Source organism: Terrabacter ginsenosidimutans (assembly GCF_039539425.1).
Lineage (GTDB): Bacteria > Actinomycetota > Actinomycetes > Actinomycetales > Dermatophilaceae > Terrabacter > Terrabacter ginsenosidimutans.
Genome location: NZ_BAABDC010000007.1, coordinates 1 through 56,465, shown reverse-complemented (window position 1 = coordinate 56,465; position 56,465 = coordinate 1). Strand labels below are relative to the sequence as shown.

Here is a 56,465-nt window from a genome sequence, read left to right as displayed (position 1 = left end):
GCGCCCGCAGCGCACTGATGACGCGGGGGAGCGCGTCGGCGTCGAGGGTCGAGTGGTCCGTGGGGTGGGCGCCGACGTGCATGAGCACGATCTCTCCCGGCTGGGCGGCGGCGACGACACGAGAGACGACCGACGTCACCGACTGGCCGCCCGACGTGCCCTTCCAGCCGAGCGTGTCGACGGTCCACCGGAACGGCACGTAGCACTCGGCGTTGACGACCGAGATGGTGCGCGCGTCGACGGCGCCGAAGGGGAAGCGGAACCACGGACGTGGGTCCTGCCCGGTGACGGCCTTGATGCGCGCTGCAGCTGTGCGGAGCTCGCTGCGGATCGAGGACGACGAGAGGGTGGTCAGGTCTGGGTGCCGGTAGGTGTGGTTGCCGACCGGGTAGCGAGCCGCGATGGCCCTGGCGCTCGATGGGAAGTCGTCCACGAACTGTCCGGTGAGGAAGAACGACCCGGGCACGTGCTGCGCCTCGAGGGTGCGAAGGATCGACGCGACGGCATCGTTCCCGCTCCCGGCGTCGAACGTCAGGGCCACGAGCTTGCGCTCGGTGCCCAGGGTGGTGAGGTCGCGGCCCAGCAACCGTGACGGGATCGAGCAGGTCGTGGGAGCCGGGGTGGTGGGGGTCCTCGTCGGCGTTCTCGTCGACGTGGGGCGGGTGGGCTGGGGCGTCGTCACCGTCGGGCGCGCCGTGCTGGAGGGGCTCGGGCGTATGCCGGTCGGTGTGGGCCGCGTGGTCGCGGGACCTGTGGGCACAGCAGCCGGCGTCGAGGGCGAGGCACCGGTGGACGTCGTACTCGTGCCGGCCGCGGTAGAGGTGGACGGTGCCGCGGGTTCGTTCGAGCCCTGGCACGCTCCGAGTGCCACGGCGATGGTGAGCGCGGCGATGCAGTTCCGCGGCCGCCAGACGCAGCTGGTCATCGTTCCTCCCCCTCCATTGCACACCGACCGGCGAGAAGCGCAGGGCCGTTGTGCTCCACCAGACAGTTCCTGCGCAGAGGGGACAGATCGTCTCGACATCGCCGAACCGTCGACGTCGCGGGTTGCCGCGGGGGAGCATGGAGTCATGTCTCGTCTTCGGACGGTGACGCGTCGCCTGCCGTTGACCAGCACCCTCGTTGTCGTCGTCCTCGTGCTGTCGGTGTGGACCCGGACGCTCTGGAGTCCTCTCCTCGGCCAGCCCCTGCGCGACTCCGCGACCTACGGGCTGCCGGCCCTCGAGGAGGGCGCCTGGTGGACCGTCGTCACTGGCGCCTTCTTCGCAGCCCAGCCATTCCAGTACGTGCCGATCCTGTTGGGGCTCATCGTCTTCGGTGGTTTCACGGAGTGGCGCCTGGAGGCCTGGCGCTGTGCGGTCGCCCTCGTCTCCTGTCACCTCTTCGCCGTTCTCGGTGCGGCCGCCCTGCTCTGGCTGACCCGCGACCATGGCTACGAATGGACCACGACGCTCGCCCGTGTCCGGGACGCAGGCCCGTCCGCCGGCTTCCTCGGCGCTGCGGCGGCCGCCTCCGTCACCCTGTCGCCGCCCTGGCGCGGGCGCGTCCGGACCCTGCTCGTCGCGTACGTCGTGCTGTTCGTCATCCACATGGGTGGCCTCGCGGACCTCGAGCACGTTCTGGGAGTGGGATTCGGCCTTCTCCTCGGTCCGTTCCTCATCGGCCGGAAGCCGGCGCTCACCGTCAGGCACCTCACTCGACGGGACTTCCGGCTGCTCGCGTCCGGCTTCTTCGTCGTCGCCGCTGTCGAGGTCCTGCTGCGGCCGTTCACCACCGCCGACGGCCCGTTCGCCGTCACGATGACCAGGGAAGCGCGCGCCGAGGAGCTGGCCAACACCGACGTGCTGCTGGGCCTCGTCCAGGTCGTTCTCTGGCTGTGGCTCGCCCGGTCGCTCTACAAGGGGCGGCGCTGGGCCTGGCGGTGGGCGGTGGGGCTGCTGGTCGTCGTCATCGTCATCCAGGTCCTCAACCTCGGATACATGGTGGTGGTCGGCGAGCAGGGACTGCTTGCTGCCGGCTGGGAGCTCTTCGGCAACGGTCTCGGACTGGCCGTGTGCCTCGTCGGCCGCCATGCCTTCCGCAACCCGTCCGTCCGACGAGCGCGTCGCACCACCGGCAGCCTCGTCGCACCGGCCGACGACGACCAGCGCTCGCGGGCCACCCGGCTGCTGCAGGAGCAGGGCACGGTCAACCGCCTCGCGTGGATGACGACCTGGCCCGAGAACCGCTGGTTCGCGCCGTCGTCGGTGAACGGCTACGTGGCCTACCGCGTGCACGCAGGCGTCGCCGTCGGGCTGTGCGATCCGGTGGCCTCCTCGGAGGAGGACCGGTTCGTGCTGCTCGGCGCCTTCGCGAATGCCGTGCACGGCCAGGGGCTCGTCCCGTGCCTGTTCACCGTGACGTCCGAGGCCTCGCACCACGCCCGTGCCCAGGGATGGCACTCGCTCCAGGTGGCCGAGGAGGCGTGGATCGATCTGCCGTCGCTCGACTTCGTCGGCAAGGCCTGGCAGGACGTGCGCACCGCCCTGAACCAGGCGGCCAAGCTGGGCATCCGCTTTCGGATCGGGCCGCTCGCCGACATGCCCCGAGGCATCCAGATGCAGGTGAAGGCGATCTCCTCCGAGTGGGTCGAGGACAAGGGGCTGCCCGAGATGGGCTTCACGCTGGGAGGTGTCGACGAGGCTCTCGACCGCAACGTGCGCGTCGGGCTCGCCATCGACGAGGACTCGACGGTTCATGGCGTCACGTCGTGGATGCCGTTCCACGGCAGCGGTGGCGGAGACCCGTCCGGGTGGACGCTGGACGTCATGCGGCGGCTGCCTCAGGGCTTCCGCTACTCCATGGAGTTCCTCATCGCCTCGGCCTGCCTCACCTTCAAGGAGGAGGGATGCCCCGTCGTGTCCCTCTCGGGTGCGCCCCTCGCGCGGACCCGACCGTCCGCGGGCGACGAGTCGCTCGACCGGGGCACGCTCGACACCTTCCTCGACCGGCTCGGCGCCTCCCTCGAGCCGTACTACGGCTTCCGGTCGCTGCACGCCTTCAAGTCGAAGTTCCAGCCGCGCCACGAGCCGCTCTACCTCGTCTTCCCGGACGAGGCGGCGCTCCCGCGCATCGGGCTGGCGCTGAGCCGGGCCTACCTCCCCGGCGCCGGCGTGCGGGACCTCGTGACCCTCGCCCGCTCGGGGCGGGACTGAGGAGTCATCGCGCCCAGGAGCGACGCGGACGCGGCTCAGCCGTGGGGTTCGACGAGACCGCTCTCGTAGGCGAGGATCACGAGCTGGGTCCTGTCGCGAGCCCCGAGCTTCATCAGCAGCCTGCTCACGTGGGTCTTGGCGGTGGCCGGTGTCACGAACAGCTCCTGACCGATCTCCTGGTTGGACAGTCCGCGCGCGACGAGGACGAGCACCTCCGTCTCGCGCTCCGTCAGCCCCGTCAGCCCGGTCAGCCCAGCCGGCCCGGTAGGTGAGCCCGTGGCCTCCCATCGCGCCATGCCGGCCGGCGGGTCCCGACGGACGAACTCCGCGATGAGCTGCCGAGTGACACTCGGCGCAAGCAGGGACTCCCCGCGCGACACGACGCGGATCCCGTCGAGCAGCTGCGCCGGTGGAGTGTCCTTGAGCAGGAACCCGCTGGCGCCGGCGTGCAGCGCCCCGAAGACGTAGTCGTCGAGGTCGAACGTCGTCAGCACGAGCACACGCGTCCGGACACCGAGTCCGGCGATCGCGCTCGTCGCCTCGAGCCCGTCCATGACCGGCATCCGGATGTCCATGAGCACGACGTCGGGTTCGAGCTCGCGCACCAGCGCCACCGCCTCCTCGCCGTTCGCACCCTCGCCGACCACCTCGAGGTCCGGCGCGGAGTCCACCAGCAGGCGGAACGCGCCACGGACGAGCGCCTGGTCGTCCACGACGACGACGCGCACCGCGGCGCTCATGACGACCCCGCGGCATACGGAAGCCGTGCCTGCACGCCGTAACCGCCACCAGGACGTGGTGCGGCGTGGAAGCTCCCGCCGTAGAGCTCGACGCGTTCACGCATCCCCACCAGTCCGTGGCCCGCACTGCTGCCCCGCGACGACGCTGCGTGCTCCTGCTGGCGCCGTCCGTCGTCCGTCACCTCGAGCTCGACCTCGTGCTCCCCGCACGAGACGCGCACGTGGGCGACCGGGCCGCCGTGCTTGATGACGTTCGTCAGCGACTCCTGCACGACACGGTAGGCCGCCAGGCTGACGCCCGCGGGCACGTCGGCGACGTCGCCGCTCCACTCGAGCGTCACCCCGAGCCCAGCCGCCCGCGTCTCCGCGACCAGGGCCGGCAGGTCTGCGAGTCCGGGCATCGGCCGCGTGGCCGCTGCCTCGTCGCCCCGCCGGAGCACCCCCAGCATCCGGCGCATCTCGACGAGCGCGTCCCGGCTGGTCGCCTCGATGACGCCGAGGGCCTGGCCGGCGGCGGCCACGTCGGTGTCGATGACATGACGACCCACGCCGGCCTGGACGGCGACGACGGACATCGAGTGGGCGACGATGTCGTGCAGCTCGCGCGCGATGCGCAGCCGCTCGGCCGCCACCGCCGCACGGGCGCGGTCCTCCCGTTCGCGTTCCAGCAGCCGGGCCCGCTCCTCCATCGCCGACCACCGGAGGCGACGCTGGCGCAGGTTGTCGCCGGCGAGCCAGGCGACCGCCGTCGCGAGGAACGTCGAGATGACGTCGTTGGCCGTGACCACGCCGACCGGCTGCGCCGCGAGGGCCACCGCCAAGGCCGCCCCCGACGCACCGAGGGCGAGGAGCGAGTCCCGGCGACGACCGTGCAGCGCCAGGCCGAAGAGCAGGACGAAGACACTGACCCCCGGGTATGCCGCGTAGTGCAGCAGTGACCAGGCAAGGAGCGCTGTCAGGACGACCGCGAGGGCCGCCCATGGGAAGCGGCGGTGCACGGCATACGGAAGCGTCAGCATCAGCGCCAGCACCCACGCCCAGATGTCCATGGGTCGCTGGCCGGCTCGCACCGAGGCGCCGAACGACAGGACCAGCACGACGAGGAGCGCGACGGCCACGACGGCGTCCGTCAGCCGGGGGCCCGCCCGTGGCCACCGCCGGCGCGTGCTCGACTCCATACCTGCACAGTAGGGAGCACCCGGTCGTGCGGGATCGCCTTTGGGACGTACGCCTGCAGGCGTATGCCGTCGCGCGGGCTGCGCCTGGAGCCACCCCTGAGGTGCACGCGGAGGATCGGCCGCCCGGCCGACGACTCGAGCCACCCCGGAGCCGGATCGTTGGAGTCGACCACACCGGCACCGACACAGGAGCTCACCACCATGCCCACCCTCGCGTTCCACCAGCTCAGCAAGCGCTACGGCTCGGTCACCGTGCTCGACGGTTTCACCGCCACGGCGCTGCCGGGTCGCGTCACCGCCTTCCTCGGAGTCAACGGCGCCGGGAAGACCACCAGCATGCGGATCATGCTCGGACTCACCGAACCGACCAGCGGGGCGGCGACGATCGACGGTGTCCGCTACGGGGACCTGCCGCACCCGACCCAGGTCGTCGGTGCGGTGCTCGACCAGGGGTTCCATCCCAACCGCTCCGCACGCAACCACGTGCGCCTGACGGCCCGACAGGCGGGCGTGTCCGCCCACGCAGCCGACTCGCTGCTCGAGCGGTTCGGCCTCGGGGCGGTGGCCGACCGTCGTGTCGGGGGGTTCTCCCTCGGGATGCGCCAGCGGCTGGCCCTGGCCTCGGCGCTGGTGGGGGACCCGTCGGTCCTCGTTCTCGACGAGCCGCTCAACGGCCTCGACCCGGACGGGATCCGCGAGATGCGCCATCTGCTGCGGACCTTCGCTGACGCAGGCGGCACGGTCTTCCTCTCGAGCCACCTGCTCACCGAGGTCGCAGCCGTCGCCGACGACCTCGTCGTCATCCATGGCGGCACGCTTGCCGCCGCCGGCCCGGTCCACGACCTCGTCAGCGGCGACACGGACCTCGAGTCCGTCTTCCACACCCTCATCCACCCCACCGACACGCAGGAGGTCTGGTCATGAGAACCCTTGTGTCCCTTGAGCTCTACAAGCTCCGAACCACCCCCGCGGCCTGGGTCAGTCTCGCCGTCACGCTCGTCCTCGGTACCGCCTCGGTCGCGTCCAACGCACTCGTTCCCAGCCCGGGCGGTCCGGCCTTCGGCTCGACCGACCACGTCAACCACACGCTCTCGGTCTCGGCGCTCACCTCGATGGTGATGCTCGCCGTCGGCGTGCTGATCGTCGCCGGCGAGTATCGCAACCGGACGATCATGCAGACCTTCCTCGCGGAGCCGCGACGGGTGCGGGTCCTCGCGGCCAAGGCAGGAACCGCCCTGGGTCTGGGCGCGATCCTCGGGGCCGCGACGTTCGGTATCGCCTACGCGGAGGCCGTGATGATCTACGGAGCCCGAGGCGTGCACTCGCTGCCGGTCGACGTCGCCCAGCTGTGGGTCGGCGCCACCGTTGCCACGGCTCTCTACGGCCTGGTGGGTGTGGCGCTCGGAGCCCTCACCCGCAACACCGTCGCCGCCATCATCGGCGCCATCGCGTGGGTCATGGTCATCGAGGTCGGCATCCTCGGCAGCGTCGTCCCCGACGTCGCCCACTGGCTTCCGGCCGGCGCCGCCATCGCCCTGACGAGCGTCGGCACGGCAGCGCAGGGCGCGCTCAGCCCGACCGCGGCGGCGCTGGTGCTCACCGGCTGGGCGCTGCTCATCTCGGGAGTCGCGGCTCGGTTCAGCCTCACCCGCGAAGCACACTGAGCCCCGAAGGGCCCGAAGGAGCCATGCACCCGTCGATCGCGGACGTGGTGCATGGCCCCTTCGCGCTCGCGGGTGCAGGATGGGCTCGTCGGCACCGATGCTCGGCGCGAGAGGACTGACATGGCCATCCCGAGTCCTGGCTACTCGATCACCGTCCGGGTCGAGGTGCCTGCCGCCGCCAACGCGACCGCCGCCCTCACCACCGCCGTCTCGTCGACGGGCGGTGCGCTCACCGCCCTCGACGTCTCCGAGAGCCGGACGGACCGGCTCGTCGTCGACGTCACGTGCGACACCCGCGACGAGGCGCACGGGCATCTGATCACCGAGGCGATCGCGGCGATCCCCGGCGCCGTCGTGCACAAGGTGAGCGACCAGACCTTCCTGCTGCACCTCGGCGGCAAGATCGAGGTTAACCCCAAGGTCCCGCTCAAGCACCGGGACGACCTCTCGCGCGCCTACACGCCCGGCGTCGCCCGGATCTGCCGGGCCATCGCTGAGCACCCCGAGGACGCCCGCCGTCTGACCATCAAGCGCAACACCGTTGCCGTCGTCACCGACGGGTCGGCGGTGCTGGGCCTCGGCAACATCGGCCCGCTCGCGGCGCTGCCGGTCATGGAGGGCAAGGCCGCCCTCTTCAAGCAGTTCGGGGGCGTCGACGCCTGGCCGGTCTGTCTCGACACGCAGGACTCCGACGCGATCGTGGCGACCGTCCAGGCGATCGCCCCGGTCTACGGCGGCATCAACCTCGAGGACATCTCTGCACCACGGTGTTTCGAGATCGAGGCACGCCTGCGAGAGCTGCTCGACATCCCGGTCTTCCACGACGACCAGCACGGCACGGCGATCGTCGTGCTCGCTGCGCTGAAGAACGCGCTGCGGGTCGTCAACAAGTCCATCGACGACGTCCGCATCGTCGTCTCCGGCGTCGGTGCGGCCGGCCACGCCATCATCCGCCTGCTGCTCACCCAGGGCGCACGAGACATCGTGGCGTGCGGCCGTACGGGAGCGGTCCACAACGGCAACGAGGGCATGGAGCCGTTCCGCCAGTGGATCGCCGACCACACCAACGCGCGACACGAGAGCGGCACCCTCAAGGAGGTGCTCGTCGGCGCCGACGTCTTCATCGGTGTCTCCGCCCCCGACCTGCTGACCGGCGACGACATCGCCACGATGGCACCCGACGCGATCGTCTTCGCCCTGGCCAACCCCGTCCCCGAGGTCGACCCGATCGCCGCGAGCGAGCACGCCGCGGTCGTCGCCACCGGCCGCTCGGACGCCCCGAACCAGATCAACAACGTGCTCGTCTTCCCGGGCTTCTTCCGCGGGCTGCTCGACGCCCACGTGTCCGACATCAGCGACGAGATGATGGTGGCGGCTGCCACGGCCATCGCCGACTCGGTCCATCCCGGGGAGCTCAATGCGAGCTTCATCATCCCGAGCGTGTTCGACTCCTCCGTGGCACCAGCGGTGGCCGCTGCCGTGTGCCGCGTCGCGGGTCCGCCCAGGCTCTGACCATGCAGACGCGTCAGCTCGGTCGCACCGGTCGTCAGGTCTCCGTCGTCGGTCTGGGCTGCTGGCAGCTCGGCGCCGACTGGGGTCACGTCGACGAGTCCGACGCCATGGCAGTCCTCCACGCGGCTGTCGACGAAGGAGTCACCTTCCTCGACACCGCGGACGTCTACGGCGACGGCCGCAGCGAGACCCTCATCGGCAGACTGCTCGCCGAACGTCCCGACGCCGGCCTCACGGTCGCAACGAAGATGGGCCGACGCGCCGACCCCCATGTGCCCGAGGCGTTCACGCTCGAGGCGTTCCGCAGCTGGACCGACCGCAGCCGCCGCAACCTCGGCGTCGACCGGCTCGATCTCGTCCAGCTCCACTGCCCACCGACCCCGGTCTACTCCGACGACCGCGTCTACGACGCCCTGGACACCCTCGTCGACGAGGGCGCGATCGCCGCCTACGGCGTCTCCGTGGAGACGTGCGACGAGGCGCTGACGGCGATCGCCCGACCTCACGTCGCGACCGTGCAGATCATCCTCAATGCCTTCCGGCGCAAGCCGATCGAGCAGGTGCTGCCCGCAGCCGAGGCGGCCGGGGTCGGCATCATCGCGCGCGTGCCGCTCGCGAGCGGTCTGCTGTCCGGCAAGTACGACGAGCGCACGACGTTCGCGTCCGGAGACCACCGGACCTACAACCGCGGGGGCGACGCCTTCGACGTGGGAGAGACCTTCTCCGGGGTGCCGTTCGAGGTGGGGGTGCGCGCGGCGCGTCGCGTGACCGCCCTGGCGCGGCCGCGTCCTGCGGCCCAGGTGGCGCTGCGCTGGATCCTCGACCAGCCCGGCGTCAGCATCGTGATCCCCGGCGCGCGCAACGGCGACCAGGTCCGTGGCAACGTCGGCGCTGCCGCCCTCGAGCCGCTGGACGCTGACCTGCTCGAGCAGCTCACCGCGGTCTACGACGAGGAGATCCGCGAGCACGTGCACGGCCGCTGGTGATGGCGGCCGCGGTCACTGCCCCTCGAGCAGGTCGATGAGGGACTGGGCCTCCTCCTCGCAGGCGGAGCATCCGCGCAGGTGGGCCGTCATCGCCTCGTCGCGGTGCTGCGGGTCGTGGAGGGCCGCCTCGGCGTAGGTGTCCATCCGCTCGAAGCACTCCTCGCAGGAGAGCCAGGGTGTCGTGTCCTGCAGGAGGGACTCGACCGCCTGCTCAGGGATGACTGCGGGACGTGGTCGGGGTGTCTGGCTCATGGCGTGCCTGCCGTCGGGGTGGGGGAGACGTCGGGGTCGTTGTCCGTAGTGGTCCCTTGGTTCGAGCTGTCATGCGACACAGGGAGATAGCCCTTCGCAGTGAGCTCGCACCGGAGCCGGACGCGCACGTCGTGGAGCGTCTTGTAGAGCGCCCCGCGACTGGTGCCGAGGCGCTCGGCGAGGACGTCGATCGGGACGGCATCGACGAGGAGCGCGACGGCGATGCGCCGTTGGTAGGGAGTGAGCACCTGTCGCATCGCCTCGGCCACGGCTCCGGCGAGGTCGTTCCCCTCGGCGGAGAGCTCCGGACCGTCGTGCGCAGGCGACGGCCGCAGCTCCACGTCGCGCAGCTCGACCTCGCGGTGCTGCCACTGCAGGCGCCGCACCTCGGTCGCCGCCTGGAGGATGGCGAACTTGAACGCCCACGTCGTGAAGCGGCTCCGCCCCTGGAAGGTGTGCAGCTTGCCGAGCAGGGCGGTCATCGCCTCGTCCGCGGCCTGGTTGACGATGACGTCGACGGCGCCGGGCGACGGGTCGGGCAGCGCCGCCCGCATCCGCCACACCTGATGTCCTGCTGCGCGGATCATCAGCGCGTGGAGCTCGCGCAGGGCCATGGACTGATCGGGACCTGTGCTGCCGAGCGCTGCGACCCAGTCCCGCGGTGCTCCCTCACGCACGGGAGCGCCCAGGTCGACCCTCCGCACTGCGGTCATCAGCTCGCCCACGGCTGGTCGAGGTCGACGTCGTCGAGCGGCGCGAGGATCCGGGCCGCGAGCTCGGGCGGGCATCCGGCGTCGACGAGCTCGAGCAGGGCGTGCAGGTCGACGTGCTTGCGGGCCAACGACCTGGCCAGGACAGGGGGGAATCCGGCCTCGCGCAACCGGCACCACCGCCACTCGACGACGTCGAGCGGCGGCCCGGGCGAACGGCAGGGCGCAGGAGAGGCGTGGGGGCGGGACTGGTCGGTGAACATGCCCTGTTTGCCGCAGCGAGGGGCGCTCGTCTTACCGACGACCGGCTCAGGGCCGTCGGTAAGACCTGTGGTCGCTGACCGCACTAACACTCCGTCAGCGTCCCACCGCCACGTCCCGATGTCTCCGGAGCGGCGGGTCGGACACCGCGTCACTCGTCCAGGAGGACCCATGGTCACCATCGGAAGCCACCGCTCGACCCTCGAGAGCAAGGAGAATCAGGAGAGCAACGACCACACCCGACCGCACAGGAGCGACCCGGCATACCAGGCGTATGCGGTGCTCCGCACTGCCTTCGTGGTCGCGCCGATCATCTTCGGCCTCGACAAGTTCACCGACCTCCTCGTCCACTGGGACCAGTACCTCGCCCCCGTGCTCTCGCGGCCGCTGCCGGTCACGCCGCACCAGGCCATGTATGCCGTGGGCGTCATCGAGGTCGTCGCCGGCCTCGTCGTCGCCTTCCACCCTCGCCTCGGCGCCCTCGTCGTGGCCGCCTGGCTCGGCGGGATCATCGTGAACCTGCTCCTCCTCCCCGGCTTCTACGACGTGGCGCTGCGTGACTTCGGGCTGCTGCTCGCAGCGGTGGCGCTGCAACGACTGGCCACCCGCTTCGACCCTCGGCCCCTGCTGTGGCCGCTGCGCCGGGCCTGAGCCATGACAACGGCGTTCGTGCTGACGGGCGGCGGCAGTCTCGGCGCCGTGCAGGTCGGCATGCTGGCCGCCCTGCACGAGGGCGGGATCGAGCCCGACCTGCTCGTCGGCACGTCCGTCGGGGCCGTCAACGCGGCCCATCTCGCCGGACCCGCCGGCACCAGCCGGCGGGGGAGCACCAGCAGGAGCACGGCCGGGCGGCTGGAGGAGCTCACCCGACTGTGGCTGGACCTGCGGCGCCGCGACGTGTTCCCGCTCGAGCCTCGGCGTTGGCTCGCGGCGGTGCGTGGTGGCGAGCCGTCGATGTTCCCGGGGACGGGGCTTGAACGGCTGCTGCAGCGCCACCTGGGCTTCGACACCTTCGAGCAGGCACACATCCCCGTGGAGGTCACCGCCACCGACCTCGTGACGGGGAAGGGACTGGTCCTGAGCGCCGGGTCCTCGGTCAGCGCCGTCCGGGCCAGCGCGGCCGTGCCCGGGGTGCTGCCCCCGGTACTCCGGGACGGCAGGACGCTGGTCGACGGCGCCATCGGCGAGCTCGACGTCCTGGCCCACACGGCAGCGCACGGCGTGACCGACATCTACCTGCTGCCAGCCGGCTATCCCTGCGCCGGGACCCCGCCCCGGACGGCCCTCGGCATCGCATTGAGCTCTCTCAGTCTGCTGCTGCACCGCCAGCTCATCGCCCAGGTCCGGGGCTACACCGGCGGCGCCCGCCTGCACGTCGTCCCGCCACTGTGCCCGCTGTCCGTGTCGCCGGCCGACTTCACCCAGACACCGGACCTCCTGCGCCGCGCCCACGAGAGCACCGAGGACTGGCTCGAGGCCCGACGTGACCTCGGCGGTCCGGGCGATGCGGGTGTCCTCGCCCTGCACGCCCACGCCGCGCCGACGCGGCGCAGCCAACCCGACCACACCAGGCAGCCGGACCCACTCCGACGACCACGCAAGCCACAGGAAGGACTCATCCCATGAATCCATCACTCTCCCAACCGGATCCATCGTCCCGGACTCAACACCGCGCTCGCACGTCGTGGTCGGGCACCGGCGCCGTCGCCGAGCCGGACCTCGAACGCGCAGCGGCCGGAGCGCGCATCCTGCTCGAGGCGTTGGGCGTCGACCTGGACGACGAGTCCCTCGCACGGACTCCCGAACGGATGGCGGGGTCGCTGGCCGAGCTGATGAGCCCTCGCCCCTTCCACCTGACGACGTTCCCCAACGACGGCGGCTACGACGAGATGGTCGTCGCGAGGAGCATCCCGCTGCGGTCGCTCTGCGAGCACCACATGCTGCCGTTCGTCGGGACCGCGCACATCGGCTACCTCCCGGGTGCGCGCATCCTCGGGCTGTCGAAGCTGGCTCGGGTCCTCGAGCACTTCGCCTCGAGGCCGCAGGTGCAGGAGAGGCTGACGGTCCAGGTGGCCGACTGGCTGGCCGCTCAGCTCTCACCCGTCGGCGTCGGCGTCGTCATCGAGGCCGAGCACCTCTGCATGACCCTCCGCGGCGTGCAGGCGCCCGGGACCACGACCATCACGTCGAGCCTGCGCGGGGTCCTGCGCGAGGACTCCCGCTCTCGGGCAGAGTTCCTCGCCCTGACCCGCTCACCCTGCTGAGCGGCCCTCCGAGCGAATGTGACCGACAGGTCAGGCTGACGCCCTGACGGCGTATGCCGTCCGGTGGCAGCCTGAGAGAGACGCGAGTTCCACCCGCGCCGTGCGCCCCACGCCAGGGGCAGTCCCGGAAGGACGTGGCCATGATCGCGGTCATCGGCGGCACCGGCCGCCTCGGTCGTCTCGTCACCGCACGCCTCGCCGAGGAGGGTGAGCAGGTCACCGTCGTCGCGCGCTCGGCGCCTCAGGTGCGGGTCCCCGGCGCCCACTTCGTCGCGGCGGACCTCCGCGACCCGAGCACCCTGCCGGCGGCGCTCGACGGGGCCGATGTCATCGTCGCGGCCGCCCACGGCATGGACCCCGGCAAGGGAGAGTCGCCGGCCGAGGTCGACCGGGACGGCAACATCGGCCTCATCGACGTCGCCAAGGTCCGGCAGGCCGACGTCGTTCTCGTCTCCGTGGTCGACGCGTCCGCTGACCACCCGCTCGAGCTGTTCCGGATGAAGTGGGCAGCGGAGCAGCACCTGCGCGCCAGCGGAGTCCCGTGGACCATCGTGCGAGCCTCAGCCTTTGCCGAGATGTGGGTCGAGATGCTGAGGCAGTCGGCCCAGGACGGGAAGGGGCCTCAGGTGTTCGGGGACGGCGACAACCCGATCAACTTCGTGAGCGTGGAGGACGTGGCCGTCGCCGTCGCGCGCGCAGCGACCGACGCGACGTTGCGGGGCCAGGTCATCGACGTCGGTGGTGACGACCTGACGCTCAACGAGCTGGCTCACCTCGTGCGCCCCGAGACGCCTCCACGTCACGTGCCTCGCGTCGCGTTGCACGTCATGGGCCAAGTCGCGCGGCCGGTGCGTCCGTCGCTGGCGCGCCTCGCCAGGACGGCCCTCGTCATGGACCGAGCGAACCTGCGCTTCGACGCTGCGCCCAGCCGGACGGCATACCCGTGGCTGCCGCGCACGTCGGTGCGCGAGCTCGTCCACCGAGCCCCCTGAGGGCCGGCGCAGGCGTCAGGCGGCGCGGCGAGCGCGAGTGCCGGTGCGCACGACGGCGCCCTGGGGGACGACGTCGTCGGTGTCGACGCGCGCCCCGTCCCAGACGTGCGTGTCCGCGCCGACCTTGGCACGTGCCCCGATCCGGGCATCGCGGCCGATGACCGCGCCCGAGGCGACGTGCGCTCCGGTTCCGACGGCTGCCCCGGCATGGACGACGGCGTCGCTCTCGATCCAGGCGCCGTTCGCGATCCGCACGTCGGTACCGACGACTGCGCCGCGGTCGACGTAGGCGGACTCACCGACGTATGCCGTCGGGTCGACGTGGGCGTGCGACTCGACGAAACCGCCACCGTTGTCGTGGCGGGCGTAGCGCAGCACGGTTCCGTTGTCCTCTTCGAACTCCTCGTACTTCCTTCGCCTCATGGTGCACCCCCTTCGGGTTTCGTCGTGGACACGGTGTCCACGGGTTCCACGTGCTCTCAACGTTCACGTGTACTTGAAGATTCCGCTCGTGGCGGCGGCCGAACCGCCGGTCACTGAGCAACGTTCGTACCCATGTCGACAGTTCCATCTGCACCCGTCTCATTCCTCGACCGAGCGCCTCTGGCGGACTCTGCGGCCCGGCATACGGTGGACGAATGAACTTCCGATACCTCGGCAACAGCGGACTCAAGATCTCCGAGATCACCTACGGCAACTGGCTGACCCACGGCTCTCAGGTGGAGAACGACGTCGCGACGCAGTGCGTCCGTGCCGCGCTCGACGCCGGCATCAGCACCTTCGACACCGCCGACGTCTATGCCAACACCAAGGCCGAGACGGTCCTCGGCGAGGCACTCAAGGGTGAGCGTCGAGAGAGCCTCGAGATCTTCACCAAGGTCTACTGGCCCACCGGACCCGGCGGCAAGAACGACACCGGCCTGTCGCGCAAGCACATCATGGAGTCGATCAACGGCTCGCTCGAGCGGCTCCAGACCGACTACGTCGACCTCTACCAGGCCCACCGCTACGACACCGAGACGCCGCTCGAGGAGACGATGCAGGCGTTCGCCGACGTCGTGCGCCAGGGCAAGGCGCTCTACATCGGCGTCAGCGAGTGGACGGCCGACCAGATCCGCGAGGGCGTCACTCTCGCAAAGGAGCTCGGGTTCCAGCTCATCTCGAGCCAGCCGCAGTACTCCATGCTGTGGCGTGTCATCGAGGGCGAGGTCGTGCCGACGTGTGAGGAGCTCGGCGTCAGCCAGATCGTGTGGAGCCCCATCGCGCAGGGCGTGCTGACGGGCAAGTACCAGCCGGGCCAGCAGCCGCCCGAGGGCTCGCGTGCCGCCGACGAGAAGGGCGGCGCCGACATGATCAAGCGCTTCATGAACGACGACGTGCTGACCCGAGTGCAGAACCTCAAGCCGATCGCTGACGAGGCCGGCCTGACCATGGCGCAGCTCGCCGTCGCCTGGGTGCTCCAGAACCCCAACGTCGCCGCGGCTCTGGTCGGCGCGTCGCGTCCCGAGCAGGTCGCCGAGAACGTCAAGGCTGCGGGCGTGAAGCTCGAGCCCGAGCTGATGAAGCAGATCGACGACGTCCTCGGCGACATCGTCGAGAAGGACCCGGGCAAGACGAAGGAGACCGCGCCCCAGCAGCGCGTCGCCTGACCCTCGCCCCGAGGGGCGCAGGACCGCCGAGGGCGTATGCCGCGACGCCGCGTTCCACGGGGACGCGCCGGACGGCATACGCCCTCGTTGTCGTCCCGGACGGCTACGGTCTGGCCATGGTCAGGGTGGTGGGGGAGACGCCGCGCTTCGCGCACGAGTCCGAGCGGTTGGTCTGGGAGCAGCTGTGCCGCACCGCGACGGACGACACGGTGCTCATCCCGAACCTGCGCCTGACGTCGGCCCTCAAGGACCACGAGCTCGACGTCGTCGCCATCATGCCCGGGGTCGGCGTCGTCGTCGTGGAGGTCAAGGGCGGCAGCGTCTCGGTGGACGCGCAGGGTCAGTGGTGGACGGGCGGCGGCGCGCGGCGCAGCCGGATTCGTCCTGTCGACCAGTGCCGTGACGGCAAGTACGCCCTCCGGACGTTCGTCGAGGCCGACCCGCGCTGGAAGGCCAGGCACAGCCGGGTGCGCTGGGGCCACGCCGTCGTCGTCCCCTACACCGACGTCGCCGCCGACTTCGCCACCCTCGACTGCCCGCGCTGGATGATCAGCGGACGCGGCGACCTCGACGACCTCGCCGGACGACTGCACGACGTGTGCGAGCTGCAGGAGAACTCGCAGCGGGTGCCGAACGCCGACGACGTCGAGCTCATCCTCGAGATCCTCACCGGTCGCAGCTTCCCGGTCCACGACCTCGTCGTCGAGGCCGACGAGCGCGAGGCGGCAGCCGACCGGCTCACCCAGGAGCAGGCGACGCTGCTGTCGGTGACGAGGCTCATCCGGCGGATGGAGATCCGCGGTGGCGCAGGCAGCGGCAAGACGATCCTGGCCCTGACCCAGGCCAAGGACCTGACACGCGGCCAGGGGGAGCGCAAGGCCCAGCGGGTGGCCCTCGTCTGCTACTCCATCGGACTCTCCCAGTACTTCAAGCGGCAGCTCGCCGGGGTGCCGCGCCACCACCGTCCTGCCTTCGTCGGGTCCTTCGAGGACCTCGCCAACGAATGGGGCATCGACACGGCGTCCCACGACCGCAACGACGCGGACTTCTGGGAACGCGACCTCGCGGTGCGCATGACCGAGATCGCCGCAGCACTGCCCGAGGGCAAGAAGTTCGATGCCGTCATCGTCGACGAGGCCCAGGACTTCGCCGACCACTGGTGGTACCCGCTCATGAAGTCGCTGCGTGACGAGGACGAGGGTGGTCTCTACGTCTACTCCGACGAGAACCAGCGGATCTTCGCCCGATTCGGTCAGCCGCCGGTGCCGCTCGTGCCGCTGGTGCTCGACCACAACCTGCGCAACACCCAGCAGATCGCCCGGGCGTTCGGGCCGCTCGCCCCGATGCGGATGCATCTGCGTGGGGGAGTCGGCGCCGACGTCCGCTTCGTTCCGTGCGCGCGGGAGGACGCCATCACCAGTGCAGACGACCAGGTCGACCTGCTCCTCGAGGAGGGCTGGCAGCCTCAGCACGTGGTCCTCCTGACCATGGGGTCGCGCCACCCCGCCCAGGTGGAGCGGCAGGACGCGGCGGGTCAGGTCGGCTACTGGCGCTCCTTCTGGGACGAGGACGACGTCTTCTACGGGCACGTCCTCGGGTGCAAGGGCCTCGAGCGCCGGGCCGTCGTCCTGTGCGTCAACGCGAAGACCACCGACCGTGCCCGCGAGATGCTCTACGTCGGGATGTCCCGCGCCACCGACCAGCTCGTCGTGGTCGGCGACCCGCACTTCATCCGAGAGATCGGCGGCGACCAGGTGGCACACCGGCTCGGCATCGGCTGAGCTCGTCGCCTGAGGTCGGAACGAGGCTGGGGACAACGTCGGCGGCCTGGTCGCCGACGGGGCGACCATGGCGACCATGACCTTCGAAGACCTGCCACCTCGCGCCAGTGAGATCCCCCTGACCAACCGACGCGTCGCGTCTGACGTCATCGACCTCATCGTCGGCGACACCGATCGGGCAGCCGGGTGCGTCGGCGTCATGATCTGCGACTCAGAGGACCGAGGCATCCAGCCGATCGTGCTCCACGACGTGCCGCCCGAGGCCGATGCCCACGGCCTGGCCCAGCTGCTCGACCTGCTGCTGCCGCTCGTGGCCGAGAACGCCGGCTCGGTGCTCATCGGCCGAGGACGACCGCATGGGACCGCGCCGAACGATCTCGACCGGGCTTGGCACCAGATGGCGATCGACCGGTGTGCCGATCACGAGGTCGACCTGATCGGCTACTACCTGGCAACCGCCGACGGCGTCTTCAGGCTGCCAGAGCCGCTCTCGGCAGCGTCCTGACGCCCTGCACAAACCGGGCTGTGGCCTAGAAGGGCGGTGGGTCGTCCCTCGGCGGGCGCGGGCGGGCGGTCCTGTCCACCGGCGGCGAGATCACCGCCGCGTCACGGACCGCCTCGAGCCAGTCCTTGGGGTAGGTGTCGTAGATGCGGGCGGCGTTGGTGCGCCAGCGGACTCGGTCTCCGTCGCGACGCACGAGCCAGTGGCCGTGCGTGTGCACGTTGTGGTGGGAGCGATGCTTGCTCGTCAGGTTGGTGACCTCGGTTGGGCCGTGTGGCCACGGGATGTCGTGGTCGAGGTCGCACCGAGCGGCGGGCACGGTGCAGCCGGGGGCGCGGCAGGTGCCGTCGACGGCTTCGACCTGTGCGCGCATGGCCGCGGTCGGACGGTAGGCACGCGGTTCGAGGCGTTGCGCCGCGCCGCTTTCGCCGTCGACGCCGAGGCGCTGCCAGGTCGAGCCGTCGTTGAGCATCATCTGACGGGCGTGGTCGGCCGTCACCCAGCCGTGGCCGACCACCTCACACGGTGCGTCGGTGAGACCGACGGCGGTGCTCCAGGGCACGACGAGCCTGACCACGGCCGACGGCCGGCGCCCCAGACGGGTGAACCAGTCACCGACGACACGCGACGTGTCCTCAGTGGCCGTGGTCGGCTCAAGGGTCCCACTGCAGGCGGCGGCGCTGTCGGGCCACCCGAACATCAGGGTGTCGGTGATGATGTCGGCACGGAGCGAGTCGAGATCGCGGGGATCGCCTGCCGCCCGAGCGGCGCGGGCTGTGGCGTCGACGCGCTCCATGGCGGCGACGACCTTGTCTGCGTCGTTGACGAGGTTCAGCACACCGAGGCCGTCACGGTCGATCTGCGCGTGCGCTCCACGGCGGCGTCGGGCCGTGCGGCGACGGTCGGCGGCCTCGCGGTCGGCTGCCAGGCAGGCGCGGGTCAGTCGCTGACGGAAGAGGGTGGGAGACGGCGGTGCGCCGTCCTTGAAGCGTAGGACTGCGTCGACGATGCCTGGCCCACAGTCAACGGGCAACGCTGCGATCTCGCCCTGGATCGTGCACGCACGGTGAAGAGTCACCACGCCCCGCTGGAGGCGGTGGCGCAACGAGGCAGCGCCGGGCGTACGCGCGGTGGCGAGGGCGAGACGCGCGCGAAGCTCATGTGTGCCGAGCCCGGTCGCCGTGCAGACCTCCATCGCCGTCAGCTCGTCCGCGTCGACCCACCCCGGCGGCTTCGAGCGACCGAGGTCGGCGAAACGGGCGAGCTCGCTCGACTCGATCGTCGACCGCAGCCTCGCCAACGCCTCGAGACCGACGGCGTCCAGGACCGCCTTGCACCGCTCGACCGACTCGACGACTCTCAGCTCGTCGTCCGCCCGGACCTCGAGCTCTGGACGGGGCGGCTCGGGCTCGACCTGTGACAGGTCGTCGGCGACAGCCTCGAGCAGCTCGCTCACGAGGGCCGGCATGACCTGCGTCAGGAGGGACTCGGCCACCTGTTTGCGCACGGCGCGCTCGAGCAGCGGGAGGTCGCGCTGCCGAACGGGAACGCGACTCGCAGCGCGGCTGCGAAAGAGGCCAGCGAGATGCTCGAGATCGACGACGACGTCACTGTCGTGGACAGCATGGAGTGGCCGGTGGTCCATCACGCCGCCTGTCCCGTCCATGATCTATTCGAACACATGTTCGAATCCTTCGTCAAGGGGTGGGTGGCATCCGATTCCCCTGAGAGACAGTCGAACTGGAGCGAGCACGGGTCAGCCGGTCGGGCGCCGGGTCCTCGAGACCCTTGCGCGCGCCCGGCCCTGCGGAGGACCGTGCGGGACATGGACCATGACCTGCGCCAGCTCTTCGCGCGGGCTGCCCTGGAGGGCGCCCGTCACCGTGAAACCGTCGCCGACCGGCCCGTGCACCCCTCACCCGATCGGGCGTCTCTCGAGGCAGCCCTCGGAGGCCTCCTTCCGGCGGAGGCGACCGACCCGGTCCGCGTCCTCGAGGACCTCATCGCCGCCGCGAGTCCCGGACTGGTCGGCACCGTGGGCCCGCGGTTCTTCGGCTTCGTCATCGGTGGTGCCTCGCCTGCGGCGACGGCGGCCGACATGCTCGCTGCCGCCTGGGACCAGTGCGCCTACAACGAGGTCCTGTCGCCGGCCGCCGCGGCAGTGGAGCGGGTGGCCGGCACGTGGGCCAAGCAGCTGCTCGGGCTTCCCGCGACGGCATCCGTCGGCTTCGTCACCGGTGCGCAGGCCGCAAACACCGTCGGGCTCGCCGTCGCACGACAGCGCGTGCTCGCAGACCGGGGATGGGACGTGGCGAGGGACGGGCTGACCGGGGGGCCGCGGATCGCCGTGGTCGCCAGCGAGGAGAGGCACGCGACCATCGACCGGGCCGCTCGCCTGCTCGGCCTCGGCACGCACAGCATCGAGCCCGTTGCGGCGACGGCGCAGGGCGCCATCGATGTCGACCGCCTGCGCACGACCCTCGACGCGCTGCGCGACCGACCCGTCATCGTGTGCCTCCAGGCCGGCAACGTGAACACCGGCGCCTGCGACGACCTGCGCACGGCGACGACGACCGCCCACGAGCACGGGGCCTGGGTCCATGTCGACGGTGCCTTCGGGCTGTGGGCGGCCGCGAGCCCGCGGACCGCCCATCTCGTCGACGGCATCGAGCTGGCCGACTCGTGGGGCACGGACGCCCACAAGTGGCTCAACGTCCCCTACGACTGCGGCCTCGCCTTCTGCGCCGACGCGTCGCTGCACGCCGCCACGATGTCGTATGCCGCCTCCTACCTCACCGGGTCGGGGGCCGGAACCGACCCGGTCCTGGGCGACCTGACACCTGAGTCGTCAAGGCGGGCCAGGGGATTCGCGGTGTGGGCGGCTCTGCGTGAGCTGGGTGTGGACGGTGTCGCTGACCTCGTCGACCGTTGCTGCGCGTTGGCCCGACGCATGGCTGCTCGACTCGAGGCCGGTGGGGCCACGGTCCACAACGACGTCGTGCTCAACCAGGTGCTCGTCAGCGTCGGTGACCCGGCGCACACCGACGCGGTGGTCGAGGCCGTGCAGCGCGAGGGCACGTGCTGGGTCGGTGCCACGACCTGGCACGGTCGGCGACTCATCCGCATCTCGGTGTCGAACGCGACGACCACCGAGGCCGACATCGACGTCTCTGCCGCGGCCATCCTGGCCTCGGCGTCGTCCCTGGGGGCCGTGGGGACCTGACCTGTCCCTGGACGGTCCGCGCACCCTGCCACCCCTGAGGGCTCAGCCAAGCGGGCCGACGAGCTCGTCGAGCTCCTGCGCCAGGTGGCGTGCGAGCGGGTCTGCGTCCGCCACCACGTCGGGGTCCGTCACGATGGTGATGCCGAGCGTGCCGGCATACGACAGCACGTCGAAGGTGACCCCGACGTTGCCCGGTGTCACAGCGATCGGAACCACGCTCGTGACCGGGCGCCCGCAGAAGCGCCACGGGTGCGCCGGTCCACGGACGTTCGTCACGAAGGTGTTGACCAGTGGCTGGTGGTCGACGAACCACTGCAGCACGCCGAGGCGTGCCAGTGCCCTGAAGCCCACACCGAGCGGGGCGGCCGAGGCCGCTCGTGGCCGGGCTCGCTGCGCCTGCGACATCCGAGCGACAGTCCGGAGGCGGGCATCACGGCCGACGTCGAGGGGGATGCGGAAGGGCACGACACCCGTCTCGTTGCCGAGCCGGCCGGAACCGGCCCACGAGCGTCCTGAGAAGGGCACCGAGATCACGATGCAGTCGGGCGTCTCCCCGCTGTCGCGCAGGGTCGCTGCCACCGCCGACGAGACGGCAGCGAGCACGAGGTCGTTGACGGTGACGCCGAGACGATGGCCGGCGGCGACGGCATCCGCCAGTGGGCGCTCCACCACGGTGAGGCGACGGCGCGGTCCGGTGGGACGGTTGAACGACGTGCGCGGGCACCGGCGGGGGAGCCGGCCGTCGAGGCCGAGGTCGCGCGCGCCGGCCGCGGCAGCCCGGGCGCGCGTCGCCAGGGTGCCCAGGCCATGGACCCGCGACCGCCACGCGTCAGCGACCAGTGCGCGCCGGGTGTATGCCGTGTGATGCGCTGCACCGGTCGGCTGCCCTGTTGCGGTGGTGCCGGTCAGGGCGGCCAGCACGGCCAGGCCGCTCAACCCGTCGGCGAGGACGTGGTGGGCCACGACGACCAGCGCCGCACGGTCGCGATCGAGACCGGTGAGCCACACTGCCCTCCACAGTGGGCGGTCACTCTGCAGACGGTGGCAAGCCAGGTCTGCCACCTCGGTCCACAGGTGGTCGTCGTCGACCTGACGGAAGTCCACGTGCCGGTGGATGTCGAAGTCGTCGTCGACCCAGTACGGGCGGCCGCAGCCCAACGGGACCGGGCGCAACCGTTGTCGCAGCCGCGGTACCTGCGCGGTGGCCGTCTCCAGGGCGCGGAGCACCTCGTCGCGTCGCAGGGTCGCGCCGCCGTCGACGACGAGGACCGCGGCGATGTTCATCGGGGCGGGCCCCCGGTCGCTGACCAGGGTGGTGAGGTCGTTCGGCGAGATGCGATCGATCCTTGTCGGCGCGACGCGGCGCTGCCCGGGAGTGCCCGTGTGCATGCTTCGACGCTAGGCCTGCCCTGCAGGGGAAGGCCACCGGTCGCGAGCCGGTGCGAACCGCCTGTCGGCCCACCCGGCACGTGCGGAGAAGCCATGGCGACCTGGGCGGATCCAGCGCGTTCCCAGCGGACACCCAGCCGTTCCTGACCACCTGTTGACCTTCTGGCTCGTAGCCCCGCCCGCGCCTGACTCGTTGGACCGGTCGAGCGAGGGCGCACGTCGTCGCTCGACGGCCTCGGCCGGACGCCTCGGGGGTGTCCACTTCCCTGGATCCAGGAGCTGACTGCATGTTGCCCACCGTGTTCCGTAGAACTCCCTCCCGTTCCCTCCCGATCGTCGCGGCGGCCGGCCTCGTGGGTGCCCTGTGCGTGGCGGCCCCGGCGCTCGCCGCGACCCCCGACGGCGGGACGGTGTCCGACACCAGCACGAGCGTGCAGTGGACCGCGGGTCCCTTCGTCGCGCCGAACGTCACCGGGACCACCGGCGACGTCACGTGCGGTCCGGGGCTCTGCGACGACTTCGCGCTGCACGTCTCGACGCCGAGCACCTACGGCGACACCCACCAGCTGACGGTCAAGGTCGGCTGGGCCAACGCCGCCGCCGACTTCGACATCTACCTGCTCGACCGGACGGGCGCGGTCGTGGCGTCCTCGGCCTCGAGCGCGGACCCTGAGACCATCGTGACGCCGCCGACGAGCGGCGACTACACCGTGCGTGTCGTGCCCTACGCGCCCCTCGGTGAGTTCGTCACGGGCACCGCGACCCTGACCGAGGTCCCGGCCAACCCTGCACCGAGCACCGCAACGCCGCCCACCTACAGCCAGTACGGCGCCCCCGAGTCCTTCGGAAGGGCCCACGACGCAGGGGAGCCGTCGATCGGCAGCAGCCACACGACGGGCGCGACCTTCTACCAGGCGCTCTACGACACCTACCGGGCGACGTGGGACGACAGCGTCAGCCCGTCCAAGGTCACGTGGGCCGACGTCTCGGCGACGCCGGCCAACGGGTGCGTCACCGGCGGCTCCACCTCGCTCGACCCGATCGGCTTCACCGACCCGAAGACGGGCCGCGTCTTCGAGAGCCAGCTCGCGGGCAAGACCTCGCTCATGTGCTACTCGGACGACGAGGGCAAGACGTGGTCGCCCAGCCAGGGCGGCGGCCTCAACTCGGGCGTCGACCACCAGACGGTGGGGGGCGGTCCCTACTCGGCCGCCGGAGTCGGGGCGCTGCCCACCTCGACCTACCCGAACGCCGTCTACTACTGCAGCCAGGACATCGCCGACGCCAACTGCGCGTCGAGCCACGACGGTGGTGTGACCTTCGGGCCGGCGATCCCGATGTACTCGCTCCTGGACTGCGGCGGCCTGCACGGTCACGTCAAGGTCGCCCCTGACGACGGCACCGTCTACGTGCCCAACAAGTCGTGCGGCGGCAACCAGGCGGTCGCGGTCTCCGAGGACGGCGGCACCACGTGGACGGTCCGCAAGGACCCGGCCAGCACCGCGGGGGACTCCGACCCGAGCGTCGGCATCGGCGCCAAGGGAACCGTCTACATGGGTTACCAGGCCGCTGACGGCACGCCCCGCGTCGCCGTGAGCCGTGACAAGGGCAAGACGTGGACCGACGACCAGAACGTCGGGGCCGGTCTGGGTGTGCACAACACCGTCTTCCCGGTCGTCGTGGCCGGTGACGACGACCGCGCCTCGTTCGCCTTCATCGGGACGACGACGCCAGGCAACTACCAGGACGCGACGAACTTCAAGGCCGACTGGCACCTCTACGTCTCGACCACCTACGACGGTGGCAGGAGCTGGGTCACGGTCGACACGACGCCGAGCGACCCGGTCCAGCGCGGTTCCATCTGCACCGGAGGCACCACGTGCGGCAACGACCGCAACCTGCTCGACTTCATGGACGCCACGGTGGACCGGACCGGACGCGTCGAGGTCGGCTACGCCGACGGCTGCACGGGTGCCTGCGCCAAGCCCGGTGGCGCCCAGAACTTCGACGCCTACGCCACCATCGCCCGCCAGCAGACGGGCAACACGTTGTATGCCGCATACGACGCCCTGCCCAACCTCACCCCGACGGCCCTGACCGTCACGAAGAGCAGCGGGCTCTACGTCGCCTCCAGCACCGTCGCGAACTCCGGCGAGGCCGCCGCTCGGGCTGTCACGACCCGTCTGCTCGTCGACGGCGTCAACGTCGCAACGTCAGCGCCGGTGGACCTCGCGGCCGGTCGCTCGGCATCGGTCTCCTTCCCCGGCGTGCGTCTCGGCAAGGGCACCCACTCAGTGGTCGTGGTGGCAGACCCGGACGGGCGCATCCGCGAGTCGAACGAGGCGGACAACCGGCGACAGACCCAGGTCAGCCGATGAAGCCGGGGGACCGACGCGCAGGGCCGCGGTCCGCGGTCGCACTGTGCGCCCTGCTCGCGGTGATGCTGCTCGGGGCGTGCGGGGAGGACGAGCTGGAGTCGGCGATGGCAGAGCCCGGCAGTACCGCGACCCAGGCCGCGCTGACCTGCGCCAAGGACGCGAAGCCCATCGACCTGCCGCCCTCGTTCCCGACGCAGGCGACGGTGCCGGACGGCTACGTCGTGACCGGCGTGCAGGTCCGGAGCGCGGGCCGCACGGTCGTCACGGCCGTCTCGCCCAAACCGTTCAAGCAGACCCTCGCCGACATGCAGGCCGCCTACTCGACCCGCGGCTGGACGGCCTCCGAAGGGGAGGTCGAGGAGCGTGACGCCGAGTCGAACTTCGACGGCAACGGCGTGCGCGGCAGGTGGGCGATCCGCGAGATCCCGGACTGCGTGGACAACACCTCGGTGAGCGTGCTCATCGGGAAGTGACACCGGCGGCAGGGCGCGGCCAGCGCCCTGCCGCTGTCGCCCGATCCGTCGCCCGATCCGTCGCCCGATCCGTCGCCCGATCCGTGGCCACCCGTGCCATGTCTGGGCTGTCACAACTCCCTGCGGACCCATCGGCGGCGCGGGACGATGGGGGTGGCCGGAGCATGCGGCCCCGACCGACGTGGAAGGGGAGAGCGATGGACGCCGCAGTCAGCTCGACGAACGAGACCATGAGCCACGGCATCGTGGTGGGCTACGACGGGTCGCCGGGATCGCGGCTGGCCCTCGACTGGGCCATCCAGACGGCGAAGCGCGACGACCGCCAGCTCACCCTGCTGCACTGTGTCGGTCTGACCATGACCCCCACCTTCCGCGCCTACGACCCCGGAGTGCAGGCGCACGCGTACGACGAGATGTCCCGCGGCGTCCTGGCCGAGGCGATCGAGATCGCCGCACAGACCCTGGACCGTGAGAACGTGCACCCGCTCAGCGTCATCGGGAGCGCCGCGGCGGAGCTCGTCGGCGTCTCGTCGCAGGCCGATCTCGTCGTGACGGGCTCTCGCGGTCACGGGACCATCTCCGCTGGTCTCCTCGGCTCGACGTCGTATGCCGTCACCGCGCACGCCCACTGTCCCGCGGTCGTCGTCCGTGGCGAGTCCGTGGTCCACGCCGGTCGCTCGCACCCCGTCGTCGTCGCCTTCGACGACTCCAAGAGCGGGCAGAAGGCGCTCGAGACCGCCGTCCAGGTCGCCGTGGCCGCTGAGGCGCCGCTGCACGTCGTGGCGGTCGACAACGTCGGCGGCCTCGAGGCCTGGCCCGAGACGGACGCGATGCTGGGGAGGGAGGAGATGATGGATCAGATGCATCGCCACATCGGCGAGACGCTGCGTCAGGCCGGGGACGACGCAGAGCGCTCGCACCCCGGTCTCGATGTGCACACCAACGTCCTCGGCGGTGGCGCGGGCGCGGCCATCGCCGCCTACGCGGCCGATGTCAGGGCGGGCCTCGTCGTCATGGGCTCGCGCGGCCACGGCGGCTTCACGGGGATGCTGCTCGGGTCGGTCAGCCATCGCGTGGTCCATGACGCTCCGTGCCCGGTCATGGTCGTCCACTGACCCCGCGCCGACCCGGTTCGACTGCCCCCCAGCGAGTTTCCGATGCACACGTCCAGGTCCGCCGACGGTGTCGTCGTCGTGGGCTACGACGGCTCGCCTGCATCCCAACGCGCCCTCGTCTGGGCTGCCGAGGTGTCCCGCGCCCTCGGGGACGCGCTCAAGATCATCCACGCCGTCGAGCTCGACGTCGTGCCCAGCCGCCGCGGCTACGCCCTGCGCCCCCTGAACCCCTCGCTCGAGATGGTGGCCGAGACGATGGTCGGTGGCCCGTCGACGTGGCCGGGCACGCCGCTGGCGCGATCCCGCGTCCGGGCGGTGCACGCGTTCGGCGGCCCCGCAGCCGAGCTCGTCGACGCGTCGATGACCGCCGACCTCGTCGTCCTGGGCACGCGCGGTCGTGGGCGGACCCGCAGCGCCCTCATCGGCTCCGTCTCAAGCGCCGTGGCGGCTCGTGCCTACTGCCCGGTCGTCGTCCTCCACGACCTGTCCCACCACGCCCATGAGGGCCGTCGGGACGTGCCGGTGCCGGGGCCCGAGTGCGAGGTCGTCTGCGCAGTGACCCCGGGTACGGGGAGCCCCCACGCGGACAGGATCGAGCGGATCGTCGGTGCTGCAGCGCGACTCGCCGCCGGTTGCTCGGCGCCGCTGCGCCTCGTCACCGTCGCGGCACCATCCGCCGACAACCGGGCGGCGAGCCCCTACGCCACCGACACCCTCGCGCTCAGCCATCCGGGCCTGTCGGTGACGACGCAGACGCTGGAGGGTGACCCGGTGGAGATGCTGACGCTGACGAGCCGGGACTGCGGCCTGCTGGTCATCGGCGCGCCGCACAAGGGCGGCATGGCAGCGGTGCTCGTCGGGACTCCGGCCCACCGGATGATCCACGACGCCACCTGCCCGGTGATGCTCGTCCACTGAGCGAGGCGCGTCTCGGGTCGGGGCCGCCGGTCACTCGCTGCCCTACATCGTCAACGCGACCGCGAGTGCCTCCGCCAACCGGATGACCTTCCTCTCGGCAGCTACCTCGACGACCAGGCGCTGTTGATCGCTGGCTCCCTCCGGATAGGTGAACCGCAGCGAGAGCATGAATGGCTGAGGTGCGCGCGTCCGGGTCTTCCATCCGTTGAGAGACGTGTTCTCAGGCACCCACGCAGACGCTTCTCCGGGCGTGATGTCGATCCTGGACTCGCGGGTGTCGGCCGACGCGAAGCGGAGTCGAGCGGACGTTCCCGTCTCCACCGTCAGATCGGCGGCTTGCGTCGAGTAGCGCGGCTTCGCCAACCACCACGTGCAGCGGTCGTCCCCGGACTGAGGCTTCTCGACCACGGTCCTTGCGCCGGTGATCTTCTGGACCATCGCCTTCGTGAGGGACTGGCACTGTCTCGGGTCCGGGGAGGGTGCCAAGGAACCCGGGACCCCAGCAGAGATCCCTGTCGGCGAAGGCCCCAGGACCATCGGCACGATCCGTGGTCCGAGCTGGCTGAGGGCAAACAGGGCAACGAGGCCGACAAACGCCGAGACCGTCGATCCTCGTCGACGACGTTGACGCTGACGTCGCTGAGGAACCGGCTGTCGATCGGGTGCTCCTCCGATCCTGCCGGTACTGACCGGAGGGCGTCCCTGGGTGGGCGGCGTCTCCGCGCCGACGACGTCAGCCACGGTCAACGCGTTCGCGACGCCCCCACGAGTCTCGTCTGGCGACGCGGGAGGATACGCATGGGCCACGCGTCTCGAGAGCAGCTCGGTCCCCGCCTCGGCGGGAGCGGCCGGTTGCGCGAGAAGCCAGCCGACCAGCTCATCCTGAGGAACAATCTCCACGCCGCGCACGCGCTGTCTCGAGAAGGAGGCGGACTGGCCGCCGGCCAGCGCGATCACCGGCACGACGGGCAGGCCCAGTCCCTTTTCCATCTCCGCGGCGAAGCGGCTGACGTTGTCGAGCTCGCGTCCCTTCGGCGAGCTGCTGCTCGTGTGCTGCCAGAGGTTGCCGTCGTGGACGCTGGTGCCGCCGGCCCAGTTCTTCGTGTCCACGAGGTACACACCGGAGGGGCCGATGACGACGTGGTCGAGGTTCGTCTGGCTGCGGCCTGGACGCAGCAGACGGTCGTGCTGCACGTACCAGCCGGAGGGGAGTCGCCCCAACGCAGCGGCCACGCGACGCTCACCGTCGGCGCCGGCAGACCAGGCCCCGGCCTGCGTCTCCAGTGCGTCCGCCCGGGCGCGGGCCTGCGCAGCCTGAGCCCTGAGCACCGCGGCGCGTGACCGCGCCGACCCTCCTGCTGACATGCAAAGCCCCCTGTGACCCTGTAGCCGCAGACTCTAGGCACGTGCGGTGGGACCCGGGCCCGAATCGGTGCAACTCGCAGACGGATTCGGGTCCCGGGACCGGGCCACACGGCATACGACCCGCGGGGGACGGGCCTGACGGTCAGGGGGTGGGCGGGTGCTGGAAGCCCGGCCTCCCGGCTGTGCCGGCGGCGCGCTCCACCGAGCGACCCAGCCGCCCGGCGGCAGCACCGAACGGGCTCGACCCGCGGCCGCCGAGCGCCGGTGGCACGACCACGACCGGGCAGTGTGAGGCTCGCACGAGCCTGCTGCCCAGCCAGCGTGCCCCGACCTCGGTGGAGTGGCCGGCGTCGATGACGACGAGGTCGGCGCTGCGGCTCTCCTCGACGAGCACCGCGCGCCGTTTGCCGGCCACGACCCGCGTCTCAACGAGGTGGTCGTGACCGAGGACGTGCGCGACGTCGTCGGCCAGGCGCGTCAGCTCGTCGCCGCGGGCGCCGTCGTCCGAGACGACCGACGGCACGCGGCCGCCGGTCGCGGTCTCCGGTGCGTGGGGCCGCCAGGCTCGCACTGCGACGACGCGGCCGCCCCGGAGTGAGGCCTCCTCGACGGCCCAGCGCAGCGCGCCGGGAGAGCCGCTGGTGGGGCTCACCCCGACGACGATGGTGTGGGCGCGACCCAGGTCCGCGACGTTCATGCGCGGGCTCCCGACTCCTCCGAGACCTTGCTCAGCGGGTCGGCGACGTCCTCGAGCGACTTCCGCTCGGCGTCGATCCCGATGACCCAGGCCACGATGCCGCCGAAGATCATGATCACAGCACCCGCGACGTAGCCCCACGTGAGGGGCACCCGGTCCTTGCCGTCACCGATCAGCGCGCCGTAGAGCACGGGGGCGATCGCGCCGGCGCACTGGGCGACGACGAAGAAGTAGCTGATCGCCTGCCCGCGGACCTCGAGCGGGAAGATCTCGCTCACCGTGAGGTAGGCCGCGGACGCCCCGGCCGAGGCGAAGAAGAACGCGACGCACCAGAAGATCGTGTGCGTCGTGGCGTTGAGGATCTCGGCGTGGAACGCCCAGGCCGACGCGAGCAGAACGAAACCGGCGATCGTGTAGGTGCCGAAGATCATCTTGCGACGCCCGATGGTGTCGAAGAAGTGGCCCAGCAGCAGCGGCCCGAGCAGGTTCCCCGCCGCGAAGGGCAGGAAGTAGAGCGACGTGTCTGCCTTGCTGATGCCGTAGAAGTTCGTCAGCACGAGCGCGTAGGTGAAGAAGATCGCGTTGTAGAGAAACGACTGCGTCACCATCATCGTGAGGCCGAGGACCGTGCGGCGTCCGTAGCGGTGCACGAAGACGTCCCACAGCACCTTGGCGCCGAGGCGGTCCTCGGGCTTGACGAGGATCGCCTTGCTGTCGTCGACCTCCGGGATGTCCCCGCCCTCGCGGCGCACGCGCTCCTCGATCTCGTCGACCGTGCGCTCCGCCTCCTCGGCGCGCCCGTGGGTCAGCAGCCAGCGCGGGCTCTCCGGGATGTGGCGGCGCAGCCAGATGATCGACAGACCCAGGATCGGGCCGATGAAGAACGCGACGCGCCAGCCGATGTTCTCGGCGACGTTGTCGGGGTTGAGGAGGTAGAGGTTGGCGAGGGCGCCGAAGAACGCGCCGAGCCAGTAGGTCCCGTTGATCGCGATGTCGACGCGACCACGGAAGCGCGACGGGATGAGCTCGTCGATCGCCGAGTTGATGGCGGTGTACTCGCCGCCGATGCCCATGCCCGCGACGAAGCGGCAGACCCAGAGGAACCACATGTTCGGCGAGAGGCCTGCGAGGCCCGAGCCGACGAGGTAGATGACCAGGGTCATGATGAAGAGCCTGCGGCGACCGAGCCGGTCGGTGAGGCGACCGAACGTCAGTGCCCCGACCACCTGGCCGACGAGGTAGACGGTGCCCGTGAGCCCCACCTGCGCAGCCGACATGCCGAGCGTCTTCTGGAACCCCGACTCGGACACGATCTGGATCTCGAGGCCGTCGAGGATCCACGACACCCCGAGCCCGAAGACGACCGACCAGTGGAACTTCGTCCACGGCAGTCGGTCCATGCGCGCGGGCACCAGACTCCTGATGGCACGGTCCGTGCGTTGTGCGACAGCTTCGCTCATCCCCATCTCCTTCGATCCGAATCGCTGTGAACCGTCGGGTCAGGGCGCGCGGCGTCGCGTCCTCACCGCGGGGAGTCGTACCCCCTCGGGTACGCGACGCAACACATTCCGGACAACCAGACGCTTTCGCCCCGCAACGGGGCGCAAGGTCGTGGTCAGCCGCGTCGTTCCTCCTCGTCGTCGTCGGTGTCCACGACCTCGGCCTGCTCGACGAGGTCGCCCTCGTCGCCGGCAGGCAGCGCGCCTTCGGCGACGGTCGGCTTGAGCGTGTCGGGGAACAGCACGTCGGGGCCGTCGGTCTCGACCGCCTCGTCGTCGGTCATCTCCGGCTGTCCGCCGTCGAACTCGCTGGGGTCGGGGACGCTGGGGTCGGTCTCACGTGAGGTGTCCATGCGGCCCCCGTACCCGTACGGCCGGGCGCCGACACCGCTTGCGTATGCCGTCACAGCCGTCGCTCGTGAGCGTGACCTCCTGCGCTGGGTACGTCTCAGACGAGCGGACGAGATGCACATCGAACGAGCAACCGAGGAGGCCCGCCCATGCCCGCGAAGAAGCGTTCGACCACGAGGTCGGGGACCGAACTGCCCTCGACCCTCGAGCGGTCACCGAAGAAGGCCCAGGAGACGTGGCTGGCGACGCACGAGGCTGCGGTCGAGCAGTACGGCGAAGGTGAGCGCGCGCACCGGACAGCTTTCGCCTCGCTCAAGCACTCCTTCGAGAAGGTCGGGGACCACTGGGAGGAGAAGGACGAGAAAGGCCCCAGCGATCGCCAGGCCGCCCGCCGGGGTCCCGAGGCGCGAGCCCACAGGGACGGCGGCGACTCCGCCGGAGGCGTCAACGCCAACGCCACGAAGAGCCACCTGCTCGACGTCGCGAGACGGCTGGACGTCAGGGGGCGGTCGCGGATGGACAAGCAGCAGCTCGTCGAGGCGATCCAGAAGGCCAACGACCGGGCCACGGCTGCGGCGCGCACGAAGGATGCCTAGCAAACCCCCTGTGCTGCAGGCATCTTGGCGACCAAACGGTCGAAGGGTGCGAACCGCTCCCAGCGTGCCTCGGGCACGCTCTCAGGTTGTGGCCATTGTTCCTTCAGAATCGGTGCGGACGTTCTAGCGTGGTGAGCTGGGCCGCCACAGGAGTCGGCCCAGCGGCGGGACGCCCATGCCGCCGCCGCGGAGGAGACAGACCATGTCCGTGTCACGAAGTCGGGGTGCGTCTCGGGGGACCGCAGTACTCGGAGCGGCCGCAGTGGTTGCGGCTGCCGCGCTGGCGACGGCGGTCGCGTCGAGCGACGCCTCCGCAGCCAGCGCGACCGCCACCTACCTGGTGGTCTACAAGGAGAAGTCGTCGACGGGCAGCGCCGGCAGCGCGGTGACGGCAGCCGGCGGACAGCTGGTCGCGACGTACGCGCCGATCAGCGTCGTCGTGGCGCGTTCGTCGAACCCGGACTTCGCCGTCAGGATGCGCGCGGTCAAGGGGGTCGAAGGCGCGGTCGCCACGACGAGGTTCGCGAGTGCCGTCGACGGTGGTGCGGTCTCGACCGACGCTGCGGACACGACGACTGCGGGGCCGTCGGCAGCGTCGGCCGGGCTCAACGACTCGCTGTCGGGCCTGCAGTGGGACATGGCTCAGATCAAGGTCGGCGAGGCGCACGCCGTCAGCACGGGGTCTCCGTCCATCCTCGTCGGCGACATCGACACGGGCCTCGACTACACGCACCCTGACCTCGCCGCGAACGTCGACGACGCCAGGAGCGCCAACTGCGTCGGCGGAGTCGCGGTTCCCGGGATGGTGGCAGCCAACGACGACAACGGCCACGGCACCCACACCGCCGGCACGATCGCGGCCGCGGCGAACGGGATCGGCATCGTCGGGGTGGCGCCGACCGTCAAGATCGCGGGCATCAAGGCCGGCGACGCCGCGGGCTTCTTCTTCCCCGAGGCGGTCGTGTGCTCCTTCATGTGGGCGGCCGACCACGGCGTCGCCGTCACGAACAACAGCTACTTCGCCGACCCGTGGCTCTTCAACTGCCGCAACGACGCCGAGCAGCGGGCGATCTGGACCGCCGAGCGACGCGCCATCAAGTACGCCCAGTCCAAGGGCGTGCTCGTCGTGGCGGCCGAGGGCAACCAGGCCGACGACCTGTCGCACCCGACGCTCGACGCGACCAGCCCGGACGACACCAACCCCGTGCTGCGAGCCATCTCCAACGCGTGCGCCGTGGTCCCGACCGAGGTGCCGGGAGTCGTCGGCGTGAGCGCCACGGGCAACAAGCGGATGAAGTCGTTCTACTCCTCCTACGGCATCTCTGCGGTCGACGTCGCAGCGCCCGGAGGTGACTCCCTCCTGCAGACGACTCCGGCCGCCCCCAACGGCCGCGTCCTGTCGACGTGGCCAGCCGCCCTGCTCACCGCGACGTGCCTCCCGTCGCGCCGACTCGTCGACGCGAGCGGAGCCGCCTACTGCTACCAGCAGGGCACCTCGATGGCCTCGCCGCACGCGGCAGGGGTGGCAGCCCTCCTCGCCAGCGTGACCGGCAAGACCGGGGGCGCGTTGTCCGCGGCCCTTCAGGACGCGGTCAACCCGATCCCGTGCCCGGCGGACGTGTCGGCCTACGCCTTCTTCCCTGGCCTCGACGACGGCGCACCGCAGACCTGTGAGGGCACGCTCGCGCAGAACAGCTGGTTCGGGGCCGGCGAGGTCGACGCCCTCAAGGCCGTCGGCTGAGCCACCACGTTTGCCGCCGGGCCGGGTCACCCGACCCGGCCGGACGGCATACGTCCTCGGCCTCCACCTGCTGACCCACACCTGTCTGAGTGGTCACAAACGGCCGTGGCGACGTCACCCTCCGCGGGAGGATGGAGGTGGCCGGAGCAGTGGCCCGGTCCCGGGACCCAGGGAGGGTGCACCATGAACGGCCAGGTACGGACCACCACGTACGGCATCGTCGTCGGCTACGACGGCTCGGCAGCATCACAGCTCGCACTCGAGTGGGCCGCGGAGACGGCCCGCCAGCAGGGCAAGCACCTGACGCTGGTGCACAGTGTCAACCTGGCCAGCGTGCCAGCCTTCCCCGCCATGGACCTGTCTCACATGGAGCCCACGCTGGAGCACGCCGCCAAGGCTCTCGTCGACGAAGGGGCCGAGCGCGCCGGCACGACGCTCGACGCGTCGCAGGTCGAGACGCAGTACTGGCTCGGCAGTCCTGCCGCGCAGCTCATCGACGCCTCGAGGGAGGCGGAGCTGATCGTGGTCGGCAGCCGCGGGCGCGGGCGCATCCTCGCCGGGCTGCTCGGCTCGACGTCCTATGCCGTCGCCGCACACGCCCAGTGCCCCGTCGTCGTCGTGCGCGGACCAGAGGGCAAGACGCCGGAGGACCTGCCGATGCCGCCTCGGCCGGGACGCGATCACGACGTCGTGGTCGGGGTCGACGACTCGGACGCCGCGGTGCGGGCCGTGAACGCCGCCGTCGAGGTCGCAGAACGTGAGCGAGCCGTCCTGCACATCGTCCGCGTCGCGCACTCGGTGTCGATGGAGGCGTGGACCTACGCCGAGACCGCGAAGGGCGGCACGGAGGAGACCCATGCGATCCGCGACCACGCCGAGGAGTCGGTGACGCGCGCGGCCAACCGGGTCAGGGCGCTGCACCCGAAGGTGATCGTCACGACCGAGGTGCTCTACGGGGACCCCGGGCAGTCGCTCGCCGACCTCGGGGCGACGGCAGGTCTGATCGTCGTCGGCTCGCGCGGGCACGGCGGCTTCACCGGCATGCTGCTCGGGTCGGTCAGCCACCGCGTCATCCACGACGCGGTGTGCCCGGTCATGGTCGTGCGCTGACGTCGTGCGCTGACGAAGAGCCCGTCGGCAGAGGAGGGCCCAGCAGACGGGCGGGGAACCGAGGTGCTGCTGGTGGCGGCGCCGCTCAGCCGAGCGCCTCGGCGAAGCGTCCGAGGGCGGCGTCCCAGCGCGACTTGTCGCCGGCCCCGTCCTCGGCGATGCCCTCACCCTCGTGGTAGAGGTCGACGCGCGTGCCGTTCCCTTCGGGCTTGAGCTGGAGGTCGACGATGCTGAGCGGGCCGTCCTCGTCGGGATGCCACGACACGCGTACCTGCTCCATCGGGTGGTAGCTGCGCACGACGCCGTGTGGTCCGTCGGTGCTGTGCCACGACTCGCCCTTGCTGCCGAGCGTCACGCCGGGGCCGAGCAGGGCCTCCGTGCCGCGGGCACTGATGAGGTGCTGCCACACCTGGTCGACCGGGGCGCCGACGGTCAGGCTCGAGTGCACGCCGGCTGGAGACCGCTCGAGTTCAGCGTCCGCTGAGTCCGCTGCATTCTCGGGGATCGACTGCGTTGAACTGCTCATGGGCACCTCCGGGTCGTTCGGACCGGCCCCTGATGGGCCGGACCCACCACAGACAGTCGACCAAAGACTGGCCCGGATGACAATGGCTCGGCGCGACCTCTTCGGGCCTACTCTCGGGAGGATGATCGACCACTTCGGCATCAACTGCTCGGACCTCGACGCCAGCGCCCGGTTCTACGACGAGGTGCTCGGCGTCCTCGGCTACAGCCGCCAGATGGACGTCGGCGTGGCCATCGGTTACGGCACCGAGGGGCACCCGGACTTCTGGATCACCCGCTGGCACGGCGAGGAGCCCAACCGCGAGATGCACTGCGCGTTCCAGGCGGACAGTGTCGAGTCGGTGCGGGCCTTCCACGCCAAGGCGCTCTCGCTCGGCGCGGAGTCGCTGCACGAGCCTCGCCTGTGGCCCGAGTACCACCCCGGCTACTACGGCGCGTTCGTGCGCGACCCCGACGGCAACAACGTCGAGGCCGTCTTCCACCGGGCCTCTCCGGAGGCCTGAGCGTCGCCAGGGCTGAGCGTCGCCTCGGCTGACCGACGTCCGGCGGTGGCCGCCCGCCGCGAGCCGCCAGCCGGCGTCAGCCCCCGAAGCCGGCGCGGCGCAGTGCGTCGGCCATCGCGCTGTCGGCCGGGGCCTCGTCACGACGGGGGCGGTTGCCCTGTCCCGGCGCACCCTGGCCGCCGCGAGGCTGTCCGCCGCGGGACTGGCCATCACGTCCCTGGCTGCGGCCTCCCTGACCACCGCGGGCCTGCCCCGACGCTCCCTGGCCGCCGCGCTCCTTGGGGCCCCCGGGTGTCACCTCGTCGTCGAGGCGCAGTGTGAGGGAGATGCGCTTGCGCGGGACGTCGACGTCGAGCACCTTGACCATGACGACGTCGCCGGGCTTGACGACCTCGCGCGGGTCGCGGACGAAGTTCTTCGACAGGGCCGACACGTGGGCCAGCCCGTCCTGGTGGACGCCGACGTCGATGAACGCGCCGAAGGCCGCCACGTTGGTGACGACGCCCTCGAGCGTCATGCCCGGCTTGAGGTGCTTGATCTCCTCGACGCCCTCCTTGAAGGTGGCCGTCTTGAACGTCGGTCGCGGGTCGCGGCCCGGCTTGTCGAGCTCGCTGATGATGTCGGTGACGGTCGGCAGCCCGAAGGTGTCGTCGACGTAGTCAGCCGGTCGGATCGTCTGCAGCGCAGCGGAGTTGCCGATCAGGGAGGTCAGCTTCTGTCCGGTCGACTCCAGCATGCGGCGGACGACAGGGTAGGCCTCGGGGTGCACGGCCGAGGCGTCGAGCGGGTCGTCGCCGCCGGGGATGCGGAGGAAGCCGGCAGCCTGCTCGAACGCCTTCGGCCCGAGCCGCGGGACGTCCTTGAGAGCCTTGCGCGTGCGGAACGGTCCGGCGGCGTCCCGGTGCGCGACGATGCTGTCGGCAAGCCCCGGGGTGATGCCCGAGACCCGGGTCAGCAGGGGAGCGGATGCGGTGTTGACGTCGACACCGACGGCGTTGACGCAGTCCTCGACGACCGCGTCGAGCGAGCGCGAGAGCGCGCTCTGGCTGATGTCGTGCTGGTACTGCCCGACGCCGATCGACTTGGGGTCGATCTTGACGAGCTCGGCGAGCGGGTCCTGCAGTCGCCGGGCGATCGACACGGCGCCGCGCAGCGACACGTCCATGCCGGGCAGCTCCTGGGAGGCGAACGCGGAAGCGGAGTAGACCGAGGCGCCGGCCTCGGACACGACGGCCGACGTCAGCTTCAGCTCCGGGTGTGCCGCGATGAGGTCTGCCGCGAGACGGTCGGTCTCGCGGGACGCCGTGCCGTTGCCGATGGCGATGAGGTCGACCGAGTGCTCCCTGGCGAGGTGGGCGAGCGTGGCCAGCGAGCGGTCCCACTGCCTCTGCGGGACGTGCGGGTAGATGACGTCGGTGGCCACGACGCGGCCGGTGCCGTCGACGACGGCGACCTTGACGCCGGTGCGGAAGCCCGGGTCGAGACCCATCGTGGCGCGGGCACCGGCGGGGGCGGCCAGCAGCAGGTCGCGCAGGTTGGCGGCGAACACGCGCACGGCCTCCTCCTCGGCGGCGCGGCGCAGCTGCATACGGGCGTCGATGCCGAGGTGGACGAGGATCTTGGTGCGCCACGCCCAGCGGACGGTGTCGCCGAGCCACTGGTCGGCCGGACGGCCGGCGTTCTCGATGCCGAACCGGCGCCGGATGGCGCGTTCGTATGCCGTGGGGCCGGGCTGCTGCTCGGCCGCTGGGTCCTCGGGGTTGATCTCGAGCGAGAGGACGTCCTCCTTCTCGCCGCGGAAGAGGGCGAGGATACGGTGCGAGGGCAGCTTGGAGAGTGGCTCCGAGAAGTCGAAGTAGTCGGAGAACTTGGCGCCCTCCTCCTCCTTGCCGGAGCGGACACGCGAGCCGACGTGGCCCTGCTTCCACACGCGCTCGCGCAGGTCACCGATGAGGTCGGCATCCTCGGCGAAGCGCTCGACGAGGATGGCGCGGGCGCCGTCGAGTGCCGCGGCGGAGTCGGCCACCTCGCGGTCGGTGTCGACGAATCCTGCTGCGGCGGAGGTCGGGTCGGTGTCCGGTGAGCCGATGAGCAGGTCGGCGAGCGGCTCGAGGCCGGCCTCGCGGGCGATCTGGGCCTTGGTGCGCCGCTTCGGCTTGAACGGCAGGTAGATATCCTCGAGGCGGGCCTTGGTCTCGGCGGCGAGGATCTGGGCCTTCAACGCGTCGTCGAGCTTGCCCTGCTCCTCGACGGAGGCGAGCACGGCGGCTCGACGCTCCTCGAGCTCGCGGAGGTAGCCGAGACGCTCCTCGAGCGTGCGCAGCTGCGCGTCGTCGAGGCCACCGGTGACCTCCTTGCGATAGCGCGCCACGAAGGGGACCGTCGACCCGCTGTCGAGCAGGCCCACGGCGGCGGCCACCTGTCCGTCGCGGACGCCGAGCTCCTCCGCGATCCGACGTTCGATCGACGGCACCTTCACCTGCACACTCACGCGGACTGCTCTCCTTGACGTCGACGACCCACCGGGTCACGCATTCTGCCGTGCGGCGCCGGAGAGGCCGCGCGCGGGGCCGTCCTCGCCGACGACGGTGGTCACGTCCTGATCGGCCATCGGGGCGTCATGGCGTCGGGCCGGCGCGCCTCGAACCAGGAGAGCGCGGCCAGGACGCCGAGGTCGTCGAACCGGCGGCCCGAGACCTGGACGCCGATCGGGCGGCCGTCAGGGGTGAAGCCGCAGTTCGTCGTGCCTGCCGGCTGCCCCGACAGGTTGTAGGGGGCCGTGAATCCGATGTGGGGCATGGCAGCGTCTCCCTCACCCCACGGCATCGGCCACTCAGCAGGGAAGGCCGGCATGGGAGCGACGGGGGAGAGCACGACGTCGAAGGCGGAGGTCGCGGCGACGGTGGCCTGCTGCATCGCCATGATGCTCGCGTAGTCGCGCAGGACGTCGACCCCGTGGGCGCCCCGGCCCCCGTCGGCCCACCGGTGGATGTAGGGCAGCACGCGGTCCCGGCCCGCCGGGTCGAGCGCGTCGAGGTCCATGAGGGAGCGCACCCGCCAGAACTCGTCGAGGTCCTCGAGCCATGCCTGTCGCATGAACGGCTCGACCGGCGTCACCACGGCGCCTGCATGCGCAAAGACGGCCGCCGCGTCCTCGACGGCTGCGCGCACGTCGGACTCGACGGCAAGACCACAGCCGGCGTCCAGGTGCAGACCGACGCGTAGCCCCGCCGGATCGAGCTGCCGCACCGTCGAGGGCAGCTCCTCGGGCGGGAGGCTCGTCCAGTCGCGAGCGTCCGGTCGGCAGATGACCGAGAGGAGCAGCGCCGCGTCGCCGGCGGTGCGCGTGATCGGGCCGGCGACGCGCCCGAGGTAGGGCACGTCCAGGGGAACCCGGCCGGCACTCGGCTTGAGGGTGGTGAGCCCGAGCCACGTGCCCGGAAGCCGGATCGAGCCGCCGATGTCGGTGCCGACGTGCAGCGGCCCGTAACCGGCGGCGGCCGCGGCGCCCGCGCCCGAGCTCGAGCCGCCGGTGGTCAGGGACTCGTCCCACGGCGAGCGCGTGATGCCGTGCAGGCTGGAGACGCCGGAGCTGAGCATGCCCCAGTCAGGCATCACCGTCGACCCGATGAGGATCGCGCCGGCCTCCTCGAGGCGCTCGACGACCGGACTGCTGCGCAGGGGCACCGCCGGGGCGACCCCGGCGTTCCCGAGGGGCAGGGGGATGCCCGCCCGGCCCAGATTCTCCTTGACCGTGACCGGCACGCCGTCGAGAGGACCCAGAGGTGTGCCGTCGCGGTAGCGGCGCTCGCTGGCCAGGGCCTGCTCGTGGGCGGCCGCGAGGTCGTGGACGTAGAAGGCGTTGAGGGTCGGCTCGCGTGCTGCGACGACCTCGGCCACGTCGCGGACGACGTCGACCGGTGAGAGCGAGCCATCGGCATACGCACCGAGCAGATCGGTGGCGGCTCGGGCGGCAGGACGTTCCATGACGACGGCCTCCTCTCGCGGTGCCCGCGCTCCAACACCCCGGGCAGGCGTCCACGCTAACCCGTGTGGACAACGCGCACCGACTGTCACCGGTCGCGGCCATCCTCGTGCCATGCGCTTCGACGAGCTGCCCCGGGACTGGGCCCAACGACCGATCACCGACCCTGAGGTCTTCGAGGGGGTGGTCGACCTCATCGTGACGGAGCAGTCACGGTCCGAGGGCGCCACCTACCTGTTGCTGTGTCACCCCAACCTCCACCTGCTCCAGCCCATCTGTCTGCCCGACGAGCCTCGACGTGTGGACGTGGGTGAGGTGCTCGACGGCGTCCGTCTGCTGCTCACGGAGGTGTCACGGCACGACGTGCACGATGTCGTCATGGTGATCGCCCGGCCCGGGCACGTGACGCCCACGCCGCGCGACCGGGATCTCCGTGCTGCGTTCGAGGGTGCCTGTCGCGCCGCGGGATTCACCCTGCACGCCGTGGCGATCGCGGCGTTCGACGACGTGGCCGTGCTCCCACCGGAAGGGGAGTGCGCGGCAGCGTGATCGCTCCAGGCGAGGGAACGTCACGGCGTGGGGAAGATGCCGTGGCGTTCCCTCGCTCCTGCGGGGTCGGCGGGGTAGCGTCCAAGCCGTGGTCGCGACCGCGGCGACGACGTCCCGACTCCCGGAGGACCGATGGCCCAGCAGGCCCCCAGCAGTGGGAAGACCGTGACCCGCTCCTACCGACGAGACGTCGGCGGTGCCTGGTGGTCGGCCCTCGTCGTCGTGACCGTGCTGCTCGGCTTCCTCGGGCGCAGCGACAGTGGCTTCTGGAGCGTGTTCCTGTGGAGCATCGTCGGCTTCGTCGTGGGCTCGCTCCTGACGATCGCGGTGGCAGGGCGCTTGGTGCGGGCCAGGTCCGAGGAGGAGGCTTTCGCGGGCCTCTTCGGTAGCGGCGGGGCGGGGGTCTCGCGATGAAGTGGCTGCTCATGGTGGTCGCGTTCGTCCTCGGTGCCGCGATCACGTGGTTCCTCACCGTCAAGCGCGTGACCCGGACCGTTCCGGCGGGAGACCCGTCTGCGGCCGAACTGTCTGAGCCCGAGACAGTCCCGGTCGTCTTCCCGGGAGGGCCTGTCGCGGGGGCCGTCGGCGTCGCCGGCGGTGCTGACCTCGTCGCAGCCGCGGGCGCGGGTGTGCTGGCCACCGAGGCCGCAGGCTCGTCAGAAGGCGAGGACGACGATGGGGGCGAGGTCGACGAGGACGACTTGGACGAGGCGAGCCGGTTCGGTGGGGCCCACACCCCGGCGTCCGAGACGCCGGGCGCAGCAGAGGCCTGGGACCGCGACGCAGAGGACGAGGACGCGCTGCTCCCCGAGCTGCGTGACGTCGATCCGGCCGGGAAGGACGACCTGAGGGCCGGCGGGTCGGCGGACCCGGACGTCGCTGCCGTGCCTGTCGCGGACGCGACACCGAACGGTGACGTGGCCGGCGTCGGTGAGCCCGCCGCTGTGGCGGCCGTCGACGAGCGGGTCGGGGCGGACGACACAGGTTCGGGGGCGCCCGAGGTCCAGGACGCGGTGCCTGCGCCGGAGGGCGACTTGGACGCGGACGTTCCAGCCGGTCCGGAGACGACCGAGGCGCAGCGAGCGCGTCCGATGCAGGGCGAGCTCACCTTCGACGAGCCGGAGAAGTCCGTCCCCCCGGAGGACAGGGCCTGACTCGACCCCGCCCCTCCGGACGCCGTGTGCATGGTTCGGGGTTCTGGCGACGATCGCTGCACACGCCACCCGATCTGCGAGTGTCCGGCCGAGGTCAGTGGTTGACGAGCACAGACTTGGCCTCGCGCACCGTCACCGTCGTGGATGGACCCGGCACGGTGACCGTCGACGGGATCTCGTCCCACGTCCGTCCGTCGAGACTGAAATCGGCACCGAACGTGGTGTCGACACGCACCGGGAACCGGCCCTTGTCTCGATAGACGTGCGTGACGTCACCGTCGGGGTACACCCCGCCGCTCGACGTGGTGGGCCCGGTCGTCGAGCCGTCGCCGAAGACGTACGTGAACCCGACGAGCTTCGGACGGATCTGGACCGGGATGCCGCGCAGCACTGAGCTGTCGACCTCGCCCGGTTCGAAGCCGCGGGCGGCCCATTCGACCTTGAAGAACGTCTTCAGGCTGACGAGCGTCGTGTTGCCAGCAGGCTGGCTCGAGATCTGTGGCTTAGACCACGGCGTCCGCATGAATGCCGCCTTCAGATCAGCCATCGTCAACGTCGGCCGGGCACTTGGTGCCACATCGGCGGCACACGTGATTCCTTGCGTGGTCCATGGTTCAATCTCGCGACCAGCCGCCAGGGTGCGACGCCAGATCCGCAGGTATGGGCCGGCCATGTCCTCCGGGCAATCGCGAAGCGCGTGCGCGCACGAAACGTCTTGAGTAAGAGTCCCCGGTTGTGCTTCTGCGCAGTCATTGAGTGACAAGTACTCGTAAACAGGCGCATCCTTGGGTCGTGCTTCTGTAATGACTTTTCCGTCATCATCAGGAAATTTGCGCAAATTCAGAACTTGTTCCCGTGTTAAACCGATGTAGGCACCGCCCTTGTCTGTCTTCGGACAAGTGATGATGTCCCCGTCCTTACATATCCCGTCCGCAGTCGGGGCCGCCGCAGCGCTGGAGAGAGATAGTGCGACAGAAAGGCCTACTGTTCGCCACACGCTCACGCTCATGCTGCTGCAGCCTTGAGAGAGTTCACTTTCCATAGCTTGCCATCATGCGACAGCGAAAAGACCAGGGCGCCCTTACCGGAAGATGTTTTGCTGACCGTACTGCCAGACCGGTCGATGACCGCAACCGCACGCTGGTCAAAGAACACGTTGACCGTGGCCTTGCCCGATGCGAATTTGGAGGCAGTCGCCGATGTGATGTGGAGCAGGTCCTGTTCCTGCTTGCGACCTTTGCGTTCGAAGTCTTCTGCCGTGTTTCTATACGTTACGCAGACGTCGCAGTCGTCGCTGTAAATGCCATCAAAGACGTGTGGGTCGGGCTCCGTGAATGCAACGTTAATCTGCTGAACATAGAAACGCGCGAATGCCTCAGCGCCTGCCATGCTCTTCGCTCGAGCTGGTCCGGGGATCTTGACGATCGCTTGGTTCACCGAGGTTGTGGGACTTGGCGCTGAGGTGGTGGTCGTCGACGGCGCTGCGGACGTCGTGGTGCTGGACGGGGGAGTCGTGGTCGTGGGGCCAGGATCGCCAGCCGTGCAGGCTCCCAGCAACGCCACGGCGAGGCCGGCGGCGGCATACGGCAAGAGCCGGCGGTGTGGATGCGGGCGTGCGGCTGCGGTCATCGGCGTCCCCTGTCGATCGTCGATCATCGTGCGGTTGCGTGCTCTGAAGGGCGTTTCGTGCCCTTCGTTCCTCGAGGGCAACCTACGACCATCGTCACGCACCCGCATCCTGACCAGCGCCCGTCATCCACAGGCACCCCGCGCACCGACGCCCAGCATGGTGGGTGACAATGGACCCGATTCGCTGCCGTCAGGGGCCGTTCGACGCTGCGGTTCCTGGGGATCGAGGACGACACCCCACGAGTTTCAAAGCACGGGCGACTGGCAGGTAACCTTCTGGCGGTCCTGCGCGCACCTCCACGCGCGCAGTAGCAATACGTCCTAGAAGTGGGCGTGCAAGGAGCCTCATGTCTCGCACTGACACCGTCGACGTCAAGCGTTGGCGCGCCAAGTACGCCCTCATCGAACGGGCGGCCGAGGCGGACAAGGACGCGCAGGCCCTCTTCGCCGAGCTCGACTCCGAGCGCGGCGCCCGCAACGGGGAGCTGCGCGAGATCCTCGCCGACCTCGTGGCCTCCAGCGACCTCGTCGCCTTCAAGGAGGCGATGAACCAGTGGACCCGCAAGGACGGCCCCTACGTCGGCTTCGGACCCGTCGGCGGTCCCTGGCTCGCAGCGCTCGTGCGCCGCGCCGAGGAGGAGTACGCCGAGGTCGTCGGCCTGCTCAAGCTGACCCTCCAGACCCCGGCCTCCCCGCAGGACGCCGGCGACAAGCTCCAGGCCATGGAGGCCTTCCTCGCCCGCGGCGGCTCGCGCGGGCAGCGCGCCCCGGGACCCGGCCACACGGCATACGTGCTCTCGCTCTTCTGGTCCACCGACGACGGCGGCGACTGGCCGCTCATGTGGGAGAACGCCCCGCACATGCTCCAGAGGCTCGGCTGGCTCGAGCGTGGCCTGAGCCACGCCGAGCGCTACGTCGCCTTCGCCGACCTGTGCGCAGCGCTGCGGCCCGACGACCCGAAGTACGCCGCCCGCATCCTCTGGTACCTCAAGGAGACCGGGGCCTTCGTCGGCATCGCGCCCCGGGCGCTCGACGTGTGCGTCGAGGCCGCCGAGATCGCGGCGGACTTCCGCCCGTCGACGGGCTACGGGGACGCCAAGCGCGAGGACCGCGCCGCCGACCTCGCCCGCCAGCTGCGCGGTGAGGCCGACCACATCTCCGACAGCCTCATCGAGCGTCTGTCCGCCGAGACCGGCCTCTACCTCGAGGCGCCCACGCTCGCGCTGCAGCAGCACGCCGGCGAGGACACCGCCTACCGCTCCGACCTGTATGCCGCGTGGATCCTCGTCGGCGGCGCCGGCGCCCCCGGCTTCCGCCTCTGGGTCACCCCATCAGGTGTCGCGTTCGGCCTCCACGGCGGCTGGGAGGGCGAGTCCGACCAGCAGCACCGCGAGGTCGGCACCATCGTCCAGGAGCACCTGCCGCGGGGCCTCAGCTTCCTTCGCGTCCACGAGGACGGGCGCACCGACCGGCTCGAGCCCGTCGGCCGCGAGTATCCCGGCGGCGAGGCGTTCGTCGGTCGCTGGTGGAAGGGCGAGGAGGCCGTCGGCCGCGCCGACTTCGCCGACGACATCATCACGACCGCCCGCGCGCTGACGCCGCTGCTGCGCTTCATGACCTCGAGCCAGCGCGGACCGCTCGACGACCCCAGTCTCGAGCTCGCCGCCATGGTCGACCTCGACACCGAGGTCGAGATCTTCAGGACCGAGCGGCCCTACCCGAGCGAGCGCGACGCCTGGCACCAGGAGCAGCGTCGCGTCTTCGCCGCCTGCATCTCCCGCGAGGGGCTCGAGGACTTCGACCTGCCGACCTTCAAGCGGATCGTCTCGACCCGCGGCTACGGCGACATCGGGGGCCAGTCCGTCCTCATCAGCAGCATCAACGCGCTCGACGCCGGCGGCATCGACGAGCTGCGCGCCATGGTGCGCGACCTGCTCTGGGGTGAGGGGCGCGACGAGGAGCGGATCAACCGCGTCCTCGGGTCCGACGACGTGCCCGTGCAGGGCTTCGGCGAGAGCGTCGTGCTCAAGCTGTTCGCGATCGCCCACCCCGAGCACTGGCTGCCGCTCTTCGCCCTCGGCGGCGACTCCGGCAAGATCGCGATGCTTGGACGCCTCGGCGGCCCGGCGCGCTGGACCGACGGCAAGTCCCGAGGTCGCACGCACGTCGAGACCAACGCCCTGCTCAAGCAGACGCTCGACCCGCTGCTGCCCGACGACCCGTGGGGTCAGGCCCAGCTCGCGTACTGGCTCATGCGTCGCTCCGACAAGGCGCTCATGCCCGACCACGACGCCCTCGGCGAGGCCGCCCAGGAGCTGCTCATCGAGGAGGAGTTCCTCCGCGACCTCCAGGGCCTGCTCGAGGAGAAGAAGCAGATCATCTTCTACGGGCCTCCCGGCACCGGCAAGACCTACCTCGCGCAGCGCTTCGCCCAGGCTTTGCAGCCCGACCCGGCCAAGCGCGACATCGTCCAGTTCCACCCGAGCAGCAGCTACGAGGACTTCTTCGAGGGCTTCCGGCCGCAGATCGACCACCAGGGACAGATGGTCTACGAGCTGCGCAAGGGCCCCTTGGCGCTCCTCGCCGAAGCGGCAGAGGCCGACCCGCTGACGCCGCACATCATGATCATCGACGAGATCAACCGCGCGAACCTGCCGCGGGTCTTCGGTGAGCTGCTCTTCCTCCTCGAGTACCGCTCGCACTCGGTCAAGACGAGCTACCGCCCCGACGAGGGCTTCGAGCTGCCGCCGAACCTCTACTTCATCGGCACCATGAACACCGCCGACCGCTCGATCGCGCTCGTCGACGCCGCCCTGCGCCGACGCTTCGACTTCGTGCCCTTCATGCCGCACGACGGGCCCATGGAGGGCCTGCTGCGCCGGTGGCTCGAGGCGAACGACGGCCCGGTCTGGGTCGCCGAGCTCGTCGACCGCGTCAACGAGGACCTGCGTCGCGCCCTCCGGGGTCCGCACCTGCAGATCGGGCACAGCTACTTCATGCGCCCCGGGCTCGACGGAGACGAGGCGACCCTGCGCCGCATCTGGGACTACAACGTCTATCCCTTCATCGAGGACCAGCTCTACGGACGTGAGCACGAGCTGGCCCAGTTCCGTTGGGAGAACGTCAGGGCGCGCTACGGCCAGTTCGACCTGACGCGGCCATGACCATCGAGCTCGCTCCCATCCCCGAGCACGGACGCTCGGGGCCGGTTCGCCTGACCCGCGAGACCCGCGCCGCCCTCGTTGCGGCCGCGGGGGAGCGGCTCGTCATCCACGCGACCGCCGACCCCGACGTGGTCACGATCGGCGCGACGAGCTGGGTCGGCGCGCTCGCCGTCCCCGGCCTCGTCGTGCGCGTCATGCCGAAGGTCTCCGTCACCAACTTCTTCGCCATGCTCGGCGCCGGCGTCTCGCCCGACGCGTTCGACCACGAGCACGTCACGTGGAGCGACACGGACGAGCTCATCGACGGCGTCGCGTACTTCGCGATCCGGCTCATCGACTCCTCGACCATGCGCGGTCTCGTGCACGGCTACGTCCCGCGCGAGGAGCGGATGCGCACCATCCGCGGCCGGTTGCTCGTCGAGGAGTTCGCGCGCCGCCCCTGGAGCGCGGCCGAGCCGCAGTGCCGCTTCGACGACTTCACGGCCGACATCGTCGAGAACCAGCTCTTCCGCTGCACCCTGCAGGCCATGCTCAGCTGGCCGCAGCTCGCACCGCACGTGCGCCGCGAGGCGCTCCGCGTGCTGGGCCGGTTCGACGGCGTCGCCGACACCCCCGCGACGAAACACGCTGCGCCCCTGCCGATCACGCGCCTCAACGAGCACTACGAGGACGCGATGCGCCTCAGCCGTCTGGTGTTGCAGGCGATGTCGTTGAGCCATGAGGCCGGCGACCAGCAGGCCAACAGCCTCATGGTCGACATGGACGACCTCTTCCGCCGCTGGATCTCCCAGGAGCTAGACTTTCGCCTCGCCCCGGAGATGCGCATCGAGCGCGACGAGGACGTCTGGCTCGACGAGGGACGCGCGCTCACGATGGCCCCGGACCTCGTCGTGCGCCGCGGCAGTGAGGTCGTGCTCGTCGGGGATGCGAAGTACTCGATGGGCGCCGACGGCTACGTGGCCTCCCGCGACTACCTCGAGCTCGTCGCCTACACGAGCGCCATGGGCCTGCCCACGGGGCTGCTCGTCCACTGCAACAGCGACCGCGCCCCCGAGTCGGAGATCGTCATCCGCAACGCCGGGACGCGCATCCTCTGTCGCCCCATCCGCCTGGACGGGTCGTATGCCGCCGTGTGCCGGTCGCTCGACTCCCTCGCCGACCTCGTGCGCGAGCTCGCCGACTCGCCGGGGGAGTTCGAGGTCCCGGCCCTCATCCGCTCGCGGCGCTGAGCCTCGCCTCTGAGCCACGCCGCTGAGCCGGCCGGCCGCTGTCCTCTAGATCACACGCGATTGTGTAGCGCCTGTCAGGACGCCACTACTACGCTTTGTAGTACCGACAGAGAAGCTGCCGGAACACACACCGAGTTCTGGAGTTGAGTTACATGAGCACCATCCCCCGCGGCTCGCAAGCGCAAAGCACTGCGTCCGTCAGCGCGCACGACCCCACTCAGGGCGTCGTCACCTTCCAGGAGGAGGTGGTCCGTTCGGCCGTTGCTCGTAGGTTCCTCGCTGGTCTGCGCATCGTGCTCGGCTTCACCTTCCTCTGGCCCTTCATCGACAAGATGTTCGGTCTCGGCTACATGACCCCGTCGGCCAAGGCCTGGATCCACGGCGGCACGCCCGCCCAAGGCTTCATGAAGGGCGCCGAAGGCCCGTTCGGCAGCTTCTTCAAGAACATCGCCGGCCCGTGGGCCGACTGGCTGTTCATGGCCGGCCTCCTCGGCATCGGCATCGCCCTCCTCGCCGGCGCCGGCCTCAAGATCGCCGCCTGGACGGCTGGCATCCTCCTCGCGCTGATGTACCTCGCCGAGTTCCCCCTCGGCACCACCGGCGCCTACACCAACCCGCTCATCGACAGCCACTGGATCGAGGCACTGGGCGTTGCGGTTCTCGCCACGACGCTCGCCGGGGACACCTGGGGCCTTGGCAAGTGGTGGGGCCGCCACGTCGGTAACGGCTTCCTTCGGTGAATGGGTCGGTGACCGCGGTCCCTGACCCGGTCACCAGCAAGGGCCTTCGGGCCCGAGCAGCAAGGCGGTCCTCCTCGGAGGGCCGCCTTCCTGCTGCGTCCCTTCGATGAGGTCCCGCTGACGACGTATGCCGTCCGGCCCGGCTGGGGGCGGACGGCATACGTCGTCGAGATGGTGCGGTGGGTCGCTCAGCTCACCCGGAGGGTCACCTTCGAGGAGGCCGACGGGTTGTAGCGCGTCGAGCCGTTGTAGGTCGCGGTCACCGCGTGCGTGCCCCGCGAGAGGACGGGCACGTGGAGCGTGGCCTTGCCCCTGTAGAGGCTCGACGTGCCGAGGACTCGTGCACCGACACGGAAGGTGACGGTGCCGGTGGCGGTCGACGGGGAGACCGTCGCGGTCAGGGTCGGCCGGCCGCCGTAGCGGTAGGTCGTGCTGCTCGAGCGCAAGGATGTCGCAGATGCGACGCCCTTGACCGTGACCTTGACGCCCGTCGACGTGCTACCGGCGAGATGGCTGTCACCGTTGTAGGTGGCGGTGAATGTCACTGTGCCGCGAGGCAGCCCGGTGACGGTCGTGACCGCCTTTCCACCCGAGAGCGTGACCGTCCGCAGGACCGCACCGTTCTTGCGGAACGTCACGGTGCCGGTCGCGTTCGACGGGCTCACCGCTGCCGTGAGCACCGTCTTGCCGCCCTGGGTGAAGCTCGTCGGGCTGGCCGTGAGCCTCGTCGTCGACGTCGTGCGGACCGTGACGACCGCGGCCCTGGAGCCGTTGGTGTTGAGGTGGTGCAGCAGGAGCAGGCCCTGTGGCTGGTCGACCCTGGCTGAGGCGTCGTCGCGCCGGACCTCGAGCTTCTCGCCCGGCAGGTCGGTGCTCGTCAGCGTGCCGAAGTCGCCGTAGGCCGACAGGCCCGGGGAGGCGATGCTGATCGTCATCGGTCGCGCCGCCGAACCCATCGCATCGACGGCGACGCCCTGGGCGAGGGAGCTCACCCAGTAGCGGACCCTGGGAGAGCTCCCGGTCAGCAGGCCGGCCTTCTGGAGCGCCAGGACGGAGACGGGCATCGCCAGCGAGTCGCTGTTGAAGACGTTCGTGTCGAACGACCCGTCGATGCCGTTGACGAGCTCGTCGTCGAGCACCTTGCCGTAGCCGGCGCCGGGGCGCAGGTCGACGAGCTCGGCCACGAAGTAGTCGAAGTCGTCGGTCGTCGACAGGCGCGTGTTGTAGACGGCGGCGTCAGCGGTGCCGTCGGCGTCGGTGTCGAGGAAGACGTCGAACTCGGTCGAGGTGGCGGGAGTGCGCCACGGGCCGTGGGTGCTGATCCCGAACGTCAGCGTCGCCTTGTCGAGGCTCGGGACGAGCGGCGCGTCGGAGGCGGCGCCGACGTAGCGCAGGTCGGCCCCGCGGTCGTCGGCCGTGCCGATGCAGTCGACCACCCGGCTGGGCGAGCAGTCCGCCTTGCGCGGGCTGGTCCCTTGGAGCTGGAACGTCGAGACGGACGAGACGTAGGACGTCGTCCCACCGCCCTGGCTGATGCCGGTGCCCGTGAGCGGGAGCATCGAGGTGGCGACGCCCGACGGCAGGCCGGCCTGGTGGGTGACCGTCGTGCTCGCGGGCGACGACATGCTGGAAGCCGCACGAGGGGCCGACCACACCGGCACGCGCAGCTCGCCGCCCGGCGTGCCCTGGACGGGCTCGAGGACCATCCGGCCGCTCGCGTCGGTGCGGTAGCTGCGCAGCAGGTCGATCCCGAGCGGGTCGGCGTCGGTGGTCGGGTCGGGGACGGCCCGCAGGGCCGACCGCGTGAAGGTCGCGGTGACCTTGACGTCGACGGACCCGTCGGCGGGCACGCGCACCTGGGACGGGCTGAACGCATACGTCACACCGGGCTTCGGGTGGGCGGCCTCGTAGGACAGGACGTACGAGGTGGGCCGCAGAGGACGCTTGTTGACGATGCGGACGGTCTTGGTGAGGGTCTGCGTCGGCGCGGTGACGGCGACGGGACCGAAGGAGACGCTGACGGCGCCCTTGTCGTCGGTGACGTAGGCGAGCGTGCCGGTGCCGACGGCCGCGTCTGCGACGACCCGGCCGGCACCCACGCGCTCGGGACCGTAGACCTCACCCGTGTGGTCGGGACCGACGAAGACGTCCTGGGTGGCGGTGTTCATGATCGAGGCCTTGACCTCCTCGACCGTCCACGACGGGTGCGAGCCGCGCACGAGCGCGGCCTCGCCGGCGACGTGCGGCGAGGCCATCGACGTGCCGCTCTCGGAGACGCCCTCGTGGCCCGTGCCGACGGCCACGGAGAAGGTCGTGACGCCGGGCGCGGCCACGTCGGGCTTGACGCCACCGGCCACACCGACGCCGCGCGAGGAGAACCCGGCGAGCTGGTCGATCGCGGTGGGGTTGCGGATGGTGACGGCGTTGCGGAGGTCGTTCGTCATCGTGACGCGCACCTCGGTGGAGGCGTCGAGCTGCGCCTTCATGGCCCGCGTCGCCTGGTTGACGACGAGCATGGCCGGCAGGACCTTGCTCCCGGTGACGCCGGCGGAGAAGGAGTCGACGTCGCTGCCGTAGATGATGCCGGCGGCGCCTGCCGCCTCGGCGTTGGCGCCACGGGTGACCGAGCCGCACCGGCGTCCGTTGCCGTCGAGCCACATCTCCAGCACGACCTTGCCGGCGATCCGCGCCGCGTCCGCAGTCGAGTAGGGGTCGCAGCCGTCGGTGTTGTTCGTCGCAGACGCAGCCGTGGACCAGTCGCCGACGGTGGCCACGGCGGTGTCGCTCACGCCGGGCTTGCCGACCCAGTCGTAGTCGCCGGACTTGAGCGCTCCGAACACGTTGTCCTGGGTGCCGTCGACCGTGTCGGCCGGCTCGATGCCGGCGGGGGAGTCGACCTCGAGCCCGTCCACGACGTCGTTGCCGTCGTCGGACGCGGCGACCGCGAGCACCCGCGGTGCGTTGCCCGGGGAGCCTCCGACCTCGTAGACGTCGCCGGAGTTGCCCATCGAGGCGACGACGACGGTGCCGAGTGCAGCGAGGTTGTTCGCCGCCACGGCGTCGGGGTCCTGGGGTGAGCCGTAGGAGCTGCCCAGCGACATGTTGACGACGTCGAGGTGGTCGGACAGGTCGCCGTCGCCGTTCGGGTCGGCGGCCCAGTCGAGCGCCTGGCCGACGACATTGGTCGAGCCGTCGCAGCCGAAGACCTTGAGCGCGTAGAGGCTTGCCTCGGGCGCGACGCCGGGGCCGATCTCGAGGGCGCCCGGGTCGATGTCCTTGGTGTAGCCGCCGGACCACGTCGAGCCGTCAGACGCCACACCGAGGCCGGCGGTCGTGCCGGCGACGTGCGAGCCGTGCCCGTTGCAGTCGAGCGGGTTGGCGTCGGGCTGGGGAACCGGGTCGAACGTGTCGGAGTCCGGGTCGGCGTTGTAGTCGTCGCCGGCGAAGTCGTAGCCGCCGACCACCTTGGCCGTCGGGGTGAAGGAGTTGGACGCGCCGGCCGCCTTGAACGCCTCGACGGTGCCGGGACCGCCGAAGTCGGCGTGGGTGTAGTCGATGCCGGTGTCGATGATGCCGACACGGACGCCCTTGCCCGTCTGCGACAGTGCCTGCCACACCTTGGGGGCGCCGATCAGCGGCACGGAGGAGCTGTTGGTGGGCTGCTTCGGGGTGAGTCGGTGGATCGCCTTGACCCCCGGGATCGCCGCGAGCGACGCGAGCGTGGACGCGTCCGTGCGGACGGCGATGCCTGCGTATGCCGTGTGCAGCCGGTAGAGGGTGCGCGCCCTCGTCGCTGGCGCCGCGAAGCGTGACTCGACGTCCCTCTGGGCGGTCTTGACCACGGAGGTCTGCGCGCGGACGGCGGTCCGCGCGACCGCGAGGCCTCGTGAGCGCGCCTGGCCGAAGGCCGTCGTCGCGGGGGCGGCGTCGAGCTCGATCATGACGTCGACGGGCCCCTTGGCCGCGCGCAGCGCGTCGTCGACCTTGTCACCGGCCGAGACCCGTTGGGTGGCGAGGCCGAGGGAGCCGGCCCCGGTCAGGTGGTCGGGCACCGTGCGGTCGCTGCGGTGCCTGACCGACGGGTCAGGGCTCGCCGACACCGGCGCGGCCCCGAGGCTGGCGGCGGCCAGCGCCGCGATGGCACCGGCGCTCACCGTGCACATCACGCCACGGCGCGCGCGCCGTGGACCCCGAGTGTTGTCGGACAACAGATCCTCCTTGCGCGGCTCCATTCGCACGCGGCACCGGGGCGCCGCGTGCGCAGGGACACTCGCCCCCGAACTACCTGCCACGCCGGGTGCAATTTATCCCGGTTCGGGCGGTGGCGTGCGAAGACGCGCAGACCCCGTCAGCACGTCGCGTGCGGGGAGCGCGAACGTCCTCGGGCTTGTCGGTGCCACGCGGCATACTCGCCTCCATGCAGCGCATCGACGGCCACCTCGTCCTGAGTCCCACGGACCTGACGAAGCACGTGGCGTGTGCGCACATCACGACCCTGGACCTCGAGGCCCTCGATGCCGCCGCCGGCGCCGACAGGGGAGGGGCGAGCGGGGCCGACGACTCGCTCAACCTCGTCTTCGCCAAGGGCCTCGAGCACGAGCGGGCCTACCTCGAGCGCCTCGTCGCCGAGGGCCGACTCGTCGAGGACGTCGCCGCGCTCGGCCTGCGTGGTGCCGAGGCAGAGGCCGCCACCCTCGATGCCATGCGGCGCGGCGTCGACGTCATCTACCAGGCGACGTTCTTCGACGGGCACTGGGTGGGTCTCGCGGACTTCCTGCTCCGGGTCGACGAGCCCAGCGACCTCGGGTCCTGGCGCTACGACATCGCCGACACCAAGCTCGCCCGGCGGCTCAAGGTGCCGGCCCTGCTCCAGATGGCGACGTACGCCGCCCGCCTCGAGCTGCTGCAGGGCGTCGCGCCGCAGTGGCTGACGGTCGTCACCGGCGACCAGGAGCAGCACCCGTGGCGCCTCGTCGACGTCGCGCCCTACGCACGCCGTCGCCGCGCCGAGCTGCTCGACGCGATCGCGAGCCCGCGCGAGACCGAGTCCGCCCGGGTGCAGCACTGCGGGCAGTGTCGATGGAAGGAGAGGTGCGCGCAGGAGTGGCTCGACCGAGACGACCTCATCCAGGTCGCGGGCATGCGCGCCGACCACCGGGCCGCGCTCATCGACCTCGGCCTCCCGACGCTGCGCTCCCTGGCCGGCTCGAACGAGGAGCAGCTGGCGCCGGCGCTGTCGACGGCCACCCGGCGACGGCTGCTCCAGCAGGCGCGGCTCCAGCTCGCCGAGCGCGAGACCGGTGAGGCGCAGTACGAGCTGCTCGACCCCGAGCCGGGCCGCGGGCTGCAGATGCTGCCCGAGCCCGACGAGGGTGACGTCTACCTCGACTTCGAGGGCGACCCCTGGGCCGAGGACGGTGCGGGCCGGGAGTACCTCGCCGGCATCTGGACGCGGCAGGGCGAGTTCGTCGAGTTCTGGGCACACGACTTCGCCGAGGAGGGACGCCTCACCTCCGGCCTGCTCGACTGGCTCGTCGACCGGTGGCGGCGTCACCCGGGCATGCACGTCTACCACTACGCCCCCTACGAGACGACCGCCCTGAAGCGGCTCGTCGGCCAGCACGCCACGCGCGAGGCTGAGCTCGACCAGCTGCTGCGCCACGAGGTCTTCGTCGACCTCTATGCCGTGGTCCGTCAGGGCGTGCGCATCAGCAAGGGGTCCTACTCGATCAAGAAGCTCGAGGAGTTCTACTGGGGCCATACCCGATCCGCTGAGGGCGCGGGCGTGGCCGACGGCCTGTCGTCCGTCGTCGAGTACGAACGCTGGCTCGCCGGACGAGGCGACGGCTCCGCCGACCAGTCCATCCTCGACGACATCCGCCGCTACAACGAGGAGGACGTCCGTTCGACGCTCGCGCTGCACGAGTGGCTCGAGCAGCGACGGAGCGAGCTCGAGCGGGCCGGGCACATCCTGTCGCGGCCGGTGCCCGAGCAGCTGCGTGAGATCGGCGACGAGGAGCGGGCCGAGATCGCGCTCGCCGAACGGCTCGTCGACAACGGGCACCCGCTGCTTGCCGGGCTGGTCGGCTGGCACCGGCGTGAGAAGCGTCCGGAGTGGTGGGACTTCTTCCGCTACAAGGAGCTCGAGACGGCCGAGCTCGTCGAGGACGGCACCGCGATCGGTGACCTCGGCGAGCCGGAGGAGATGCGCGTCGTCAAGCTCTCCAAGGTCTGGCGCTACCCGTTCCCGCCGCAGGACTGCAAGGTGTCGGTCGGCAAGTACGTCCCCGACGTCGACACCCACGCCCCGGTCGGCAAGGTCGTCGCCCTCGACCCTGTCGAGGGGTGGGTCGAGCTGTCGATGAAGAAGTCGCTCGCCCCTCCGCGGCCGCGAGGGCTCGGCGGCCCGGGTCCGGTGATGGACGGTGTCCTGCGGGCCAGCATCGCTCGCACCGGCGAGCTGGCTCTCGCCGGCGGCACCAACCTCGCGACCCGACTCATCGGGCGTGTCGTCCCCGCCGGTGACGCGCTCGTGGCTCGCCGCGGCGAGACACCGAAGGACGTCGTCGTCCGCGTGGGCAGCGGGCTCCGCGGGGAGGTGCTCGCCGTCCAGGGGCCGCCCGGCACGGGCAAGACGTATGCCGGGTCGGCTCTCATCCGCGAGCTGCTCGACGCCGGGCTGCGGGTGGGGGTCACCGCACAGTCGCACGCTGTCGTGCTCAACCTCCTCGACGAGGTGGCGCGGCCTGCGTGGCACAAGGACGGCACCAACGCCGAGGAGGGCGACGAGCCGGATGACCCCAACGCCCTGATCCGGCACACATCCGACAACGGCGCGATCGCGGACGCTCTCGCCAGTGGGGCGGCCAACCTCGTCGGCGGCACGGCGTGGCTCTGGTCTCGTGAGGACATGGTCGACGCCGTCGACGTGCTCGTCATCGACGAGGCCGGGCAGTTCTCGCTCGCCAACGCCGTGGCCGTCGCGCCGGCGGCGCGCTCGCTCGTGCTGCTCGGGGACCCGCAGCAGCTGACCCAGCCGACCAAGGCGGTCCACCCCTACGGATCCGGGGTGTCAGCCCTCGACCACCTGCGCACCACCGACGACGGCATCGTCCACGACGTCATCCCGCAAGTGCGAGGGGTCTTCCTCGACCGCACCCACCGGATGCACCCGAGCCTGACGGCGTTCGTGTCCCAGCTCGCCTACGAAGGCCGTCTCGAGTCGGCGCCAGGACGCGAGCGGCTCTCGGTCGAGGCGCCCGGCGCGCTGTCGGGCGACGGACTCCGATGGGTTCCGGTCGAGCACGAGCTCCTCAGCGACCAGTCGAGCCGCCAGGAGGCCGTGGTCGTGCGCCGGCTCGTCGCCGACCTGCTCCGCGGCAGCTGGACCACGGCCGAAGGGGTCTCCCGGCCCATCGAGCTCGCCGACATCCTCATCGTGGCTCCCTACAACGCGCACGTCGCGCTGCTCGCTGCCGAGCTGCCGGTGGGCGCACGGGTCGGCACGGTCGACAAGTTCCAGGGACAGCAGGGCGCGGTCGTCATCTACTCGATGGCCAGCACCACCGCGGCGCTCGCACCACGCGGTGTCTCGTTCCTCTACGACCTGCACCGCCTCAACGTCGCCATCTCGCGGGCCAGGGCGATGGCCGTCATCGTGGGCAGCCCGCTGCTGCCCGATGCAGAGGTCCACACGCCAGAGGAGCTGCGTGCCGTCAATGCGCTGTGCCGTTACGTCGACGAGGCCAAGACCGTCTGACCGTGCCGGTCGAGCGCGCCCCAGGTGGACCCGTGATGGACGCAGCGGTGGATCTCAGGGTGGACGCGACACTGGCTGGCGGTCGCTCCGGTCACGGGCGACGGGGGAGCGTGGCGAGGTCGGCCTCGACGACGGCGCGGTCCTCGGCGTCGGCGACGGCGGAACAGGCCTCCCGGGCCTCGGCCTCGTATCGCTCCGCGGCCTCGAAGTCACCCTTCACTGCAGCGGCCCGGGCCGAGGCCTCGAGGGCCGCAGCAAGGTCCCAGTCCTCGACCTGCCCCGCTCGGGCGATGGCGACGTAGCGCGCCGCGTGGTGGGCCGCCGTGTCCGCCTGGCCCAGGACGGCGTGTACGCGCGAGCAGAGCCAGTGACCTCGCCCGACGTTCTCGGGGCGCACGTCCGGCACCTGCGACCAGTGGTAGAAGGACGCGTGGGCGCGAGCGACGAGCGCGTCATCGTCCTCGGCAGAGCGGTCCCCGCGGTCCAGCAGCTCCCACGTCGCGTTGTAGAGGTCCACCCCGAGTCGTCGGTGGTCGATGTCAGCCATGACGCGAACCTAGCTGTACTGACCCGACAGGTTGGTTAAGCGGGTGATGGGTGGCTTGTTCCCGCACGCGGTGTGGGGTCGGTGGTGGTTGTACTCGTGGAGCCATGCTCGCAGAGCAGCTCGTCGTTCCTCTTCGGAGGC

Annotated in this window: 49 protein-coding genes (1 of these 49 running past the window's edge); 28 read left to right on the top strand and 21 right to left on the bottom strand. The window is 70.9% G+C overall.

Going from position 1 to position 56,465, the window contains the following annotated elements; all coding sequences use genetic code 11:
* Positions 1-760 carry the 5' portion of a polysaccharide deacetylase family protein gene (locus ABD831_RS17895; protein ID WP_344949820.1) on the bottom strand. Its footprint begins 50 nt before the window's first position, so only the first 760 of its 810 coding nucleotides appear in the window; the start codon lies at positions 758-760; the stop codon falls past the left edge of the window.
* A gap of 310 nt (positions 761-1,070) precedes the next feature.
* On the opposite strand from ABD831_RS17895, the gene ABD831_RS17890 reads away from it, so the two are divergent.
* Complete coding sequence (locus tag ABD831_RS17890) at positions 1,071-3,194, top strand: bifunctional lysylphosphatidylglycerol flippase/synthetase MprF (RefSeq protein WP_344949817.1); 2,124 nt, start codon at positions 1,071-1,073, stop codon at positions 3,192-3,194.
* Positions 3,195-3,229: 35 nt separating this feature from the next.
* On the opposite strand, the gene ABD831_RS17885 is transcribed toward ABD831_RS17890, so the two are convergent.
* Together ABD831_RS17885 and ABD831_RS17880 are read right to left on the bottom strand one after the other, a co-directional pair.
* The gene (locus ABD831_RS17885) at positions 3,230-3,934 is read right to left on the bottom strand and encodes a response regulator (protein ID WP_344949814.1); all 705 of its coding nucleotides are present in this window, start codon (positions 3,932-3,934) and stop codon (positions 3,230-3,232) included.
* Positions 3,931-5,112 carry a sensor histidine kinase gene (locus ABD831_RS17880; RefSeq protein ID WP_344949811.1) on the bottom strand — a complete coding sequence of 394 codons (1,182 nt, stop codon included), beginning with the start codon at positions 5,110-5,112 and terminating at the stop codon, positions 3,931-3,933. Before ABD831_RS17880 ends, ABD831_RS17885 begins: the two co-directional genes overlap by 4 nt.
* Before the next feature lie 201 nt (positions 5,113-5,313).
* Between ABD831_RS17880 and ABD831_RS17875 the strand changes: the two genes are divergently transcribed.
* The 4 genes from ABD831_RS17875 (at position 5,314) to ABD831_RS17860 (ending at position 9,274) form a co-directional block, all read left to right on the top strand.
* Positions 5,314-6,036 (top strand): ATP-binding cassette domain-containing protein, encoded by a 723-nt coding sequence (locus ABD831_RS17875; protein ID WP_344949808.1) that lies wholly within the window; start codon positions 5,314-5,316, stop codon positions 6,034-6,036.
* Positions 6,033-6,776, top strand: coding sequence for an ABC transporter permease (locus tag ABD831_RS17870; protein ID WP_344949805.1), 744 nt, complete (start codon positions 6,033-6,035; stop codon positions 6,774-6,776). Before ABD831_RS17875 ends, ABD831_RS17870 begins: the two co-directional genes overlap by 4 nt.
* A gap of 120 nt (positions 6,777-6,896) precedes the next feature.
* A complete protein-coding gene (locus tag ABD831_RS17865) occupies positions 6,897-8,288 on the top strand; it encodes an NAD-dependent malic enzyme (RefSeq protein WP_344949802.1) in 1,392 nt (463 codons plus the stop codon).
* A gap of 2 nt (positions 8,289-8,290) precedes the next feature.
* Positions 8,291-9,274, top strand: coding sequence for an aldo/keto reductase (locus tag ABD831_RS17860; RefSeq protein WP_344949799.1), 984 nt, complete (start codon positions 8,291-8,293; stop codon positions 9,272-9,274).
* Between the two features lie 12 nt (positions 9,275-9,286).
* Here ABD831_RS17860 and ABD831_RS17855 read toward each other — a convergent pair whose 3' ends face one another.
* The 3 genes from ABD831_RS17855 to ABD831_RS17845 all read right to left on the bottom strand — a co-directional run bounded on the left by ABD831_RS17855 (position 9,287) and on the right by ABD831_RS17845 (position 10,499).
* The gene (locus tag ABD831_RS17855; protein ID WP_344949796.1) at positions 9,287-9,526 is read right to left on the bottom strand and encodes a hypothetical protein; all 240 of its coding nucleotides are present in this window, start codon (positions 9,524-9,526) and stop codon (positions 9,287-9,289) included.
* On the bottom strand, positions 9,523-10,140 hold the full coding sequence (locus tag ABD831_RS17850; RefSeq protein WP_344949793.1) for an RNA polymerase sigma factor: 618 nt from the start codon (positions 10,138-10,140) through the stop codon (positions 9,523-9,525). Before ABD831_RS17850 ends, ABD831_RS17855 begins: the two co-directional genes overlap by 4 nt.
* A gap of 98 nt (positions 10,141-10,238) precedes the next feature.
* On the bottom strand, positions 10,239-10,499 hold the full coding sequence (locus ABD831_RS17845; protein ID WP_344949790.1) for a hypothetical protein: 261 nt from the start codon (positions 10,497-10,499) through the stop codon (positions 10,239-10,241).
* Between the two features lie 169 nt (positions 10,500-10,668).
* On the opposite strand from ABD831_RS17845, the gene ABD831_RS17840 reads away from it, so the two are divergent.
* The 4 genes from ABD831_RS17840 to ABD831_RS17825 all read left to right on the top strand — a co-directional run bounded on the left by ABD831_RS17840 (position 10,669) and on the right by ABD831_RS17825 (position 13,753).
* Positions 10,669-11,148, top strand: coding sequence for a hypothetical protein (locus ABD831_RS17840; RefSeq protein WP_344949787.1), 480 nt, complete (start codon positions 10,669-10,671; stop codon positions 11,146-11,148).
* Between the two features lie 3 nt (positions 11,149-11,151).
* The gene (locus tag ABD831_RS17835; protein ID WP_344949783.1) at positions 11,152-12,123 is read left to right on the top strand and encodes a patatin-like phospholipase family protein; all 972 of its coding nucleotides are present in this window, start codon (positions 11,152-11,154) and stop codon (positions 12,121-12,123) included.
* On the top strand, positions 12,120-12,761 hold the full coding sequence (gene folE, locus ABD831_RS17830) for a GTP cyclohydrolase I FolE (RefSeq protein ID WP_344949780.1): 642 nt from the start codon (positions 12,120-12,122) through the stop codon (positions 12,759-12,761). Before ABD831_RS17835 ends, folE begins: the two co-directional genes overlap by 4 nt.
* Before the next feature lie 140 nt (positions 12,762-12,901).
* A complete protein-coding gene (locus ABD831_RS17825) occupies positions 12,902-13,753 on the top strand; it encodes an SDR family oxidoreductase (protein ID WP_344949777.1) in 852 nt (283 codons plus the stop codon).
* Between the two features lie 15 nt (positions 13,754-13,768).
* Here ABD831_RS17825 and ABD831_RS17820 read toward each other — a convergent pair whose 3' ends face one another.
* Complete coding sequence (locus ABD831_RS17820) at positions 13,769-14,176, bottom strand: transferase (protein WP_344949774.1); 408 nt, start codon at positions 14,174-14,176, stop codon at positions 13,769-13,771.
* 215 nt (positions 14,177-14,391) lie between these two features.
* Between ABD831_RS17820 and ABD831_RS17815 the strand changes: the two genes are divergently transcribed.
* The 3 genes from ABD831_RS17815 (at position 14,392) to ABD831_RS17805 (ending at position 17,688) form a co-directional block, all read left to right on the top strand.
* Entirely contained in the window at positions 14,392-15,402 is a 1,011-nt protein-coding gene (locus ABD831_RS17815) for an aldo/keto reductase family protein (RefSeq protein ID WP_344949771.1), read from the top strand.
* A gap of 116 nt (positions 15,403-15,518) precedes the next feature.
* Positions 15,519-17,183 (top strand): NERD domain-containing protein, encoded by a 1,665-nt coding sequence (locus tag ABD831_RS17810; protein ID WP_344949768.1) that lies wholly within the window; start codon positions 15,519-15,521, stop codon positions 17,181-17,183.
* Positions 17,184-17,259: 76 nt separating this feature from the next.
* On the top strand, positions 17,260-17,688 hold the full coding sequence (locus ABD831_RS17805) for a hypothetical protein (RefSeq protein WP_344949765.1): 429 nt from the start codon (positions 17,260-17,262) through the stop codon (positions 17,686-17,688).
* 25 nt (positions 17,689-17,713) lie between these two features.
* Here ABD831_RS17805 and ABD831_RS17800 read toward each other — a convergent pair whose 3' ends face one another.
* Positions 17,714-19,330: an HNH endonuclease signature motif containing protein gene (locus tag ABD831_RS17800; RefSeq protein WP_344949762.1), complete on the bottom strand. Its 1,617-nt coding sequence runs from the start codon at positions 19,328-19,330 to the stop codon at positions 17,714-17,716.
* A 180-nt stretch (positions 19,331-19,510) separates the two neighbouring features.
* On the opposite strand from ABD831_RS17800, the gene ABD831_RS17795 reads away from it, so the two are divergent.
* A complete protein-coding gene (locus tag ABD831_RS17795; RefSeq protein WP_344949759.1) occupies positions 19,511-20,908 on the top strand; it encodes a pyridoxal phosphate-dependent decarboxylase family protein in 1,398 nt (465 codons plus the stop codon).
* 42 nt (positions 20,909-20,950) lie between these two features.
* On the opposite strand, the gene ABD831_RS17790 is transcribed toward ABD831_RS17795, so the two are convergent.
* Positions 20,951-22,297 carry a wax ester/triacylglycerol synthase domain-containing protein gene (locus ABD831_RS17790; protein ID WP_344949756.1) on the bottom strand — a complete coding sequence of 449 codons (1,347 nt, stop codon included), beginning with the start codon at positions 22,295-22,297 and terminating at the stop codon, positions 20,951-20,953.
* Positions 22,298-22,584: 287 nt separating this feature from the next.
* On the opposite strand from ABD831_RS17790, the gene ABD831_RS17785 reads away from it, so the two are divergent.
* From ABD831_RS17785 to ABD831_RS17770, 4 genes are all read left to right on the top strand, one after another.
* Positions 22,585-24,675 carry a CARDB domain-containing protein gene (locus ABD831_RS17785; RefSeq protein ID WP_344949753.1) on the top strand — a complete coding sequence of 697 codons (2,091 nt, stop codon included), beginning with the start codon at positions 22,585-22,587 and terminating at the stop codon, positions 24,673-24,675.
* Positions 24,672-25,148 (top strand): hypothetical protein, encoded by a 477-nt coding sequence (locus ABD831_RS17780; protein ID WP_344949750.1) that lies wholly within the window; start codon positions 24,672-24,674, stop codon positions 25,146-25,148. The genes ABD831_RS17785 and ABD831_RS17780 overlap by 4 nt, the downstream gene beginning before the upstream one ends.
* 197 nt (positions 25,149-25,345) lie before the next feature.
* Entirely contained in the window at positions 25,346-26,263 is a 918-nt protein-coding gene (locus tag ABD831_RS17775) for a universal stress protein (protein WP_344949747.1), read from the top strand.
* Between the two features lie 42 nt (positions 26,264-26,305).
* Positions 26,306-27,181 (top strand): universal stress protein, encoded by an 876-nt coding sequence (locus ABD831_RS17770; RefSeq protein WP_344949744.1) that lies wholly within the window; start codon positions 26,306-26,308, stop codon positions 27,179-27,181.
* 42 nt (positions 27,182-27,223) lie between these two features.
* Here ABD831_RS17770 and ABD831_RS17765 read toward each other — a convergent pair whose 3' ends face one another.
* The 4 genes from ABD831_RS17765 to ABD831_RS17750 form a co-directional block, all read right to left on the bottom strand.
* Entirely contained in the window at positions 27,224-28,546 is a 1,323-nt protein-coding gene (locus ABD831_RS17765) for a nuclease-related domain-containing protein (RefSeq protein WP_344949741.1), read from the bottom strand.
* A 142-nt stretch (positions 28,547-28,688) separates the two neighbouring features.
* Positions 28,689-29,243, bottom strand: a complete 555-nt coding sequence (locus tag ABD831_RS17760) for a universal stress protein (protein WP_344949738.1) — start codon at positions 29,241-29,243, stop codon at positions 28,689-28,691.
* Positions 29,240-30,703, bottom strand: a complete 1,464-nt coding sequence (locus ABD831_RS17755) for an MFS transporter (protein ID WP_344949735.1) — start codon at positions 30,701-30,703, stop codon at positions 29,240-29,242. The genes ABD831_RS17760 and ABD831_RS17755 overlap by 4 nt, the downstream gene beginning before the upstream one ends.
* A 155-nt stretch (positions 30,704-30,858) precedes the next feature.
* On the bottom strand, positions 30,859-31,095 hold the full coding sequence (locus tag ABD831_RS17750) for a hypothetical protein (RefSeq protein ID WP_344949732.1): 237 nt from the start codon (positions 31,093-31,095) through the stop codon (positions 30,859-30,861).
* A gap of 147 nt (positions 31,096-31,242) precedes the next feature.
* On the opposite strand from ABD831_RS17750, the gene ABD831_RS17745 reads away from it, so the two are divergent.
* The 3 genes from ABD831_RS17745 to ABD831_RS17735 all read left to right on the top strand — a co-directional run bounded on the left by ABD831_RS17745 (position 31,243) and on the right by ABD831_RS17735 (position 34,540).
* Positions 31,243-31,689: a ChaB family protein gene (locus ABD831_RS17745; RefSeq protein ID WP_344949729.1), complete on the top strand. Its 447-nt coding sequence runs from the start codon at positions 31,243-31,245 to the stop codon at positions 31,687-31,689.
* A gap of 262 nt (positions 31,690-31,951) precedes the next feature.
* On the top strand, positions 31,952-33,430 hold the full coding sequence (locus tag ABD831_RS17740; protein ID WP_344949726.1) for a S8 family serine peptidase: 1,479 nt from the start codon (positions 31,952-31,954) through the stop codon (positions 33,428-33,430).
* A gap of 183 nt (positions 33,431-33,613) precedes the next feature.
* A complete protein-coding gene (locus ABD831_RS17735) occupies positions 33,614-34,540 on the top strand; it encodes a universal stress protein (protein WP_344949723.1) in 927 nt (308 codons plus the stop codon).
* Between the two features lie 85 nt (positions 34,541-34,625).
* On the opposite strand, the gene ABD831_RS17730 is transcribed toward ABD831_RS17735, so the two are convergent.
* Positions 34,626-34,988, bottom strand: a complete 363-nt coding sequence (locus ABD831_RS17730; protein WP_344949720.1) for an SRPBCC family protein — start codon at positions 34,986-34,988, stop codon at positions 34,626-34,628.
* 199 nt (positions 34,989-35,187) lie between these two features.
* On the opposite strand from ABD831_RS17730, the gene ABD831_RS17725 reads away from it, so the two are divergent.
* The gene (locus tag ABD831_RS17725; RefSeq protein WP_344949717.1) at positions 35,188-35,568 is read left to right on the top strand and encodes a VOC family protein; all 381 of its coding nucleotides are present in this window, start codon (positions 35,188-35,190) and stop codon (positions 35,566-35,568) included.
* A 76-nt stretch (positions 35,569-35,644) separates the two neighbouring features.
* On the opposite strand, the gene ABD831_RS17720 is transcribed toward ABD831_RS17725, so the two are convergent.
* On the bottom strand, positions 35,645-38,059 hold the full coding sequence (locus ABD831_RS17720) for a Tex family protein (protein WP_344949714.1): 2,415 nt from the start codon (positions 38,057-38,059) through the stop codon (positions 35,645-35,647).
* Positions 38,060-38,160: 101 nt separating this feature from the next.
* Positions 38,161-39,555: an amidase gene (locus ABD831_RS17715; protein WP_344949711.1), complete on the bottom strand. Its 1,395-nt coding sequence runs from the start codon at positions 39,553-39,555 to the stop codon at positions 38,161-38,163.
* 112 nt (positions 39,556-39,667) lie between these two features.
* On the opposite strand from ABD831_RS17715, the gene ABD831_RS17710 reads away from it, so the two are divergent.
* The 3 genes from ABD831_RS17710 (at position 39,668) to arfC (ending at position 41,256) form a co-directional block, all read left to right on the top strand.
* Complete coding sequence (locus ABD831_RS17710) at positions 39,668-40,102, top strand: hypothetical protein (protein ID WP_344949708.1); 435 nt, start codon at positions 39,668-39,670, stop codon at positions 40,100-40,102.
* Between the two features lie 132 nt (positions 40,103-40,234).
* The gene (locus ABD831_RS17705; protein ID WP_344949705.1) at positions 40,235-40,516 is read left to right on the top strand and encodes a hypothetical protein; all 282 of its coding nucleotides are present in this window, start codon (positions 40,235-40,237) and stop codon (positions 40,514-40,516) included.
* Entirely contained in the window at positions 40,513-41,256 is a 744-nt protein-coding gene (gene arfC / locus ABD831_RS17700; RefSeq protein WP_344949702.1) for a channel accessory protein ArfC, read from the top strand. Before ABD831_RS17705 ends, arfC begins: the two co-directional genes overlap by 4 nt.
* Before the next feature lie 94 nt (positions 41,257-41,350).
* Here arfC and ABD831_RS17695 read toward each other — a convergent pair whose 3' ends face one another.
* Complete coding sequence (locus ABD831_RS17695; protein ID WP_344949699.1) at positions 41,351-42,265, bottom strand: hypothetical protein; 915 nt, start codon at positions 42,263-42,265, stop codon at positions 41,351-41,353.
* A complete protein-coding gene (locus tag ABD831_RS17690; protein WP_344949697.1) occupies positions 42,262-42,885 on the bottom strand; it encodes a DUF6318 family protein in 624 nt (207 codons plus the stop codon). The genes ABD831_RS17695 and ABD831_RS17690 overlap by 4 nt, the downstream gene beginning before the upstream one ends.
* A gap of 347 nt (positions 42,886-43,232) precedes the next feature.
* On the opposite strand from ABD831_RS17690, the gene ABD831_RS17685 reads away from it, so the two are divergent.
* From ABD831_RS17685 to ABD831_RS17675, 3 genes are all read left to right on the top strand, one after another.
* Complete coding sequence (locus tag ABD831_RS17685; RefSeq protein WP_344949693.1) at positions 43,233-46,049, top strand: McrB family protein; 2,817 nt, start codon at positions 43,233-43,235, stop codon at positions 46,047-46,049.
* Positions 46,046-47,278, top strand: a complete 1,233-nt coding sequence (locus tag ABD831_RS17680; protein ID WP_142180139.1) for a 5-methylcytosine restriction system specificity protein McrC — start codon at positions 46,046-46,048, stop codon at positions 47,276-47,278. Before ABD831_RS17685 ends, ABD831_RS17680 begins: the two co-directional genes overlap by 4 nt.
* A 152-nt stretch (positions 47,279-47,430) precedes the next feature.
* Positions 47,431-48,018, top strand: coding sequence for a DoxX family protein (locus tag ABD831_RS17675; RefSeq protein WP_344949689.1), 588 nt, complete (start codon positions 47,431-47,433; stop codon positions 48,016-48,018).
* 188 nt (positions 48,019-48,206) lie between these two features.
* Here the strand turns inward: ABD831_RS17675 and ABD831_RS17670 are convergent, their stop codons facing one another.
* Positions 48,207-52,226, bottom strand: coding sequence for a S8 family serine peptidase (locus tag ABD831_RS17670; RefSeq protein WP_344949686.1), 4,020 nt, complete (start codon positions 52,224-52,226; stop codon positions 48,207-48,209).
* A 209-nt stretch (positions 52,227-52,435) separates the two neighbouring features.
* Between ABD831_RS17670 and ABD831_RS17665 the strand changes: the two genes are divergently transcribed.
* The gene (locus ABD831_RS17665; protein WP_344949683.1) at positions 52,436-55,777 is read left to right on the top strand and encodes a TM0106 family RecB-like putative nuclease; all 3,342 of its coding nucleotides are present in this window, start codon (positions 52,436-52,438) and stop codon (positions 55,775-55,777) included.
* A gap of 91 nt (positions 55,778-55,868) precedes the next feature.
* Here ABD831_RS17665 and ABD831_RS17660 read toward each other — a convergent pair whose 3' ends face one another.
* Positions 55,869-56,324, bottom strand: a complete 456-nt coding sequence (locus ABD831_RS17660; RefSeq protein ID WP_344949680.1) for a hypothetical protein — start codon at positions 56,322-56,324, stop codon at positions 55,869-55,871.
* A 9-nt stretch (positions 56,325-56,333) separates the two neighbouring features.
* Positions 56,334-56,465, bottom strand: a 132-nt coding sequence (locus ABD831_RS17655) for an integrase core domain-containing protein (RefSeq protein WP_344950209.1), incomplete at its 5' end; no start/stop codon positions are given.

Excerpts from the sequence above, each read along its gene's own strand:
- ABD831_RS17755 (WP_344949735.1), bottom strand. The coding sequence starts at position 30,703 with ATGAGCGAAGCTGTCGCACAACGCACGGACCGTGCCATCAGGAGTCTG.
- ABD831_RS17890 (WP_344949817.1), top strand. The coding sequence starts at position 1,071 with ATGTCTCGTCTTCGGACGGTGACGCGTCGCCTGCCGTTGACCAGCACC.
- ABD831_RS17840 (WP_344949787.1), top strand. The coding sequence starts at position 10,669 with ATGGTCACCATCGGAAGCCACCGCTCGACCCTCGAGAGCAAGGAGAAT.
- ABD831_RS17875 (WP_344949808.1), top strand. The coding sequence starts at position 5,314 with ATGCCCACCCTCGCGTTCCACCAGCTCAGCAAGCGCTACGGCTCGGTC.
- ABD831_RS17870 (WP_344949805.1), top strand. The coding sequence starts at position 6,033 with ATGAGAACCCTTGTGTCCCTTGAGCTCTACAAGCTCCGAACCACCCCC.
- ABD831_RS17765 (WP_344949741.1), bottom strand. The coding sequence starts at position 28,546 with ATGTCAGCAGGAGGGTCGGCGCGGTCACGCGCCGCGGTGCTCAGGGCT.
- ABD831_RS17825 (WP_344949777.1), top strand. The coding sequence starts at position 12,902 with ATGATCGCGGTCATCGGCGGCACCGGCCGCCTCGGTCGTCTCGTCACC.
- ABD831_RS17815 (WP_344949771.1), top strand. The coding sequence starts at position 14,392 with ATGAACTTCCGATACCTCGGCAACAGCGGACTCAAGATCTCCGAGATC.
- ABD831_RS17795 (WP_344949759.1), top strand. The coding sequence starts at position 19,511 with ATGGACCATGACCTGCGCCAGCTCTTCGCGCGGGCTGCCCTGGAGGGC.
- ABD831_RS17850 (WP_344949793.1), bottom strand. The coding sequence starts at position 10,140 with ATGGCCCTGCGCGAGCTCCACGCGCTGATGATCCGCGCAGCAGGACAT.
- ABD831_RS17775 (WP_344949747.1), top strand. The coding sequence starts at position 25,346 with ATGGACGCCGCAGTCAGCTCGACGAACGAGACCATGAGCCACGGCATC.
- ABD831_RS17680 (WP_142180139.1), top strand. The coding sequence starts at position 46,046 with ATGACCATCGAGCTCGCTCCCATCCCCGAGCACGGACGCTCGGGGCCG.
- ABD831_RS17820 (WP_344949774.1), bottom strand. The coding sequence starts at position 14,176 with ATGAGGCGAAGGAAGTACGAGGAGTTCGAAGAGGACAACGGAACCGTG.
- ABD831_RS17860 (WP_344949799.1), top strand. The coding sequence starts at position 8,291 with ATGCAGACGCGTCAGCTCGGTCGCACCGGTCGTCAGGTCTCCGTCGTC.
- arfC (WP_344949702.1), top strand. The coding sequence starts at position 40,513 with ATGAAGTGGCTGCTCATGGTGGTCGCGTTCGTCCTCGGTGCCGCGATC.
- ABD831_RS17685 (WP_344949693.1), top strand. The coding sequence starts at position 43,233 with ATGTCTCGCACTGACACCGTCGACGTCAAGCGTTGGCGCGCCAAGTAC.
- ABD831_RS17715 (WP_344949711.1), bottom strand. The coding sequence starts at position 39,555 with ATGGAACGTCCTGCCGCCCGAGCCGCCACCGATCTGCTCGGTGCGTAT.
- ABD831_RS17660 (WP_344949680.1), bottom strand. The coding sequence starts at position 56,324 with ATGGCTGACATCGACCACCGACGACTCGGGGTGGACCTCTACAACGCG.
- folE (WP_344949780.1), top strand. The coding sequence starts at position 12,120 with ATGAATCCATCACTCTCCCAACCGGATCCATCGTCCCGGACTCAACAC.
- ABD831_RS17855 (WP_344949796.1), bottom strand. The coding sequence starts at position 9,526 with ATGAGCCAGACACCCCGACCACGTCCCGCAGTCATCCCTGAGCAGGCG.
- ABD831_RS17770 (WP_344949744.1), top strand. The coding sequence starts at position 26,306 with ATGCACACGTCCAGGTCCGCCGACGGTGTCGTCGTCGTGGGCTACGAC.
- ABD831_RS17780 (WP_344949750.1), top strand. The coding sequence starts at position 24,672 with ATGAAGCCGGGGGACCGACGCGCAGGGCCGCGGTCCGCGGTCGCACTG.
- ABD831_RS17845 (WP_344949790.1), bottom strand. The coding sequence starts at position 10,499 with ATGTTCACCGACCAGTCCCGCCCCCACGCCTCTCCTGCGCCCTGCCGT.
- ABD831_RS17725 (WP_344949717.1), top strand. The coding sequence starts at position 35,188 with ATGATCGACCACTTCGGCATCAACTGCTCGGACCTCGACGCCAGCGCC.
- ABD831_RS17805 (WP_344949765.1), top strand. The coding sequence starts at position 17,260 with ATGACCTTCGAAGACCTGCCACCTCGCGCCAGTGAGATCCCCCTGACC.
- ABD831_RS17675 (WP_344949689.1), top strand. The coding sequence starts at position 47,431 with ATGAGCACCATCCCCCGCGGCTCGCAAGCGCAAAGCACTGCGTCCGTC.
- ABD831_RS17880 (WP_344949811.1), bottom strand. The coding sequence starts at position 5,112 with ATGGAGTCGAGCACGCGCCGGCGGTGGCCACGGGCGGGCCCCCGGCTG.
- ABD831_RS17785 (WP_344949753.1), top strand. The coding sequence starts at position 22,585 with ATGTTGCCCACCGTGTTCCGTAGAACTCCCTCCCGTTCCCTCCCGATC.
- ABD831_RS17865 (WP_344949802.1), top strand. The coding sequence starts at position 6,897 with ATGGCCATCCCGAGTCCTGGCTACTCGATCACCGTCCGGGTCGAGGTG.
- ABD831_RS17760 (WP_344949738.1), bottom strand. The coding sequence starts at position 29,243 with ATGAACGTCGCGGACCTGGGTCGCGCCCACACCATCGTCGTCGGGGTG.
- ABD831_RS17745 (WP_344949729.1), top strand. The coding sequence starts at position 31,243 with ATGCCCGCGAAGAAGCGTTCGACCACGAGGTCGGGGACCGAACTGCCC.
- ABD831_RS17885 (WP_344949814.1), bottom strand. The coding sequence starts at position 3,934 with ATGAGCGCCGCGGTGCGCGTCGTCGTCGTGGACGACCAGGCGCTCGTC.
- ABD831_RS17695 (WP_344949699.1), bottom strand. The coding sequence starts at position 42,265 with ATGAGCGTGAGCGTGTGGCGAACAGTAGGCCTTTCTGTCGCACTATCT.
- ABD831_RS17705 (WP_344949705.1), top strand. The coding sequence starts at position 40,235 with ATGGCCCAGCAGGCCCCCAGCAGTGGGAAGACCGTGACCCGCTCCTAC.
- ABD831_RS17710 (WP_344949708.1), top strand. The coding sequence starts at position 39,668 with ATGCGCTTCGACGAGCTGCCCCGGGACTGGGCCCAACGACCGATCACC.
- ABD831_RS17810 (WP_344949768.1), top strand. The coding sequence starts at position 15,519 with ATGGTCAGGGTGGTGGGGGAGACGCCGCGCTTCGCGCACGAGTCCGAG.
- ABD831_RS17790 (WP_344949756.1), bottom strand. The coding sequence starts at position 22,297 with ATGCACACGGGCACTCCCGGGCAGCGCCGCGTCGCGCCGACAAGGATC.
- ABD831_RS17665 (WP_344949683.1), top strand. The coding sequence starts at position 52,436 with ATGCAGCGCATCGACGGCCACCTCGTCCTGAGTCCCACGGACCTGACG.
- ABD831_RS17735 (WP_344949723.1), top strand. The coding sequence starts at position 33,614 with ATGAACGGCCAGGTACGGACCACCACGTACGGCATCGTCGTCGGCTAC.
- ABD831_RS17800 (WP_344949762.1), bottom strand. The coding sequence starts at position 19,330 with ATGGACCACCGGCCACTCCATGCTGTCCACGACAGTGACGTCGTCGTC.
- ABD831_RS17690 (WP_344949697.1), bottom strand. The coding sequence starts at position 42,885 with ATGACCGCAGCCGCACGCCCGCATCCACACCGCCGGCTCTTGCCGTAT.
- ABD831_RS17835 (WP_344949783.1), top strand. The coding sequence starts at position 11,152 with ATGACAACGGCGTTCGTGCTGACGGGCGGCGGCAGTCTCGGCGCCGTG.
- ABD831_RS17750 (WP_344949732.1), bottom strand. The coding sequence starts at position 31,095 with ATGGACACCTCACGTGAGACCGACCCCAGCGTCCCCGACCCCAGCGAG.